Below are 57,671 nucleotides of genomic sequence, written 5' to 3'. Positions count from 1 at the left end.
CGTTACTATAGGCTGTTCGTCTGGCACGTTGCTTACCATTACCGTTAGCATTGCAGGTGCAGACACAGCACCATTGGCATCAATTGCCGCAACTTCAAACGTTACTTCCATCATTCCTGCTTCATAGTCAAGCGCTGCAGCATTTGCTACGGTAATAGCACCGCTACTGCTAATGCTAAACGCATTTGAGCTGCTAGCCAAAGTAACAATTTCAGTAATCACGGTTCTAAAGTCACTCGTTGCGGTAACTTGCCCAATCACTGTTCCGTTAGCAGTATTCTCTGCAACCATAACCACCTGATCGGCCACAATAACTGGTTCGGCTACCGGGGCATTAAAGTTAGCAATGGCAACCGCTTCAGCCTGGGCTGACAACATTACAAAGCTGCGGCTGTCATTTGCATCACGCTTAACATACGCTTTTTCACCTGGTGCTAAAATTTCAACCGTAGTATCAACAGGTGTTTCACCCTCTTCAACTGCTTGTGGCATAGCAACAGACGACAAGCTTATTGCCGGGGTTAAATCAACCCTAACCAAGCTAACTAATTCGTCTGCTGTATTGGCTGAATTAAGTGCAAAGCCATTCGCATTAGTTCTGAAACGAGCAACAATGTCGCTGCCTATATCATCAGCTGTCATGCCAATATCTTCAAAACAAGACTCCAGTGTAACCTGCTTGCCACCAGCATAATGATAGACATCACCCAGTTCACCCGATAACACTCCAAAACGGGTATTAAACGATATCATGACACCTGGATAAGCCGCATAGGTAGCGCCAAGACGGGTAATCAATAAGGTATTCATGGTGTAATCTAGTGTACCATCACCATTAATATCTAAATCAACTGCATAGTTACCTTGCAGTAAATGGTTAATGCCGCCCGCCAGATGAAAGGTTGGGTAAAGTGCATAACCACTGCTACAGAACGGTGCTGGTTCAACATTTAAAGTAACAGCCAGCATGTCGTGCTGTGGCATTAACGCAGCATTAACGGGTGAGGTTGCAACTAATGCTGAAGCTACTGGTTCAACGGGTATTACGCCGGTATTGGTTAAGGTATTAACCAGCTCATCTTCGACCATTTCGCTAGCCAGCGTTAGTTGGGCAGCAGGTTTTGGAATAATATGATAAACCATATGCAAGTCATGCTGACTACTGGTACTGGTGTCATTAAAGACCAAGGCACCATCAAACTCTGCCTGGCTTAATGCGTCGGCGGCACCAACATTAGTCCAGGTTAATCCGTTAACTAAACCAAATTCCGGTAATTTCGACGGATCAACGGTTAAGGTCACATCAAAGTGCACCGTTTGGCCAGCAGGGACGGTAACTGTTGCAGGATGTTGCCAACTAGTCGCGCCAGTTGCCGTTTTATCGGCAAAACGATCTTTAATAGTCAGCTGATAAATACGCTCTTGCATGCTGAAATTTTTCAGAGTAACCGTTTTGGTCATGCTACTTACTGCAGTTAACGTTTGTAACCCAAACGACAATGCCGCCTGACGGGTAGCAAAAGCAGCGTCATGCACCCAAGCTGCTACCGGTAAATTCACTGCTTTTTCAACATCCACTAAACCAGCGCCAATCAAACTAATTGGAGCTGCTGCCGCTGTTGGATTAATGGCTCGTGGTTCCATAAATACATCTAGGTTGGCAGAGTTCATTAATGTTGCTTTAATTTCAGCAGCATTACGATCAGGCAAGGCTTCACGCAACAACGCAGCTGCACCTGCGGTAATAGGACCTGAGAAAGAAGTGCCGTTTACTGGCGCCGTACCGGTACCGGTTCCAACTCGGGCTACGTCAATTGATACGCCCGGAGCAGTAATTTCTGGCTTTAACAAACCATCCATTGACGGACCACGCGACGTAAAGCCAGCTATAGCACCCGCACCTGATTTGCCCTCAGAGGTAATATCGTAACTAACTTCTGAACCCGCCAACAACATCGCATTGATGGCATCACCTACTTCTTTGGTAATCATTACCGCCGGAATAGTCACGCCAGTACCATCGCCACCTGCGGAGATAGGCGCTTCGCCCGGGTTACTGTTGGCGATAATAACAAAAGCCGCACCACGGGCCTGAGCATTAAGTACTTTTAGTGAGAATGCACAAGTACCACGTGAAAGGAGAACGGCTTTACCCGTTAGGTCAGCATCTGCGGCCAGCGTATTACAAGCCGTATAATCGCCAGGCACCCGGACTAAAGGGGTACTGGTAGAGTTAAAAGAAAAGTTGAAAGTAGGGTTAAAACCTGCAGCAACCATCGCTACCGTGTCGCCTTCTATCTCTGCACTGTCAAAAACACCGACCAAGGTTGTCGGATGAGTCATGGCACCAACAGATAACGCATTAGGTGTGGTACTTGGACCGCCCACCCTAAATGGCACATTACCGTCATTACCGGCAGAGATAACCATATTGACGCCTAGCTGTGCCGCGCGCTGGATCAGAAACTGGGTACCTGAAACCGTTGATGAAGAACCAAACTGACCACCCAGTGACATATTAATAATATCAACCCGATCTGCCAGATTGCCATCGCCATTGGGATCCATTGCCGCTTCAAGTGCCGAGATCTGGTTGGCTGCAGAACAGGTACCGGTACAAACCGTGTAAGCATATAAATCTACGTCAGGAGCAATACCCGTTACCGAGTGAGCTACTGAAGTACCGTGACCACCCGTTGGTGGGTCAATCGGGTTAGGATCTTTGTTAACAAAATCGTAACCGCCTTTAACCTGTCCTTGTGGCCACACCGGTGTGGTTTGGTCAGCAAACGCTGCAGCATAGGCTTCCGGAGTACCTAACCCACCAAAAATAGCATGGGTAAAGTCAACTCCACTGTCTAAAATTGCAACTTTGATACCAGCACCCGTTGCTTTACCTGACTGCACGGTTTGAACCGCTTTTATATATTCAGCACTGTCCGCAACATGTAATTCACTGTCATACAGCGGCATAATGTCGGCCACCAGAGCGTTTTGTTTTAACGCCTGAAGTGTTGCAGCGTCGGCAATAATAACCATGCCGGCAGCGAGTTTGGTAGTTTTAGTTAATATTTGAGCATCGGGGTTCAGGCTGAATAATACCTGACTAACGCTTTGCTGGGCATTTGCTGCATCCAGCGAGTATTGCTGAGCCATTGCTTTATCGAACTGATCGCCTTGCAATGCATCACTGGCAGCTGGGGCTTTTAATAATACATACCAGGCCGCGGGGGCTTGCTCGTCTAAACTCACAGTAACGTCGCCGAATATCTCATGGACACTCTGCTGACTGACGGGCTTTATTTTTGTAATACCGGCATGGGCATAACCAGCAATTGCTAAGCTGACAGCCGTTGCCAATAAGGCTTTATTCATAGTTCCCAAGGTAATCTCCTTTTGTACTGCTTTTGTACTTTAATATTATTTTTATTATTGTCTTGCAGCTAAAGAGGGTTCAGCTAAAAGCACAGACAACATTGTTTTTTCTTCTGACAGTTCAGATCACGCATCAGCGTAAGCAGCCAAAAAGTTAGTTTGCCTTATTTGAACTGCAATTCGTTTTATCACAGATGTTACCCGATGTAATTAGTAATTTGTAAGTGAGTGCGACAAACTGCCGTTAAAAGCATCATTTTCGTTATCGAAAGTTGACAGTGCCTTGCAAACAAGCATCTTTTATAAAAATTTCACTTAGCTACTCGCTGGCGACACATGCAACTTTTTGGCTTTCTTTAATTACATATTGTTTTAATTAGCAGCTTTAACCGAAAAATATACCCTTACCACCAACCCCCCATGAGCATGATTAAATAATCTGATACTGCCCTGATGCATATCGACGATTTTTTTAATAATGGCCAAGCCTAAACCAGAGCCACCACTGCCACGCGCTTCATCACCTTGGGTAAAAGGCGCAAACATAGCCTCCATTTTATGTTCTGGTATACCCGGGCCATGATCGCGCACTTCCAGGAAAAGTTGTTTGCGGCTTTTTTCATAGCCTGTGGTTATTGCAATATCACCATCACTGTAGCGCAGAGCATTTTCTAACAGATTGTTCAGCATCCGTTTTATAGCTATTTTACGTAGCATAATTGTCGGTAATTTCGGATCAAGTTCGGTAATAAAATGCCGTTGTTGCACGTGCTCAGCCTGCACTAATTCGTATATTAGTTCGTTCAAATTAACGCTTTGTAAGGCCTCTTGTTTATGGTGGCGTAAAAAATCAATAAACTGGTCAATAATGGCATTCATATCTTCGATATCATTAATAATGCCATCACGGATCCAGCTATCCGGCTCACTCATCATTTCCGATGCCAAACGAATTCGGGTTAATGGTGTGCGTAAGTCATGTGACACGCCGGCCATTAACAAGGCCCGGTCTTGCTCTAACCGCTTAATGCCCTCTGCCATGTAGTTAAACGCCCGGATCACCGCAATAATTTCAGTAGAACCTTTGTCGGCACTTAGTGGCGGCGGAATATCCCCTCGTCCAACTTGAAGAGCAGCTTGCTGTAATAACTTTAAGGGACGGTTTAAATGACGGGCAAATACCCAGGCGCCGCCCACACTTAACACGCCTATCAGTAATAAATAAAATGTTAAAGGCGAGAAGTCTGTTTCATCCAGGCCTGATAACGGTACTTTTACCCAGTATTGTGGCGCCTGTGGCGGCTGCACCCAAAAAGCAAAGGTATCGCCTTGCTCAATATGCACCAGTGCTTCGCCGCCTAATTCAGCTGACATTTGCTCTGAAAAATAGCCATAGTAGCGAGTATTAGCCAAACCGTTTTTCATTGCCTCAGCTTGGTTGTAAACCGCAATACCAGTCGCCTCACTGAAGCGCTGGGTTAGTTCGGCTGATAACAGTGGTGTATGCTGATTAGTATCAAGAAAAACTACTTTTATTTGCTTGGCAATAAGGTGATTAATTTGCTGAGTAGTAGGTTTAATAAAGTATAGCGCCACTGACACATACGACACCAGCTGGTTAATCAGTAATAAAAAACCAATTAAAAATACCGTTTGGCCAAAGGCACTGCGTGGCAGTAACCGCATCAGACAATACTGCCGTCGGGCACAAAAACATACCCCAATCCCCAAACGGTTTGAATGTAACGCGGATTCGATGCATCGTCCTCCAGCATGCGACGTAAACGCGATACCTGCACGTCAATGCTGCGCTCCATCGCAGAATAATCACGCCCACGAGCCTGGTTCATCAGCTTATCGCGTGACAAGGGCTCACGCGGGTGACTGACAAGTACTTTTAACACGGCGTATTCTCCACTGGTCAGTGGCAGCGGCTGGTCACCCTTGCGCATTTCGCGGGTGGCCAAATTAAAGGTAAAAGGCCCAAAGCTAATTATGGTTTCTTCCTGCGATGGCGCGCCGGGTAAATCTTTACTCTTACGCCGTAACACCGCGCGAATTCTTGCCAATAGCTCACGGGGGTTAAAAGGTTTAGGTAAATAATCGTCGGCACCCATTTCTAGGCCAATTATCCTGTCAACTTCATCACCTTTAGCGGTTAACATAATAATAGGTACATCGTTATTTTGTTGGCGTAACTTGCGGCATATCGACAAGCCATCTTCGCCTGGCAACATTAAATCAAGTACCACCAGATGAAAGTGCTCGCGCTCCATCAGCCGCTGCATTTGCTCGAAATTGCCAACACCCCGAACCTGATAACCCTGCTCCGCCAGATAGCGCTCCAGTAAAGCCCGCAAACGTAAATCATCATCTACTACAATAATTTTCAAAGTTTCCTGGCTGGCCATAACCCACTATCCTGTTATTTTTTCTCACTATAAACTAAAAAACCGCCACTGTTACTGCTATGGCGGTTAAACTATGTTACAAAATTTTTCAGTCTTATTTATTTTCCTGCTGTTGTTGCCGTTTTATTGGTGGGTTAACCCAATATACCGTAGCAGTATGCGAGCTGACTTTTGAAGAGTTTTCGACTTGTTGGATATAATCGTAATCTGGTTGAATTTGGTATTGAGGTACAGTACTGCAGGCAGCAAGCAAGACAATAGTTGGTAGCAACACGTATAGCTGAGGACGAGATTTCATTTTAAAACCCTCCGGTAATGCTAAAATCCACATTCAGTATAGCGTATTTTTTAACCAAGCGACCACGCTATTACCGCAGAATGTTGTGACTTTGGCGTATAATCTGATTGGATTTTTTGGTGCCGAAAGGTGACAATCCAACCTGTTTTTATACTACGTAGCGTACTTTGCCTGCCACTAGGGCCGCAAAGCCGAAGGATCCCATAGTTATGTCAATGATAGTTAAACAAATAGCCAGCGAAATTGCCGCACGTCCTGAACAGGTAGCAGCCGCCATTGCTTTGTTAGATGAAGGCGCTACGGTGCCATTTATAGCCCGCTATCGCAAAGAGGTTACCGGCGCACTGGACGACACCCAATTACGCTTACTTGATCAACGACTAAATTATTTGCGCGAGTTGGAAGAGCGGCGTCAGGTTATTTTAAAAACCATCGACGAGCAAGGCAAGCTAACCCCCGAGCTGCAACGCGACATTCTGGCTGCCGATAACAAAACCCGATTAGAAGATTTATACCTGCCATACAAGGCAAAGCGTCGCACTAAAGGCCAGATGGCCATTGAAGCTGGCTTGGCGCCGCTGGCCGAGACTATTGTTGGTAACCCGGAGTGCGATCCAGAACAACAGGCTGCAGCCTATTTAAATAGCGATGCTGGCTATACCGATACCAAAGCAGTACTGGATGGAGTTAAGTTTATTCTGATGGAACGTTTTGCCGAAGACGCCGCTCTGCTGGCCCGGTTACGCACTAAACTCAGTCGCGATGCCATATTAAAAAGTACGGTTGTTACGGGTAAAGAGCAGGCAGGCGCCAAGTTCCGCGATTATTTCAGCCACACCGAACAATGGAAAAACATTCCGTCACACCGGGCGCTGGCAATGTTTCGTGGCCGCAATGAAGGCGTGCTGCAATTACAGTTAGTGCCTGACAGTGATGAAACTTCGGCACATGCGTTGTGTGAACAAATGGTCGCCGATCACTTTGCCATTAAGATGCAACAACGGCCAGCCGATGCGTTTTTACGCACCGTAGTGCAATGGACCTGGAAAGTAAAACTGCATTTGCATCTGGAAAATGACTTGCTCAGTGAGCTGCGCGAGCGTGCTGAAGTGGAAGCCATTAAAGTATTTGCCCGCAATATGGCCGATTTATTAATGGCCGCACCGGCAGGCATGCGCCGCACACTTGCATTAGATCCTGGCTTACGCACCGGAGTTAAATGTACCCTTATTGACGAAACCGGTAAGTTGTTAACCCATACCACCATTTTTCCACATGCGCCGCAAAACTTATGGGATAAATCAGTGCGCACGCTCAGTCAGTTGTGCCAGCAACATAAGATTGAACTGATTGCTATTGGTAATGGCACCGCCTCACGGGAAACCGACAAGCTTGCGGGCGAGGTGATTAAAGTGGTCAATAATGAGCAGCTTAGTAAAGTGATGGTGTCTGAAGCCGGTGCCTCAATTTATTCGGCCTCGGAGCTAGCGGCTTTAGAGTTTCCTAATCTCGACGTTTCGCTGCGCGGTGCCGTGTCTATTGGCCGTCGCTTGCAGGATCCGTTGGCTGAACTGGTTAAAATTGAACCTAAGGCCATTGGTGTTGGCCAATATCAGCATGACGTTAATCAAAGCTTATTAACCCGCTCATTAGATGCGGTGGTAGAAGACTGCGTTACCGCAGTAGGAGTTGATTTAAATACCGCGTCTGCCGCGTTATTAGCGCGGGTAGCCGGTTTAAACAAAACCCTGGCCCAAAACATTGTGCAATACCGGGACGAACATGGCCGCTTTAACGAGCGTAAAGAGCTGTTAAAAGTGCCGCGCCTGGGACCAAAAGCCTATGAGCAGGCCGCAGGGTTTTTACGCATTAACAACGGTAAAAACCCGTTGGACGCTTCAGCAGTTCATCCGGAAGCCTATCCATTGGTTGAAAAAATTCTCAGCACCCAGCAACAGTCGGTACTGAATATTATTGGCAATAGCAGTTTTTTAAATAGCATAGATGCGACAGCCTTTGTTGATGAACATTTTGGTTTACCCACCATCAACGATATTTTAAAAGAGCTGGATAAACCGGGTCGCGACCCAAGGCCAGAATTTAAAACGGCCAGTTTTAAAGACGGCGTGGAAACCCTACAGGATCTTAAAGTTGGCATGTTACTGGAAGGCGTTATTACCAACGTTACCAACTTTGGCGCTTTTGTGGATATTGGTGTGCATCAGGACGGTCTAGTGCATATCTCATCGTTGACAGATAAGTTTGTCAGCGACCCACACCAAATAGTTAAAGCTGGCGATATTGTCAAAGTGAAGGTGTTAGATATCGACCTTAGCAGAAAACGCATAGCGCTAACTATGCGACTAGATGAACAACCTCAAGCAGCTGCTCAAGATAAACCAGTAACAAAAGGGGCAGGCATTAACAAGCCTAACCGGCAGCCGGGCAAAACAGCCAAAGCTGAACCGGGCAATGCGGCAATGGGCAATGCCTTTGCTGATGCATTAGCTAAATTTAAAAAGTAACAGCTTTCAGGCTTGCTGGCGCAGTGGCCGCTGCGCTGGCTCGGTTGCCAATTGATAAAACTGGCTAATCACCATACTGCGACGTTGCATTTGCGCTAGAGTATCAAACTCTGGAAAAACCAAACCCCCGGCAAGAGCTACATCAGCTAACGCGTTGTTATCATAACGAATTTGTGAGTTAACGATGGCAGCACCTGGCGGTGCAGAGTTAGCTTCATCACTACTGCTAAGCGTATCACTGGTGGCGCTGATAGCCGCAGCTAATGCCGGAGCTGTTTTTGCTGCTACCAGTTCAGCTTGAGCTTGCATTAACCGCTGACTAGCTTCAGCTGCAATTCGCCGATCTGCAGAAGATGGCTCTGCCGGCGCCAGAGCGGCTGCCGTTACCTGCTGCATCTTTTGAATGGTGGCCTGCGGATCGCCAGCCACTATAGCAATATCAATTTGTACTTCACCGCCTACGGCATACTGACGGCCGTCCGGCCCCAGCTGCATACTGTAACTCGGCGCGCCGGCATAGCGGCCACCGATACTGGCGTGGGCTTGCTCATGGTTTCGCACTTCCTGATCACGGGTTTTTAATTCTGTTATTTCCTGCTGTTCAGCTTGCTGTTGCTGCTGTTGCTCTGCCTCTTTTTGCTGTTGTTCAGGGTTATTTTCATCAGATTGATCAGGCCGGCCTTCGATAGCCTGCTGTGTTTCAGTATTTTTACCACTAGCGTCGTAATTGTTACCATTAGCAGCTGAATTGCTGTTACGGCCTTTATCTTCAGTAACGACTGCTCGTTCTGCTTTACCTTTATCCAGATCGCGTACGGGCTCAACCAGTTCACGTCGTTGCATATCACGCCGGGCTAATTCGGTAACCGGATTTGCCGTGTTTATGCTAACGTTAGGATAGTAAGAGGTAATTTGCATGACACTTACACTCTTACGTCGATAATAGTGCCCAGCGCTTCATCGGCGGCTTGTATTGAACGCACATTGGCTTGGGCATTACGCGATTCCGTATTTAATTGTGTCAAACTTTCCGCTAATGACGGAACTTGTGATTGACTTGAACGTGTTTGCTCCGGGGCTTCGTTCTGTCGTACTTCATTTTCTGCTGCCGCAACCTGCTCACGATTAGCGCTGGTTTGTCGGTTAATATTTACGGTGGCTTCGGTTACTCCACTTGAAGCACGTTGAAACCCTTGTAGACCAGCATTAAATGCTGATTGAATTTCCATAATTGCCTCTACTCGCTAAAACCAAAAATACTGTCTAATTATTGACCAAAAAAAGCGAAAAAGAAAGCACATTAGTCACAAGACAACTCAGTTGATGTTAACCAGCTAACTAGCCAACTCAGAAACTCCAGGCGATGTGAAATAAAGGGCGCGTGTGATGCTTTAGCCAGCACGCTAAAACGGGCTTTAGGCTGTAACTGCTGTAACTGTTGCACCACCGCTACCGGCACTAATGAGTCAAGCGCGCCGAAACAGCCTACTATCGGCTGGGTTAACGTAGTAAAAGTGCAGCGTAAATCTTGTTCTGTCAGAAAAGAGAGGCCCGCCCTCAATGCTTCAGCACTGGCCTGTGGCAATACGGTTATTGCCTGTTTAAGCATGGCGGCGTCATGTTTTGCAGTAACTGATCCCATAGCTTGAATAGCCAGGAAACGATTAATAGTTTGTGGTAAATCACGTTGCAACGACTGAGCAAACTGCTGCATAACTGATGCTTGCATGCCCGGCCAGTCTGCATGCTGCAAAAAAAAGGGTGTTGCAGCAACCAAAGCTAGCTGGCGTACTTTAGCCGGGTAACGTGCGGCCAGCGCAATAGCGAACAAGCCACCAAGCGACCAGCCACAGAGCAAGCTGTTATCCGGAATTTCTCGCGCCAGCCCAGCTAAAACAGCGTCAAAATTATACGGTTGAGGTAGCGACTGCGCCAAGCCAAAACCCGGAATATCTGGGGTAAGCACGTGAAAACCGGTCGGAATATCTGCCAGCAGAGTTTGCCAAACTCCCTGATTAACCCCCCAGCCATGCAGTAATACCAGAACAGGTTTGCCAGTGTGCGGGATCTCTGCCATGCTGCTACTATGTATCCTTAGTGTTAATTTTATGATTCACACGGTTTCTGCGCTGCTGCGGCAATGTTGGCACTACCTGCTGCCAGGCAGTTGTATGTGGTGCAGTTTACCGTTATCACAGCCTGGCCGGCAACTTTGTCTTTATTGTCAGCAGGCATTACCGGTTCTGCCTTACGCATTGTGTCATTTCAATCTACTATGGCTACCGGCGGTTGCGCGTGGTCTGGCTGACGCCAAGTTTGATCAGTTGCTCTGTTTGGCACATTACCAGCAGCCCTATCAGCACTGGATACCATTGTGGAAATACCACACTGATCTGGCTGCCGGCCAGCTGCTGCAACAACAACTCTGTTTGTTACTAGCAGCATATAAGGATGGCGGGCATCCAATGCCTGGGGCACTTACCTTTGTACCACTGCATTGGCGTAAACAAAGGCAACGCGGTTTTAATCAGTCTCAGCTGTTGGCTGAAGCACTTGGTAAGCAGTTACAGCTGCCGGTGTTAGCATTATTCGGTAAAACGGCCAGCCACAGTCAGCGCGGCCTGAACCGACAGCAACGACGGAAAAACCTGCGCCAATCATTTAGCTTAACCACACTTGCTCAGCCATTACCTGCACATATTGCGTTGGTAGACGATGTTATTACTACTGGCGCCACCGCAAACGCCCTAGCCCGACTGTTACGCCGGGCTGGGGTTAAAACCATTTCTGTCTGGACCCTTACTGTTACCGCCGCACCAGGTTATTCGCTTTGAATGGGTGCATTAAAGCTGTTCCCCAAAAACATCGCATTAACCAACAAGCGGCTGGAGCCGTAAAAATAACCTCGAAAAACCGGATTATCAGTCATACCAATTACCCGGCCACGACCAAGATTATGGGCTATTAATGCGGCACCCAGAGCAATTCTGGGCACATATTCACTAGCTGCATAGCCTGCCAAATGTGGATTTTCGCTGTACAATCCAACATTGACGAAAGGTAAGCTGCTAGGTTGCAACAACATGGTGCTGTTTTTAAATAATGGTAAGCGGGCACGGGGTACACCAAAGGTTAACGGATGAGTTAAATCAAGTTCAGCACTAAAAATAGCACCGGCAATCCGTTGCTTAGCCGCCAAAGCTTCCCGATCGCCATAAGCTACATCTTGGCTTGGGATTAACTGCTGCATCTCAGAACTTTGCCAAACCTCAGCGCGTAATAACCCCGCTTTGGCTAACCAGGCAGCACCACCTTTATGGCCCCACAGCACGCCACCCTGTTCGGTCCATTGCTTCAGTTTTTTTATCTGGCTGTCCTGCCATTGTCCATAATTACCATCGGGCAAAATGATATGGGTGTAGCGGTTTACGTTTATTCTTGCTAACCGGTCAGGCTCTACCATGCTGGGTGAAATACCGGCTAATCTCTCCAGGTTGTACCACACTTCGCCTGCCTCAGTTGAGTTAATACCAGGCCCGGCGATCAGCAATACCTCTGGTTTATTAACCACGGCAAAATTATGACTGCCCAAGTCGCTACCCTCAGGGGTGAGGCCTGTACGAATAGCATGCACTTTAACGCCATGTTGCTGCTGCAGCTGCTGCAACCGGGTAAACCAATCGGCTTTCTGCTGTAAACCTGCCGCTACCATCATGCTTCCTGGCTGGAATGTTACGGTGGTGTCGCTGGTTTGCGCGCTAAAGCGTTGTAAGGCAGTCCTGACTACCATGCCATCTTCCAGCAATGCTTGTAATAGTAACGGCGCTTGTTGATCCTGCCAGCTAAATATATAAGCATAAGCATCTGCCGGTAAAGGCTGCCTGAAACCGGGTACTGCTTGCCACTGCTGACTGGCCAATGCCCGGCCTGGCTCACGACTTACCGCTTTAAATTCAATATTAAAAGCATACGGCAAGGTCCAGCTTGATACGTCATAAAAAGTATTGTCTTTAAACTCTTTTTCGGTAGAAAAGGCGGCTTTAATCAATCGATACTGCACTTGTTGTAACGGGATAAAATAACTTTGGCCAGCCAAATATTTATAATCACCATCTTGCCAATCCCGACTTAACGGATACACTGCAATATGGTGTCGCTGTAAAATATCTAATAACGTATGCAACCGGCTCGAGTCACCATCATCAGTTAACATATAACCTTTGTATTTATAAACCTTAGCCTGCTGCAGGGCGCTTTGGTAAAACTCTTGTTGGTATTGCAGTAAATCCATTCGCTTTGCAATAGCACCGCGAATAGTTGACAACGATGCGGTAAATTGGTTTTTGATGGTATCGCTAAAACGCAGCAACCCATTTATTGACTCCTGTACATGACCGCGACTACTGGCTTGCTCAAACAAAATACCTACGCTGCCGTTTACATCTGGATAAGTCGAGCCTTTCCCTACATAAAAGTCATCAAAACTTTCTTCGCTGTAATATAACTGCCCTTGTGCATCAAATGCGGCAGCATGAAATTGGGCTATTGCCGCAGTAAGCTCAAAGTTACGCTTCGGTGTTAAAGGATAGTTGCGGCTGGGAATACCCGGTTGGAAAAAAAAGCTGCTGTTAGTACCCATCTCGTGAAAATCACCAACAACATTGGGAAGCCATTGTTGAAACTGGGCAATTCTAGCTTGGCTTTCCGGATGCTGTAACAATAACCAGTCACGGTTTAAATCGAACCAGTAATGGTTTGGCCGGCCGTTTGGCCAGGGCTCGATATGCTCTCGATGCTGCGGATCGGCAACCGGTTTACTGCCTTTATGCATGTTGGCCCAGTGGGCAAACCGATCATGGCCATCGGGGTTTAAGCTGGGTTGGATCAGAATAACCGCCTGACTTAGCCAGGCAGCAACTTCTTCGGTTTTAACCGCAGTTAAATAATGTGCCAGTACCAGAGCAGCGTTGGCAGCACTAGGCTCATTACCATGCACACCATAACCTAACCAAATAACCACTGGCGCATCGCTAGCAATAGTTTGTTGTTGTTTCGCTTGCGCCTGATGTTGCTGGCGAATTTCATCAAGTTTTGCTAAGTTTTCAGGTGATGAAATCACCAGTTGTAACAAAGGTCGCTGTTCATGACTATAACCAATAACTTCTAACATGGCGTTATCAGAACTCTCTGCCAAGGTTTCAAAGTAGCGTTGAATTTGGTCATGCCGGGCATGCCATTCTCCAACTGCATGCCCCAATGTTTGCTGTGGTGAAGGTAGCTTTGTGTCTACTGGCTCGTTAAAATACTGTGCCTGCACCATTGCAGCCCAGAGTGTAAAAAAAATTGCTACACTGAGTTTCATGCCTGTTTCCTTTAAGTTTTTACGCGCCCAGTTAGCCAGAAAGCGTGGCAAAACTCAAGCAGGGCTGGCAACAGCGCCTGACTCAGAGTATGATGAACATTAACCTAGTAATTTAGTCGGGTATTAAGATGATTTCTATTTCAGAACAGGCGCAAGCCCATTTTGTAAAGCTGCTGGAAAAACAAGCTGCCGGTACCAGCATTCGGGTATTCGTTGTCAACCCTGGTACGGCTCAGGCTGAATGTGGCGTATCTTATTGCCCGGCAGATGCCGTGGAAGACACTGACATTCAAATTAACTTTAATGGTTTAAATGCCATTGTTGATGCTGAAAGCAAACCCTTTCTGGTTGATGCCGAAATTGATTTTGTTACCGATCAAATGGGTTCGCAGCTTACGTTAAAAGCGCCGAACGCCAAAGTGCGTAAGGTGAATGACAATGCGCCGTTGATGGAACGTGTGCAGTACGTTATTGATGCCGAAATTAACCCGCAGCTGGCAAATCATGGCGGCAGGGTATCGGTAATGGAGCTTACCGACGATGGCGTGGCAGTACTGCAATTCGGTGGCGGATGTAACGGCTGTTCTCAAGTCGATTTAACCTTGAAAGAAGGTATAGAAAAAGAATTACTGGCCCGCTTTATCGGTGAATTAAACGGTGTGCGCGATATTACTGAGCACCAGCGTGGCGAGCACTCTTACTATTAACGCATCACCAAGCTGTGGTATAACACCCTTAGTTTAACGACATTACCGGGGTTTTCATGCGCTTATTTGTTGTGTTAATTTTATTTTTTAGCGTAATAGCGCCGGTTAAGGCTGCGGTAATGCTGATCTACCATCACGTGGCCGACAATACCCCACGCGTAACCAGTGTTACTGCCAATGAATTACGCCAGCACCTGCAATATTTTAAAGACAATAACTTTAAGGTAATTGGCCTGGATGTTTTAATTAACCACTTGAAACACGCTACGCCAATTGCAGACAACGCCGTAGTACTAACCTTCGATGACAGTTTTGAGAATAACTACACTACAGCCCATCCTATCCTGATGGAATTTGGCTACCCTTATACCATTTTTATCAGCCCCGGTAGCATTGACAACCGGGTGGGTCCGGTATTGAGCTGGCAACAAATTAAAAAAATGTCGGCAGACGGCGTATTAGTTGCCAATCACGCCATGAACCACGAGTATATGACACAGCTTGAACCAGGTGAAAACCAGGCAGATTGGCTGGCGCGCATGAAACAAAGCATTTTGCAGGCCGAACAGCGAATTAAAGAAGAAACAGGACAAAATCACCAGTGGCTGGCATATCCGTATGGTGAATTTAATAATGCATTGGAAGCGCTGGTTAAAGACCTCGGTTTTATTGGTATAGGTCAGCAATCTGGTGCTATCGGATCTGCCACTCTGTTAACCCGGATACCCCGCTATCCTGCAGCAGGCCAATATGCGAATTTAGCTAGCTTGTCACAAAAACTGCACACGCTGGCGTTTAATATCACTGACTATTTGCTGGCTGATCAACAAATAAAAGATAACCCACCAACGCTTCGCTTACAGCTAAAAATTGACGATTTCTTACCACAACAACTTACCTGCTATGCCGGCACTGAGACACTTAAACCTCACTGGCTTGACGATAATACCTTCGAAGTTACTGCCAGCAAAACGCTTAATCGTGGCCGCAGTCGTTATAATTGCACAGCGCCCTCGCTTAGTAAAAAAGGTTATTTCTACTGGTACTCTCAGCCATGGTTACATTAACGCCGCTGCAGCTGATTAATCACCAGTGGAAAGTCAGCCAATAATTGTTCACGATTAATCAGCGGTACCTCACCTGCCGCCATAACCGGTTTAAATATGGCAGCAACCTGACCCAATGGGTTAATCAGTACTACAGATGCACTATGGTCAACCAAATAATCCTGCTCGGTAGTGCTGCTCATCGCATACATCAAGCCAAGCTGGCGGACGAATGGAAATAACCGATCGTGACCCGCGGTTAAACCGGTTAGCGCCGGTTGCTTAAAATAATCGACATATTGTTTAAGTTGTTGCGGAGTATCACGCTGTGGATCAACCGAGATAAACCAAATTTGCAGCGGTTGCTGCAGTGTCGCAGCTAATTCAGCCTGCACCCCAGCCAATTTAGCCAGGGTTAGCGGGCATATATCCGGACAATAAGTATAACCAACAAAAGCCAGGGTCCATTTGTCTAATAAGTCGACCCGGCCACGTGGCTGATTATCCTGATCTGTTAGCTTAAACTCTGCCAGATTACGAGGCTGCGGGTAAACTAGCGCCTGCTCTGGTAGCGGTTGATGTTGATGTTGCCATAGTAAATACAACATTACCCCGGCAACCACAGCACCAGTGGATAGCAATAACACAATTACATTACGAAACATAAAATGCGGTTACCTTAAAATAATGATCAACTAACAATACTAAAAATAATAGCATTAGGTGCAGAATAGAAAATTTAAAAGTAGCCATTGCTGTTTTGCTGTCAGCCGAAAACTTTAGTTTCCAGGCATACTGTAAAAAACGTAAATTCAGTAACGTACTGCCTATCAGGTAAACCGCCCCCGTCATACCGACAATATAAGGCAACAAACAGACCAGACATAACAATACGGTGTAGAGCAGAATGGCGCTTTTGGTGTAGTCAATGCCATGAGTAACCGGCAGCATCGGCATGTTAACCTTGGCATAATCGTCGCGACGGTGGATAGCCAGCGCCCAAAAATGCGGTGGAGTCCACGTAAAAACAATCATTACCAACAATAGGGCATAACCATGAATATCGCCCGTCACTGCTGTCCAGCCCAACAATGGTGGCATAGCACCCGCTAAGCCCCCTATTACAATGTTTTGTGGTGTGGCTCGTTTTAAAAACATGGTATAAACCACCGCATAACCAAACAAACTCAGTAGCGTAAGCCAGGCAGTAAGTGGGTTTACACCAAAATACAGTAACACAAAACCAGTTGCTGCCAGCGCACAGGCAAAGGTTATCCCTTGCTGCGAGCTTACTCTGCCCTTCGCTATCGGCCGGCTGTGCGTGCGGGCCATCTGCGCATCAATACGCTGATCAACCACATGATTCAGCGCCGCTGCAGCGCCAGATAACAAACCAATACCGACGGTGGCTATGGCTACCACCGCCAAGTCAGGCAAGCCCGGCGCGGCCAACATCATGCCAACCCAGGCTGTTAACACCAACAGCGCCACCACTTTCGGTTTAGTCAGTTCCAGATAATCGCGCCAACGTGATACACCCTGCCGTGTTGCTGTTATAGTTGCCATCTATATCTCCTTGCTGTCTGGGCGGTAAAGCTGATACAGCACTACAACCAAAATCATCAGTAAATTCGCCCCTACAAAGTTATGCGCCACGGCATTAGCCAGCGGTAAATGCAGTATTACATTTAACAGCCCGAGCACAAACTGTATTAACAACACCACACCGACAGCGATGGCAAACCGTTGCATTATGGTTGTCTGCGCATGTTGATACAATTTAAACGCAAACAGGCTTACCACAGCCAGTGTGATAAACGCGCCAAAACGGTGAAATACATGCACCGTTTGCCGCGCCTCGGCTGACATAACACCGTATTCGTAATTACTATAGCCCAGGTGCAAATCAAATGCTTCGTCCAATGCCAGCCGGCTTACCCAACCTGCTTCACATATTGGCAGGTCAATGCAGGCGAGCGCAGCATAGTTGGCAGCGGTCCAGCCGCCCAGACCAACCTGCAGTAACACTATCACTGTCGCAACAATTGCCAGTGGTTTTAATGGGATTAATTTTGGTTCAACTACTCTTAGCTCCGGGGATAACTGCATCCAGTAAAGCGCTAATAAGCAAAACAGACTAAAACCGCCAATTAAATGTGCCAGCACTACTATCGGCAACAAACCCAGAGTAACCGTCCACGCTCCCAAGGCCGCCTGAAAAATAACCAGTAATAACAACGCCATCGGTAACCCGCGAGGTTGCCTTACTTTGCTGACCAGGCTGGATATAAATATTGCCGCTATTAACAGGCCAAGTGTGCCAGCCAAATATCGGTGGATCATTTCATTCCACGCTTTATGGGGTTCCAAAGGCCTTTCTGGAAACGCCTGAGCGGCAATTTCAATACTGGCGGGGTTCACCGGCACTTTCAAAAAGCCATAACAACCGGGCCAATCGGGGCAGCCCAAACCTGCATCCGTTAAGCGGGTATAAGCACCATAAATAATCACTACCATGGTAAGCAATAGGGTAATTGACACCAACCATTTATGTTTGGTCATACACTGGTCCTGTCATAATTTAATAGTTTTAATAGGTCGTAACGGATATTCCGGGCAATATCAGCCATTTCAGAATCTTGAAGTGGCATCGGGTAACTGAGTAACACTAAGCCTTTTTGATCCACCAGTAAAATTTGCTGCCGTAACGATGTAACATCAACCTTTTCTGCTTGCTGTTGAATAAACATCGGATACGCCGTCGGCTCACTCAATAGCCCCACCACTATTGGCTGTACTTGTTCTTGTTTTCGACCCAAGCCAATATATAACTGCTTTACGGTATGCAAGGCGTTATTACAACGCTCTTGGCACGGCGTATCCGTTAGCAAAACAATCCGCCAATGTTTTTTCTGGCCGCTTATATCGTCCAGCAGAAAAATTTCTTGTTGTAACCAGTGGCCTTTACTGGAGGTACCGGGGTTAAACCAACCCATTTCTAATACCAACTTGGCGCCAACTAATGGCAACACACAACACAGCACAAACAACAGCATAAATTTATTTTTGTTCATTTTCTCTCCCGCTGCGCCTGGCCGCAGCCAGTGCTACTGCTAAAACGGCGATTGCCAGCATAAACCATTGAAAGGCATAACCATGATGTTTTTCAGGTGGCATTACCACTGCTTGGTAATGCGGTAAAAAAGGGCTGTTATCCTGTTGGTACAACAACAGTAGAAATGACTTAAGCGGCAGCTGTGCTGCCATTTCTGTTAGTTCAGGTTGCTGAATGCGCTGCGGCCAGCCTTCGCTTTCAGTATTGGCCCCAAGCCGAAAACTACCCACCTTGCTGCGGATCAGCCCCTGCAGCTGAAATTCAGCAGGAATCGCAAGTTCTGGCAGTAGTGCTCTGTTGTCGCCAGCGGCAACCCACCCCAAGTTCACCAGCAAAACCCAATTTGTCTCGCTGTTTTGTACTGGAATAATCACATCGTATCCTACTTTCCCAGCCACAATCCGGTTATCCAGCAACCAGATGTAAGGCGCTAACCAGTGACCAGACCCGGCAAATAAAACACCATCAGCAGCAGCTGGCGTTAGTAAAGCTAACTGTTGCCAGTTAATAGCACCTTGTTGTTGCAGCTGCTCAAGCTGGCTGATTTGCATGGTTTTTTCAGTGGCACGTTGCAGTTGCCAATAGCCTAACTTGCTTAAAATAATAAAAACCGTCAGAGTAATCAGCAGCCACACTTTGTGAATACCGAAGTGCTGACCAAACACCTTAATCTGCATAATGAGCGAACCGGAGATTTAAACGTATGTTGCTTAAGCTTTTCATCATTGCACTACTACTATTTATTGTATTTAACCTGTTTCGGGCCGGCATTGTTATGGTGCGCAACGATCCTGAACAAAAACAGATGTCACGCTTGCTTGGGCGCCGGGTACTGTACTCTGTGGTAGTACTATTAATTATTATGCTGGCGATGGCACTAGGTTGGATAACACCCAACCCTCGGCCTTATTAAAAGTTAACGTTACAACATGTAAACGATAACAAATAAGCAGATCCAAACCACATCAACAAAATGCCAATACCAGGCAGCTGCCTGAAATGCAAAGTGTTTTTCCGGGGTAAAATGCCCCTTTAGCACCCGGAAAAATACAAATAACAAAATAATGGCGCCCAAAGTCACATGCAAACCGTGAAAGCCCGTTAGTAAGAAAAAGGTATTACCGTAAAAGCCGGAATCAAGCCGCAGGCCCAAATCACGATATGCATGAATATACTCATATACCTGCAGGCTTATAAAAGTCGCACCAAGCAGCAGTGTCAGTAATAACATTAACTTTAACTGCCCCCGCTTCTGCTGCTCTAATCCGGTATGGGCAAAATGTAACGTGACCGAAGAAATAACCAAAATAATCGTGTTTATTAACGGTAATCCGGTCCACGGCATTGCTTGAGTTTCTATACCACCCGGCGTTTTTATCAAGGGCCAGACGGGTTCAAAGTTAGGCCACAGTAATTCAAATGTCATGGCATTATTACTAGAGCCCCCCAACCACTGCATGGCAATTATCCGGCCATAAAATAATGCACCAAAAAATGCCATAAAAAACATAACTTCCGATACGATAAACCAACTCATACCCTGGCGAAACGATCGGTCCATCTGCGCACTGTATAAGCCACTCATTGATTCATCAATAACGTTTCTAAACCAGCCAACCAGCATAAATACCAGAATAGCGAATCCTAGTAATAGTAAATAACCGCCAAAGCCACTTTGCTGCTTTGAAATATCTATAACGTAATGCGCTGCACCAAAAGCAATAAAAAACAGTGCCACGGCACCAACAATTGGCCACGGACTTTGCGCGGGAACATAATATTTTTCATAGGTTTTTGTTGTCATTTTATTCCCCAATATTATCTTGTGTTGGTTGCTGCGCTGCCCACGCCTGAGTAACGTCATATAAAGTGTAATTCAGCGTTATAGTATGAAACTGTGCCGGCAAAGCCGGATCGACATAAAACTGTAACGGCATCAGCATATTTTTGCCTGCCGCAAGCTGCTGCTGGCTAAAGCAAAAACACTCAATTTTATTAAAATACAAGGCAGCCTGGCCAGGAGAAACTGACGGAACAGCTTGGCCCACTATCATCTGGCCAGTCGGATTCTCTGCCCAGTAATTCATAATGTGGATCTCACCAGGATGCACCGTCATACGATGTACTTCTGGTTTAAATATCCACGGCATGTCTTTATTTGGCCGAGCCAAAAACTCAATGGTTATTGCGCGGCTGGTATCAATAACCGCGTTTTCGCTGGTTGCTGCTACCTCCGACGTTTTGCCATTAAGTCCGGTTACCTCACAAAATATATCGTAAAGCGGCACCAAGGCGAAACCAAACCCAAACATCGCCAGCGTTACCAGCCACAGCTTACCAATTAGAAACTGATGTTGCGCCATGGTGTACTCCCTATTTGATTACCGGTGGAGTATCAAAGGTATGGTATGGTGCCGGCGATGGCACTTCCCACTCCAAGCCTTCTGCACCTTCCCACACCTGTGCAGTTGCCTTAACCCCGCCGCGGGCACATTTAATCAGTCCCCAGACAAAGATCAATTGCGACAAGCCAAACAACAAGCCACCAATACTAATAAAAGCATTAAAGTCGGCAAATTGCAGCGCATAATCCGGGATCCGCCGCGGCATGCCGGCTAATCCGACAAAGTGCATAGGGAAAAATAACAAATTAACCGAAATTAACGAGCACCAGAAATGCCACTGGCCAAGCGCTTCGTCATACATATTGCCGGTCCACTTTGGTAACCAATAGTACACCGCGGCAATAATCGAAAAGACCGAACCGGTTACCAATACGTAATGAAAATGGGCCACTACAAAATAGGTATCGTGATACTGAAAATCGGCCGGGGTTATCGCCAACATCAGGCCAGAAAACCCGCCAATGGTAAACAGTACAATAAAAGCCAGAGCAAACATCATTGGCACTTCAAAAGTCATGGCACCTCGCCACATGGTCGCCACCCAGTTAAACACCTTAACCCCGGTAGGTACCGCAATTAACATCGTCGCGTACATAAAAAACAAGGTGGCAAATACCGGCATCCCGGTGGTAAACATATGGTGCGCCCAGACCAGAAACGACAATATGGCAATACTGGCGGTGGCATAGACCATCGAAGCATATCCAAACAGCCGTTTACGGGCAAAGGTTGGAATAATGGCGGAGACAATACCAAAGGCGGGCAGAATCATAATGTAAACTTCCGGGTGACCAAAGAACCAGAAAATATGCTGAAACAGCACCGGGTCACCGCCACCGGCAGCATCAAAAAAACTGGTTCCAAAATACTTATCGGTTAATACCATCGTCACTAAACCGGCTAACACTGGCATAACCATAATCAGCAGAAAAGCGGTAATAAACCAGGTCCACACAAATAATGGCATTTTCATCCAGTTCATGCCGGGTGCTCGCATATTCCAGATAGTAACAATAACGTTTATCGCTCCCATAATGGACGATATACCCATAATATGTACTGAAAACACGAATAAGGCGGTACTGTCGTTACTATAAGTAGTCGATAATGGCGCGTAGAACGTCCAGCCAAAACTTGGCCCACCACCTGGCATAAACAATGATAAAAGCAAAATAAGAAAAGCAAACGGCAGGATCCAGAAACTCCAGTTATTCATTCGAGGCAGTGCCATATCTGGCGCGCCAATCATCATTGGGATCATCCAGTTTGCTAAACCAGTAAAGGCCGGCATTACCGCGCCAAATACCATAATCAAACCATGTACCGTGGTCATCTGGTTAAAAAAGTGTGGCTCGACAAACTGCATACCGGGCTGAAATAACTCCAGGCGAATCACCATTGCCATGGAGCCGCCGATGAAAAACATAATTAAGGCGAATACCAGGTACAAGGTGCCGATGTCTTTGTGGTTGGTGGTGTACAGCCAGCGTTTTATCCCGCTGGGCTTGTGATCATGATGCTCTTGCTCGTGGTCATGCTGTTTGTCATGATCATGTGGTTCAGTAGTTGTTACAGACATTATTATTCTCCCTTACCCTGCTGCACTTTATATACTTCGGCAGCCTGCACGGCATCACCAGTATCGTTACCCCAGGCGTTGCGGGTATAAGTCAGGACAGATGCTAATTCTTTTAAACTTAACTGTCGGCCAAAAGCCTGCATGGCAGTGCCACTTTTACCATTTAAGACGATATCGATATGGGCAGATTTGTCATTAAGGATCAAGGCACTTCCAGCTAACGCTGCGAATATACCTGGCAGGCCGGCACCATTCGGCTGATGGCATGCCGCGCAATAAGCAATATAAGTGCGCTCGCCGTTAGCCATTAACTCGCCCATGTCCATATTCATTGCCAGCAGCTCCTGCTCAGCCGCTTTAGCATTTGCTATGCGGGTTTCTTCCGCCACTTTCCAAAGTGCATAATCGTCAGGACTTTTTGCTATTACCACAATCGGCATAAAGCCATGATCTTTGCCGCAAAGTTCAGCGCATTGCCCCCGATAAATGCCGGGTTCATCGACCCGGGTCCAGGCTTCATTAATAAAGCCAGGGTTAGCATCTTTTTTTATGGCAAACGCCGGAACCCACCAAGAATGAATAACATCATCAGAAGTCATTAAAAAACGTATTTTCTGGCCAGTAGGAATAACAAGAGGACGATCAACTTCCAACAGGTAATTTTCACCTTTAGCAAAACGGTTATTAATTTGCTCACGGGGTGTGGCCAACACAGAAAAGTATTCCAAGTCACTACCAAGGTATTTGTAATGCCATTTCCACTGTGACCCGGTAACGAGCACCGTCACATCGGCAGCAGAGGTATCATCCATTGCTATCAGGGTCTTGGTTGCGGGTATTGCCATAGCAATCAGAATAACCACCGGAATGGCAGTCCACAGAATTTCTACTTTGGTGCTTTCATGGAATTGAGCTGGTTGCACGCCACGCGATTTACGGTGTAGCAGGATAGAGACAAACATTATCCCAAACACCACTGCCCCGATAACACAGCAAATCCAGAAAATCGTCATGTGCAGGCTATAAACCTCCTGACTGATCTCCGTAACACCTTTAGTCATATTTAAAGGCATGGCTGCTGCATTAGCCGATAAGGCTAAAAGCAAGGTCGGCAGCGACCAACGTATACTACGCGTCTTCGCCACTGTACTTCTCCTCTGTCATTTGCAAAGCAAACTGCAGAAACTGTACACAGTAATACACGGCGAATACCGATTTACAGACGGTGAATACCGCTAGCCCCCGAACCTATGTATGACGTTTCTTTAGTTTATTATTGTTATAATTATTTTTAGTTTTTACTGCCCGCGCAGTGATCCAAAAAGCAACTGATATTTTTTTCAGCAACCTCCGCCTAAGAATCATCCAAATCTGTGTCAGTGTAAACCCCTAAATAACAAAAGCGCCGGTAAAACCATGTGGTCATACCAGCGCTTGAATAAATAATTAACTTATTGAGCTAACGATTCTTTATAACCAGCTGCCGTTACGTATCACGCCAACCGCTAAACCTTCAATAGCAAATTGTTGTTGTCGAAGATCTACTTTAATTACCGAAAAATCTTTATTTTCCGGCAACAACAACACCTGATGCCCATCGCGCTGAAAACGCTTTACTGTCACGTTGTCGTCAACCCTGGCAACAATAACCTGGCCTGGTTGAGCTTCAGTAGTTTTATGTACCGCCAATAAATCACCATCAAGTATCCCAATATCTTGCATACTCATGCCTTGTACCTTTAACAAAAAGTCGGCATGGGGTTTAAATAAATGGGCATCAATTTTGTAATGGTTTTGCACATGCTCGGCGGCCAAAATGGGTTGGCCCGCCGCCACCTTACCAATTAAGGGTAAACCAAGTTGCTGTGGGTCATTGCCATCGTCTACTAATCGAATGCCACGAGAGGTTCCGGGCATCATCTCTAACACACCTTTTTTTGCCAGAGCTTTCAAATGCTCTTCTGCAGCATTAGCCGATTTAAAACCGAGTTGATTAGCTATTTCAGCCCGGGTAGGTGGCATGCCGGTCGCAGCCTGATAATCTTTAATAAGTTGCAGAATTTCTGCCTGACGCGGCGTTAATGGTCTCATAATGCTGGCTACCTATACAGTTAGTACTGTGAGTATATACAGGCTTTTTGTAAATGCCAAGTTTTGTTGCCGCGACAAATTTGCCGGATAATGCTTCCATGATATTCTGCTGGTAATATGTTTACTGCCGGTATGATTATGTTTTCTTTACTATCGTCGTTTACCGCACTGTTAAAGTGGCCTTTGCGTTTATTCGTTAATTTTAAAATAGTCCCTGACCATGCGGTTAGTGAGTTAGCACTGGATGTTAACCGCCCCATCTTTTATGTCTGCCATACCGAGTCTGCCAGTGATGTCGCGACTTTACGCCGAGTGTGCCACAAACTGGCTTTACCTGATCCGTTGCAACCCCTGACATTAGCCGGGCAGCAGCTGCCACGCACCTTGTTTTTGGAAAAGCCGCATAGCGTTATCGGTGGCAGAACTAAAACCCGGGCGCTACAACAAGGGCAAGCGTTACTTAAAGTGCATCTAGAGCACCCTGAACTGAACGCACAACTCGTGCCGGTAGCTATATTGTGGGGTAGAGCACCTGGTAAAGAAAACAGCATTAAATGGTTGCTAGGTGAAGCCAATGCGCCTCACTGGTTAGCTAAGCTATTAATAGTGCTTATTTCAGGCCGGCATACCTTAGTGCGGCTAAGCAAGGCGGTATCGCTGGCACAAATGGCCACGCAGTTTGGCGCCGAAACCGAGACTGCTCATAAGCTGCTGCGAATGTCGCGTTTTCATTTTTACCGGCAACGGCTGGCTGCGACCGGGCCAAAACTGGTTAATCGCAGCCAGTTATTTAATGCGTTGTTAGCGGCACCTGCCTTAAAACGTGCCATTGAAGATGAAGCCAAAACGAAGAAGATATCCGTTACGGCAGCGCGGCAAGAAGCACGAAAATTACTGCAGGAAATTGCGGCTGATTATCGTGAATCAACTTTACGGGTTGGCGATCGGGTGCTTAGCTGGTTATGGAAAAAATTGTACAGCGGTATCAAAGTTAATAATGCAGATTTGCTGCGCGACCTGGCGCAAAAAGGTCATGAAATTGTCTATGTTCCTTGTCATCGCAGCCATATGGATTATTTACTGCTCAGTTATGTTATTTATCAGCAAGGTTTGGTACCGCCACATATTGCCGCTGGTATCAATTTAAATTTCTGGCCAGCAGGTACTATTTTTCGTCGCGGCGGCGCCTTTTTTATTCGACGCAGCTTTACCGGCAATAAGCTGTATGCGGCGGTGTTTCGGGAGTACCTGAGCCAGCTTTTTAGCAAGGGGTACTCCGTTAAATATTACTCAGAGGGCGGCCGCAGTCGCACAGGTCGTTTACTTCAGCCTAAAACCGGTATGTTAGCAATGACGGTGCAGTCGATGCTTAGAGGAATTGACCGTCCCGTTACGCTGGTTCCGGTTTATCTTGGCTACGAGCACGTTATGGAGGTGAATACTTACGTAAATGAACTGCAGGGCTCAGGCAAAAAGAAAGAATCTATTTCGGGTGTGTTTAAAGCCATTCGTAACTTACGTGATTACGGCTATGGTTATGTCAATTTTGGCCAACCCATCTATCTTAACCAGTATCTCACTCAGCAGGTCAGCGATTGGAAAACGGGTATTAACCCACTGGAAGTACAAAAACCAAACTGGTTAAATCCGGTGGTTGCGAAACTCGCCAACCAGGTAATGCAGCATATTAATCAAGCGGCAGCACTTAACGCGACCAATCTTATTGCACTCAGTTTACTGGCCACCGACAAGCACATTTTGACCCGCGAAGAGCTGGTACAGCAGCTTGATTTTTACTTAAGCCTACAACGGAAAGTACCTTACCATCAGCACGTTAGCCTGCCTGAAGGCGATGCCAACAGCTTGATTAACCATGCGGTACAGTTGCAAAAAATTCAAAGTAGCACAGATGGTTTTGGAGAGCTCATTAGCATGAGCGCTGAACATGCGGTGTTATCAAGCTATTATCGCAATAACATCTTACATTTATTTATGCTGCCCTCGCTGCTGGCTGGTGCCATAATGCACCATCGCAGTATCAGCTTTACGCAACTGCTTGTTTATATTGAACAGCTATACCCACTGCTGCGCGCCGAACTTTTTTTATACGTGAGTTCATTACACACTTACTGCCAAGAGTTGCTACAACATCTTACCGCACAAGGCTTAATTGAACTAAAAGACGAACTCTACCGCGCTGCGCCACAACAAAGTCGGCAGTACTTTATGCTTAGTCTGCTGGCTCACAACGCCGAAGACACACTGCAACGCTATGCTATTGTCCTGAATTTAATTTTGCGGCCCGGGCCTATTAGCCGGGTAGATCTGGAAAAAGATGCCCAGCAGTTAGCACAACGTTTGCTAAATTTACACGGCATTATAGCACCGGAGTATTACGACAAAGGGTTGTTCATCACCTTAGTAAATGCATTAAAAGAAGCGGGAATTAGCCAGACTGATAGTAACAATATGGTGTGTAGTACTGCCAAGCTGGAGCAATTAGCCCAAACAGTTAATACTCTATTACGCAACGATATATTGCAAAGCCTGCACAGTATTATGCCACAACATAACGCGCCTTAACGGGCGCTGGCATATTGACGAATAACACCTTCCTGCATGGTTGATGCCACCAATTCACCGTTGCGATTGAAAAACTGGCCTCGCACTAAACCACGACCGCCACCGGCTCTTGGACTATCAACAGCATAAAGTAACCAATCGTCAAAACGAAAATCCTGGTGAAACCACATGGCGTGATCAATGGTAGCGACTTGCATATTAGCGGCCATAAACGACGCGCCATGTGGCTGTAATGCTGTAGGCAAAAAGTTAAAATCAGACGCATAAGCTAACAAATACTTATGCACCCGAATATCATCGGGCATATTGCCGTTCGCTTTAAACCAAACATATCGTTTTGGCGCACTAACTTGTGGCTGAAATGGGTTTTGAAAATCGACAGGCCGCATTTCTATTGGCTTTTCGCAAATAAATTTGCTGCGTAAACTGTCGGGGATAAGTGCGGCATGCTGCTGGTAAAATGCCAGATCAGATACCAACTGATCGGGTCCTGGTACATCTGGCATCGGGTCATAATGGCTAAAACCCTGCTCTTCCGTCTGAAATGATGCGGTCATATAAAAAATAGCTTTACCATGTTGAATTGCACTCACCCGGCGAGTACTAAAACTTTTGCCATCTCGGATAGTTTCAACTTCATACACTATAGGCTTGCTGGCATCGCCTGGCCGCAAAAAATAAGAATGGAATGAATGCACTTTTCGCTCTTCGGTTAAGGTTTCTTTTGCAGCTGACAAAGCCTGACCCATTACCTGACCACCAAATACTGCTTTAAAGCCTAAATCTTGGCTTTGCCCCCGGTAAAGCCCCATCTCAATGGTTTCCAGTTTTAGCAATGACAACAAATTATCTAATACCTGACTCATTTACCGGTCCTTTAGCTACACTTAATAGTCACTATTCTGCCGTAAACTATGCTATCAGGCAAAGCGGAACTGCAGCTTATTTTAAATAATACCGGCCCAAAACCGCAGCAATTTAATGACTGGCAAAGTGTTACAAGACGCTGATGGCTGCCATGACGTTATACATTGCTGCTGAGCAGCCTCAACTGATCCGACTGGACAAATTAATAACTTTAGCTATGCTGGTAAAGTTGCCATTGGTATATGGAGGCAACTAACTATCTGTTATGCCAGTTACTACCGCCCGGTGGCTCACCATTTCGGCGTTAATTTAGCCGGCCTGACCGAGCCCCAAAACGCGAGATCCCTGCAGTTGGAGCCAAGTATGATTCAAGAGCGGCGCCAGACGGATAAGGACATACATCATTTCTGGGAAGAGCTGAATTTAGCGCAGAAATTTTCTGTTGCAGAGTTACAGCGATACGGTTATGAGCTAAAGTTTGTTCGGCAAGAAAATAATAGAAAAACGGCAGTGTTATTTGCCGGTAGAAGAATGGCAGCCATAGACGACGATGGACAAATTGATACTGAACCTAGCGTTGTAATGCGGCATTGATACTTTAGTTTACTTTTTAGAACCACTTTAGTACTCATATTCAGTATCTGCAGATAAAAACAGCCGGTTTAAGCCGGCTATTTTTTTATCTTTTATTATTTTTTTCTGTTTTATTGTTGTGCAGCTATATAAGCGGCTACCTGTTGTTCCAACACAGCCAGTGGCACGCTGCCATTGCTCAGCACAACATCATGGAAGATGCGAATATCAAACTTATCCCCCAGCTTTTGTTCAGCATCCAAGCGCAACCGCCTAATGGTAAGCTCACCTAATTTGTAAGATAACGCTTGCGCTGGCCAGCTGATATAACGGTCGATTTCAGTGGTAACATTGTGCATTGACAATGCCGTATTCTGCGCCAAAAAATCTATTGCTTGCTGCCGACTCCATCCCATACTGTGCATACCCGTATCTACCACCAAACGCGCTGCCCGCCACATTTCGTAGGTTAACCGACCAAAGTTTGCATAGGGGTCATCATAAAATCCCATCTCCAAACCAAGATATTCAGCATACAGTCCCCAGCCCTCACCAAAAGCGGAGGTGTAAAAACTGCGGCGATAATCGGGTAAGCTGGCTTGCTCACGTGCTAAGGATATTTGCAAATGATGGCCAGGGACCGCTTCGTGCAGCGTTAAAGCGGGCATTTCGTATAATGGCCGGCGATTCAAAGCATAAGTGTTCACCCAGTAAAAACCAGCTTGATCATCCCGCGAGGCCCCTGAATAACGGCCTGTGGTGTACTTTGGTGCAATTTCTGCAGGCACCGGCACCACACCATAAGGCGTGCGCGGTAACGTTTTAAATAAGCGTGGCAATTGAGCGTCAGCTTGTTTCGATAACCAGGCAGCGTAGCGCATTAACTCCTGCTCAGTTTGCGGGTAAAACTGCGGATCAGTACGTAAAAACTGAATAAAATCAGCAAAACTGCCGGTGAATTCCAAACCATCAATAATGGTTTGCATCTCGGCTCTAATGCGTTTTACCTCGGTAAGCCCCATGTTATGTACCTGTAATGGCGTTAAATCAAGGGTAGTGTAATGAGCCAGCCTATTTTGATAAAACGCAGCACCGTCTGGTAAATCACTGGCCGCAATAGTCGTTCGGGCCGCCGGGATATAGTCTTGCAACATAAAATTGTAATAGGCCTGATAAGCCGGGTTAACCTCAGTCAGGATCACGTGCTGTGCCCGTTGTTGTAGCTGTTGCCAGTCAGCATCGTTGATGCTTTCTGGCTTGGTAATAAATGGCTTATAAAACACGCTGGCCGGCGCATCAATAGTAATATAAGAGCTAATGCTTTGCTCAAAACCCGCCAACACCGCTTTAGGTTGCGTAATGCCGGTAAGCAGGCCCTGCCGCATCCAATCAGTCTGTTGTTGCATATAATCAGGCACTGTCGCCAATTTTTTCAGATAGTTTTCATAATCTCCAGCTTGTCGTAAAACACTTCCTTGCAGTAACATCGCCACCGACGTATGAAAACCGGATTCTGAAGTAAGCGGCGTTAAATGCGCATTAAACTGATACTCATCAATCTGGTTAGCTAACCGGTACAACAAAATCGCATGGTTTATTTGGTTCTGTGCAGACAGTTCTGCCACGTTAACTTGCTGCAGCTGCTGTTGCCAGTTTAGTCTTTGCTGCTGCCTGGCAGCCAAGGCCGCTGGCGACATATCTGGCAAACGGTCAGGCTGGGCCACCGTTAACTTCGACTCGCCTTGCCACACATTACTGGCAAGCAGGCTAAACTGTTTATCCACTCCCGCCTGCCGAGGTGTCGAAACACAGCCCGTTAAGCCAACCATAAAGCTGACGATAATAATTACTCTTCGCATTTTTTACTCCTTTTGCATCCTATACCGTAGAGTGTAACCTTATTTAGCGTTCAAAAAAGCCGCTTAGACTGACAAAACAAGCATTTTGACCGACAATAACGTATCTATTTGCCGCTAATTCCAGCGACTGAACGCTTTTGTTTATACTGCCGGTTGCAGGCGAGCCGGATTCGGTTACTATGGTTCTTCAAATAATAATAAAGTGATTGGCTCCGGAGCTAAACATCGTCTTATGAAGTATCAGGATTCGCTGCAACAAGCGCTGGAAAAAGCGGGCTTAGTAAAAGCTTTCTTGCAGCATAACCAACTTGCCATTCATCCTATCAATTACGCGGTAGCCTACGATTATATCAGCGGTAGTAATGCTGGCTTATGTCAGGATATTGAACAAAAACTGGCCAGCAAAGCATGTTTCGACAATTTTATCATGGCTGAGTTGTATCAGCGCTGGTTAGCGGATGAAAATGCCCAACAAGAGCAATTATTGCAAGATGTTACCGGCATTGTTGGCAGGTTATCGGGTTACACTGATTTAGCAGCCGAAACAACAGGGCAGTTTATTCAGCAACTTGAACAACAACTTCATCATCTTGCCAGTGCTCCGGCACAACTGGCTGATATCGCCGGCATTATCAAAAGTCAGGCACTGAGTTACCAGCAAAATCAACAGCAGCTGCACCATCAGTTAGTCATGGCCAACAAACAAAGTCATCAACTGCGTCATGAACTAGAACAATTAAAATTGCAGCGTCTGCAGGATCCCTTAACCGGTTTGTATAATAGAACCGCTATGCAAAATCAAGTTGATATCTGGCTGAATGAAAAGCCGCAGCGCCGCATTGCGGCAATTGTAGTAGATATTGATCATTTCAGCCGGTTTAATCAGGATTATGGCCATACCATAGGCGACGTTATTCTCAGCAAAGTTGCACGAAAAGTCGGTAGTTATGTCCAAGCCAGCGGTATACCGGTGCGCTCTGGGGGTGAAGAGTTTTTATTGTTATTGCCCGATATCGACTTACGCACTGCCAATGAAATTGCAGAACAGGTGCGTAAAGGTGTTGAAAAGCTACGTTTTGTTTCATCACGCGATAAAAAAAGCCTGCCCAAAATCACTATTTCACTGGGTGTCTCGTTGCTTCAGACGAAAGAAAACTGGTTTCATTTTTTAGCCCGCAGTTCGCAGGTGCTAAAATTAGCCAAAGAACGCGGCCGCAATCAGGTTGCTGATGAATTGATGTTACTGCCCAACTGAACCTGTTGCTACTACAGCCGTATAACACAGCAGTTGGCTAGACAGCACAATTCTTTTACACTAGCCCTTCTTTAGATTGGTGAAAACAGGCAGCGCAATGACCGACTCCAAACACAACACTACCCATTTTGGTTATAAAACCGTTCCGGCAACAGAAAAAGTCTCGCTGGTCGCTAATGTGTTTCATTCAGTCGCAGCAAAATATGACATTATGAATGACATCATGTCACTTGGAATTCACCGACTATGGAAACGATTTACCCTTGACTGCAGTGGTGTAAGGCCCGGCCAGCATGTACTGGATCTTGCCGGCGGTACCGGCGATATTGCTGCGCTTTTTTCTCGCCGCGTTGGCCCGACAGGCAAAGTGGTGTTAGCCGATATTAATGAGTCAATGCTTAGCGTAGGCCGCGATAAACTGCGCGATCAGGGCTTAATTCATAACATTGAGTTTGTTCAGGCAAATGCCGAAGCGCTACCCTTTGCTGATAATAGCTTTGATATTATTACTATTGGTTTTGGTTTAAGAAATGTTACCGATAAAGCTGCAGCGCTTAAATCAATGTTTCGGGTACTAAAGCCTGGTGGCCGCTTGTTAGTGTTAGAGTTCTCCAAACCAGAACAACAATGGCTAAGCAAAGTATATGACATGTACTCGTTTAAACTGTTACCAATAATGGGGCAGCTTATCGCTAATGATAAAGAAAGTTATCAGTACCTGGCAGAATCTATCCGCATGCACCCTGATCAGGAAACATTAAAAATGATGCTGGAAGAAGCCGGTTTTGCAGAAGTCACTTACCATAACCTGACAGGCGGTATTGTTGCCCTGCACCGGGGTTTTAAATTTTGATGCTGCCACCGCTGTTGCCACAACTGCTTTGCGCCAGTGCTGAGCGGCTTTGCCAGCGGCTGATCAGTATGGACAGTGGCGCTGCAGCGAGGCTAAGTAAATTACAGGGCAAACAGTTAGCTTTTACCCTGCGTGAGTTTAAATTGCGCCTAGTGCTTACCGCCGGTGCTGACCGCCTGCTGTTTAATCAGCATAACGAAGCAGTAGATTGTGCCATAAGCACCGATTTAGCCAGCCTGCGTCAATTGCGTGATGCCAGTCAGCTTACCCGGCTTATTAAGGCCGATGCACTGCAGATTGATGGTGATATTCAGGTAGCTCAACAATATAGTTATTTTTTACAAAGCCTGAACCCTGACTGGCAGGAAGCCTTGTCCGGCTATGTTGGCGATGCACTGGCACATAAAATCAGCCTTAGTATTCAGCAGTTGCAACATTACTTAACTAATAAAGTCGCGCTGCTTAATAAAACGACCACCATGCTGGCCCAGGACGAACTGTTACTCACGCCTACTGCCCTTGAATTACAACAGTTTAGTCAGGACGTCAGTGAGCTTAGTGCCCGGGTTGCCCGGCTTACAGCAGCACTGCCCCGCCCCAAGGAGTAACAGGTGCGATTCAGCCGTTTTTATCACATTCAAAAAACCTTGCTGCAATATGGCCTGGACGAATTAATTCCGCCGGCCTGGCAACCATGGTATGCCCGGGGTATCCGCAAAAGTGCTTTTTGGTTAAAAAATCGCTATCCCGACTACTCTATCGGCAAAAGATTGCGTTTAGCGTTACAGAGCCTCGGACCGGTGTGGATAAAGTTTGGCCAGATGCTGTCTACCCGCCGCGATTTGCTACCTGCCGACATCGCTGATGAACTGGCTCGACTGCAAGACAAAGTCGACCCCTTTCCGGGAGAACATGCCCAGAAACTGATCGAGCAGGCGCTGGAACTAACCGATATTCATCAGCTATTTAGTAGCTTTAGCGTTACCCCTCTTGCTTCAGCGTCAATTGCTCAGGTGCATGCCGCAGTTTTGCGGCTGGCGGATGGCGGTGAAGCCGATGTGGTGATTAAAGTTATTCGACCGAATATTCGCAAACAAATTGTTGCCGACTTAGACTTAATGGATGGGTTAGCCGCTATTGCAGCGCGTTACTTACCCGATGGCAAGCGGCTACGACCGCGCGAAGTGGTGTCAGAGTACCGAAAAACCATTCTGGATGAGCTCGATTTACAACGGGAAGCCGCTAACGCTATGCAGTTACGGCGCAACTTTGAAGGGTCAGACTCGTTATATATTCCTTATGTTCACAGTGACTTCAGTCGCCCAAATGTGATGGTAATGGAACGGATATACGGTATTCCGGTATCAGACATTACTGCACTTAATGCCCAGCATACCGATATGGAATTACTGGCCAAACGCGGCGTAGAAGTGTTTTTCACACAGGTATTTCGCGATAGTTTTTTTCATGCCGACATGCACCCTGGCAATATTTTTGTGTCACGCGAACACCCACATAACCCTAAATACATCGGTATAGACTGCGGTATTGTCGGCACATTAAATAGTGAAGATAAACGCTATCTGGCAGAAAATTTCGTGGCGTTTTTTAACCGTGATTACCGAAAAGTTGCTCAATTACACCTGGACTCTGGTTGGGTACCAATAGACACCAATGTTGAAGAGTTTGAGAGTGCCATTCGTACCGTATGCGAACCGATATTCCAAAAGCCATTGGCAGATATTTCTTTTGGCCATATTTTGCTAAACCTGTTTAGTACAGCACGGCGTTTTAATATGCAGGTTCAGCCGCAATTAGTACTGCTACAAAAAACCCTGTTGTATGTTGAAGGTCTTGGCCGGCAACTTTATCCACAGCTTGATTTGTGGAAAACCGCTAAGCCTTTCTTAGAAAACTGGGTAAAACAACAAGTTGGTTTGCCTGCCGTATGGCGTCAGGTAAAAGAAAACCTGCCGTTCTGGGCTGAAAAATTACCACAAATGCCAACTTTGCTACATCGCTACCTGGAGCAAGGCCCGAAACAACAGGCGTTATTATTACAACAACTGCAGCTGTTGCAATTACAGCAACAGAAAGCCAATGGACAAATTATTGCTGCAGCGCTAGCAGCAGGCAGTCTGATAAGTGGTACCATAGCGCTAAGTTTTAGCGCGTTTTGGTTGGCTGGTGCCTTGTTGGCCGGGGCTATCTTTTTCGGTGCAAAAGCACTATTGTCATAATCTTGTTGCAAACTAAAGCAGTAATTTTAGCATAGCGTACAGAGGAGTTATTATGGGTTTTGGCGGCATTAGTATTTGGCAGTTGCTGATTGTTTTGGCAATTATAGTATTGTTATTTGGTACTAAGAAACTGCGTGGTATTGGCACTGATCTTGGTTCAGCCATCAAGGGCTTTCGCAGCTCTATAAAAGATGAAGAACAGCAAAACGACGATAAACCAGAACAACTGGCCGAGCAAAAACCGGCGCAAAGCGAGAATAAAAGCGAACAAACCAAACACACTGATAAAGAAAAACACTAAATGGGCTTCTGGGAACTACTGCTTATTGCGGTTATTGCCTTACTGGTGTTAGGGCCCGAGCGGCTGCCTGGTGCCATTCGAAGTGCGGTAAAAACCGTGCGAAGCGTTAAGCAGTTTGGCGCTCAAATGCAGGCTGAGCTTAGCGAAAACTTACGGGTACACGAGTTACACCAAAAATTAAAAGATGCTGAAAGCAAAAACCTACTTAACCTAACTGCTGACGAGCAAGCCGCTTTAGATGAGCTGCGTGAGGCCGCTAAATCGGTTAACCCACCAGTGGCAAGCCCGGCAAAGCCTGAACTGAAAACGACTCAGCTTACCCAAGCTGATAACCAGGTTAAACCAACTGAACCCAAAGATGAAAATTAAACCAGAAGCTGATAGCCTGCTAGGCCATTTATTAGAGCTTCGCAACCGTTTATTACGCTGCGTTATCGCGGTATTACTGGTATTTGCCAGTCTGGCCTATTTTGCCGCCGATATTTATCATTTGCTGGCGGCGCCATTAATTGCCGTGCTGCCCGAGGGCAGTAGCATGATAGCGACTGACGTGGCTGCGCCTTTTTTTGCCCCCTTTAAATTGACTTTTATTGTCGCCATTTGTCTGGCTATTCCTTATATTTTAATGCAAGTATGGCAGTTTATTGCCCCAGCTTTGTATGGCAAAGAAAAACGACTGGTTGCGCCACTGGTAATAAGCAGCACCCTGCTATTTTACAGTGGTATCGCCTTCGCCTATTTTGTCGTTTTCCCACTGGTTTTTGCTTTTTTTACCAGTGTTGCACCAGAGGGCGTTACTGTTGCCACTGATATCAGCAGCTATCTTGATTTTGTATTAAAATTGTTTTTTGCCTTTGGCCTATCTTTTGAAATACCCGTGGCTATATTATTGCTGGTCTGGTCTGGTACGGTAACTCCGGCTACCCTCGCTAGTAAACGGCCGTATATTATCGTTGGTGCTTTTGTGTTGGGCATGATGCTAACGCCACCCGATGTGTTATCGCAAACGCTATTAGCCGTGCCAATGTGGTTGTTATTTGAAGCTGGCCTTTGGCTAAGCCGGTTTTATCAGCCAAAACCAGATCCTGACGACCCCGCAGAGGAAAAACAAGAATGAAAAAATCAGTTTATCTGACCGCTAGCGTTATATTTTTTGCCAGCAGTATATTAAGCCCTTTGGCCAGTGCCCAGTCACTCTCTACTGCCCTTGAAGCATGCCGCCAACAACAAAATGCCTTACAGCGCCTGGTTTGCTACGATGACATCACGCTTGCTACAACCGCTACTCAAACAAGCGCAGCCAATTCAGCCCCACCACCTGCACAGCAGCTAACGGCTAAACGTCAAACATCGCTGGCGTCTGCTGCAGTAGCTGCGCCAGCCCAAGCAACTCCGGCTGCACCAGAAGTGGTAACCGCAGACGACTTTGGCCAGGAGCATAAAAAGTCAACGCCTGAAGATCAGGCAAAATTACGTTATATGACAGTAACAGAGGTGAGTTTAAGCCCGCGTAATGAACTGATTGTAACCTTTGATAATGGCCAAATCTGGCGCCAGAATGGCAGCGGCTATTATAAAATTGAAAGTGGTGAGCAGCACTATATTAAACGCGGCCTGTTCAACTCATTTTCATTGGGCAATGATAATAACAATCGCAGCGTTAAGGTGAACCGGGTTCAGTAAAATGACCGATGCAAAACTGAAGTCAGGCTGGTTTGACTGTGGGGTTAACCTTTTTAGCCCGCAATTTCGCGGACAACAGCAACACCTTATTGCCCGGGCACAGCAGGCTGGCGTTAGCGGTATGCTGCTAATTGGTTCGGACATTAATGAAAGCCTGCGTAATCAGCAGTTTTGTAGTAGCCACCCCTATTGCTACACTACTGCCGGCGTGCACCCTCATCAGGCGGCGCAAGTAGAAAACGACTGGCTTACTAAGCTAAGCCAACTGTTGCAATTAGACAACGTCGTGGCCATAGGCGAATGCGGTCTTGATTTTAACCGTGATTTTTCACCGCGCCCGATCCAGCAACAAGTATTTGCCAGTCAACTGCAGCTTTCAAAACAGCAGCAAAAACCGGTTTATTTACATCAGCGTGACGCTTTTTCTACTCAATTTGCCATGTTGCAGGAACAGCAAATTAGCCATGGTGTTGCACATTGTTTTACCGGCGACATCGCTGAGCTAACAGCCTATCTCGATTTAGGCTTATATATTGGCATTACCGGCTGGGTTTGTGACGAGCGACGTGGCCAGAGTCTGCAGCAGGCTTTAGCTCATCTGCCGTTAGACCGTTTGCTGCTGGAAACCGATGCCCCCTATTTACTACCCCGCACCCTAAAACCCCGGCCAAAATTTAATGAGCCCGCGTATTTACCTGCCATAGCAGAGCAAATTTGCCGGATAAAAAACATCTCCAGCCAGCAGCTGGCAAGCAATAATTACCATAATGCGCAACAGCTGTTTAATCTGGCTGAGCACCGTAATGATTAACGTTGCCTGGCTATTAATTGGCATAATGTCAGGTAGCGTTGTTACCGCCGCACTGTTAGGCTGGCATTGGCGCCGTTGGCGGCGCCAGCATATTGAACAGCAGGAAGCGAAACTACTTAGTCACAATTTAGAGCTGCAAATTGCGCTGGATGAACTGGCAGAGAAAAACCGTTTATTAGAACAGCAAAATATGTTGGATACCTTAAGCGGTATTTATAACCGGGCTTGTTTTGATAAACGACTATGTAATGAATTAAAACGCAGCCGGCGCGAACAAACCCCATTGGGATTAGTGCTGATTGATATCGACCACTTTAAAAAAATTAATGATAAATACGGCCATTTAGCCGGTGACTCGGCAATTCAACAAATAGCCAGTATCTTAGCCAAGAGTTTAAAGCGTAGCAGTGATGCAGCTTTTCGCTATGGCGGCGAAGAATTTGCTTTACTTTTGCCTGGCACCAATATAACAGGCTGCCTTGAACTGGCTGAGCACGTCCGACTACAACTTAATGACACGCCGCTGCACATCGGCCAGCTCAAGTTAGCCGTTACCCTCAGTGCTGGCTGTTATGCCGCTATCGCACATAGCCAAAGTGACAGTAATAATTATATTGCTGCTGCTGACTGCGCCTTGTATCAGGCAAAATCTCAAGGCCGCAACCAGAGCGTTAGCGCAACGCCCGCCATTTTTACTCAGGAAATTTCAAATGAAAGCTAACCGTTTTTTTCCAGCCAGCCGGCCACGTCGCCTGCGAGAGCATGATTTTAGTCGTCGGCTAATGGCGGAGCATCAACTTACCGTCAACGATTTGATTTATCCCATGTTTATCATTGAAGGCACCAACAAACGTGAAAGCATCAGCGCTATGCCGGGTATTGAAAGGCTTAGTCTCGACTTACTGCTCAGCGAAGCCAAAGAATTAGTGGCACTGGGCATTCCGGCTATTGCCTTATTCCCCGTAACGCCTGCTGCCTGTAAATCACTGGAGGCTACAGAAGCCTGGAACCCAGATGGCTTGGCACAGCGCGCGGTACGGCTGCTTAAACAGCATGTGCCAGAGCTTGGTATTATTACTGATGTGGCGCTGGACCCGTTTACTACTCATGGGCAAGACGGCATTATCGATGCGCAAGGCTATGTCCAAAATGACATTACCACTGCCGCCCTGATTAAGCAGGCCTTGTCGCATGCTGAGGCGGGTGCCGACATTGTGGCACCGTCTGATATGATGGACGGACGTATTGGTGCTATTCGCGAAGCGCTGGAAGAGGCGGGTTTTGTTAATACCCGAATTCTGGCATATTCTGCAAAATATGCCTCTAACTACTATGGACCCTTTCGCGATGCCGTGGGCTCAGCAGGCAATTTAAAAGGTGGCAACAAGAAAAATTATCAGATGGACCCCGCCAACAGCAATGAAGCGCTGCATGAAGTTGCCATGGACTTAGAAGAAGGCGCTGATATCATTATGATAAAACCTGGCATGCCTTATCTGGATATTGTGCGGCGAGTGAAAGACCAGTTTGGTGTACCTACTTTTGCCTATCAGGTTAGTGGTGAATATGCCATGCACATGGCAGCCATTCAAAATGGCTGGCTGGCCGAGCAACCGGTAGTTATGGAGTCCTTACTGGCGTTTAAACGAGCAGGTGCCGATGGTATCCTGACCTACTTCGCTAAAAAGGTGGCGATATGGTTAAAACAAACTTAATCATTGTTGCTTAATGCCTATGGCCGCGGTATGACAAGCTCAATCAATAATGGCAGGTGATCCGATGCCAATTTTGCCTGCAGCGAACCGGGTACTTCCACCGCCGTGACCTTCACAGCCTCACTGACATATATATGGTCAATGCGGATGGCGGCAAAGCGACTGGGGAAAGTTCCTCTGGGTCGGTGCCCTTCCAGTAAGGTCTGTGCATCAGTTAGCTTTTGGCCAATACGCCGGCATACTTCAGAGGCCGGCTGGGCATTGAGGTCACCGCAAAATACTACCGGCCCGCTGCATTGCGGATGGCCCAGCCACTCCTCCCCCAGCAAGGCATCAATTTGTGCCAGTCGTTCCCGCGGCTGTAAACCCAAATGGGTGTTAACAATGTTTATCTGCTGGCCACTCAGCTCTAACGCGGCCCAGATTGCCCCGCGTGGTTCCAGTTTTGGTTTGTCTATCAAACCGGGTAGCGGCCCGGCTTTAATAAGCTTGAACGGTAAATGAGATAAAATGGCATCGCCATACTTTTCTTCTACCATATGCAAGGCCGGATAAAAATGGTACTCCATCTGCAGATAACGGGCGATTAATTCCGCCTGATCCAGACCTAAAGTACGAGCCCGGCCAACATCAAGTTCTTGTAACATCACCACATCGGGGTTAGCCTGAGCAATCACTCTGGCAATTCGCTCTACATCTACCTTTCCGTCCAAGCCGATACAGCTGTGCACATTATAGGTCATTACCCGCAATCTATCGATGCTAACTGCGCGGTCAGGCGCTTGGCGCGGTGCCCGTCCCAGATATTGTAGTGCAGCGTTATAAAGATCAGTTGGCCGTATATAACCATGCTCGGTAGTGGGTAAAACCACATCTTCAGGCAACAGGGCAAAGGCATGGGTTTCGGCCGGCGTGGCGCCAGCATGGGCGCCATTTTCATCAGCGAACGACTGTGCATTTGCCCCTTTTCGCCAGCCCATAATTACATAATCGCCAGCATCGGTATGCTGACATAGTCGCATTAAATCTTCGCATACACTGTCCAGGAAAGGGTGATCGGCACCGAAAATTTCTGCTTTATTTTCCGGCAGGTAAAAATCGCCGTCGGCGGTGGTTGCCCGCACCTTACCAGGGCCTGCTACCACCAGCACCAGTGGTACTTGATGTTTGCTCGCCAATTCAGTGGCAATAAAGCGGCTGTCAGCCTCGGTTAACGGTACGGGGGTATAAATGTGGCCTACTGGCCCTTGGGCAGCCACTTTAATCTCGTTGTCACCAGCACTACTGTCTTCACCGTTACTGACGGCAAACAGCCGTTGCACGTTATTACCACCGAGTAATCTGGCCCGCTGTGTCTGCACGCTACCGGTTACCTTGGACCGTAAACTGGCCGGCTGCGATTTGAGCGTTGCAAAGCTCAGATCAACTGCCTGTTGCAACGGATAGCCCTGCAGCTGGTGATAAGGCGTTACTTTAGCTTGGCCGTGGTCAGAATAAAGCCAAACCTGATAACTGCGCCACTGTGACCGGTGCGCCGCACGCCATAGCCGGGCTATGCTGTCATCAATACCCTTTAAGGTCCAGTGTGCAAACAATGATGATGGCCCGCGGCGATGTGATTGCTCGTCGTATCCCAGTAAATTAATATGCACGACTGGCATCCCCCGGCTGACATCAATTTTGCCGCCGATAACGCACAGCTCACGCAATACAATAGACACGGCCACGCGGGCCGGCACAAATTTTAATTCGTTGAGAATATCCTGCCCTTTAATAACGCCGCGGCAAAGATCCACTATTGCCAGGCCTAACTCCAGAAAAAATAAGCCGATAACCCTCAACACGCTATATAGATTACTGATAATAAGTACGATTAAAGCTAATGGGTTAGCAGCACTTAGTGCGGCGCCCCAGCCCATCGACGCTGCACAAAAATGTGACTCAGCTGCGCCACCGGTGTAGATATTAGAATAGGCGCTGCCATCTTTAAGCAATGGCTCTGCGCTAAGCTCGTTTAGCCCTTTTTCTACCTTAGCTGCAGTATCAGGTTGCAGCATCCTGACAATTTCACCGGTTTGCTTATCGCGAAACGAAAATGCCGGCACCGCAGTTTTAACCCCGTAAAAAAGCTCAGCCTGCACAGCAGGGGTGGTAGCGGGCAAACCGCTGTAATGCGCTTGTAGTTTGTAGTGCTCGTGCTGGAGCAGGCGTTGCAAGAACGGCATTCTGCCACGCTTCAGCGCCTGCTCCAGCTGTGGTTGCGACAAGCCGTCTATCTGGATCATTATAAGACCAGGCCTTACCCCCGAACCCGAAGATACCGGTAGCTGCAATAAATTGGTTAACCAATGGCTGCGGCTGAAGCCGCGCCTGACCCAGCGAAGCCACACCTCAACTTTACTAATCATAAGCCTCCAAGGGACGCTGCAATACACGCGCCGCGGCAATACGCCATAACTTACCCATACTACTTACCATTGTCGGCAAACAAACTACTACCCACGGCAGTACTTCCTGCCATCGCGACACTGCACAAAACATCCCACTCCGCTTTCATCCAAGCCAACGTATCTTCCCAGTCTCTTTCTGATGACACAGCCTTGGGCATGGTATCCAATATTGCCCGATAGCATAATAAAGCTTTGGCAACAGAGCATGACATGGCAAACATCTCAGCTGTGCGACGTGCACCTTCCCGCAGCGATGCCAGCTCGCCCGGCCCATAATCAAGCAGCTGACCCAAGGCGGCAGTCATCGCCTCCGATGTTTCTTGCTGCAGTAACAGGCCATTTATGCCATCGTCGACCACCTCCCTCACTCCCGGCGCATTGAACGCGACCACAGGTAAACCAGCAGCCATCGCTTCGGTTAACACCATACCTTGTGTTTCACTGGTCGAGGCAAACGCGAAAATATCCATGGCGTGCAGGGCATCGGTCAAATGCTGTTGCTGCAATATGCCGGCCATGTGCAAACGGTCGGCCATACCCGCGTTAGCGAAAATAGTACGAATGGCCTGCTCTGACGGCCCGGTGCCTACCACCAGAAAATGAGCCGCTGCGCGGGTGCAAACGGCACTAGCCACTGCCTGCGCTAATACCTCAAGGTTTTTTTCAGGCGCCAACCGGCCAAGATGGCCGATAACCTGCGCATCCGCTGGAATACCATACTGTTGGCGTACACTAAGGCCGTCACCGTCAGCAAACTTTTCCAGATACACTCCGGTTGGTATCACGGCAATGGGGCTTTCTACCCCCCGCTGCTGCAGCAGCTGGGCAATACTTTGGCTTGGTGCAATAACTTGATCGCATAAATTGGCATAACGGGTCGCCAGTTCAATGGCAAAATGCTGCATCATCACCGAGTCACCCGGCACATAATGGGTATATTGCTCATATAGCGTATGATGGGTAAATACCAGCGGCAGTTTGCGATATCGCGCGGTACGCAGCGCGCTCATGCCCAGCAGAAACGGATGCTGCGAATGGATAATGTCTGGGGCAAACTCATCGAGAATGTCACTTAATCGGTCATGAAACGGCAGCGCGACTGAAAAATCAGTGGCATTAAAATTCTGAATAGCGCCAATCCGTACCACATCGGTTTCATCACTGGGCATAGCAGAAAATTCCGGTGCCACCACCAACACCCGATGGCCCAATTTCCGATATTCAGTAATAAAAGCCTCGACCGAACGCGCCACGCCACCAACATGCGGGGTATAGGTGTTGGTAAAAATGACAATATTCATCGGTTAAATCTCCGTTTCTGTTAAAATGGCGCTTCCGGTCGCCTCCGCTGCGGCTATGGTTATGGCCGCATGGCCAGCTAATTTTATTTCCATTTTTGGTCCCGACGCTTTATGCCAGTCGGCCCGCCACTCAAGCAACACGCCCTGGCCCTGACGGGGCCTAATAACCAGGCTAATGGCGCCAAAGCTGGTGGGTGCCGCACCAAAGCGAATCACCTCGCTGGCGTCAAGCCAGCGTGCTGGCACACCTGCTGCCAGCACTAGGTGGTCATTTTCTTCGCGCACAAAACAGTTTCGGATCATCAGTAGCCATTCGGCAGCCGCCCAGACATGGTGGCCATCGCCCATACAACCGCCGCCGGTAGCAGGATGAATTGCCTCTGGCCATTGGCCGGTCGGCGATGCCAGCGCGGCCACAGCGTCCATCAGTGTCAGATAGCGCGGGTCATTGGCCCGCAACAAAATTTGCGCAACATGCAACGTTAAATAAGCATTTAAGCCCGAGTGAATCATATCCTGATAAAACGCCTCTTTAACAAAGCAGCGCTTAAGTAGAAACGCTACCGTATCTAATAAGCGCGGGTCGTCTGCCGCGCATAACTGCACAGGATAACCCACTGCCAGCGAGCCAATGGCGCCTGCATCGAGCCGTCGGTAGGGCGAAGCAGGCATCCCCGGTCGTTTTAAGCGGGTAGCACACTGCGCCAGGCTGGTATCTATTGCCGCAGAAAAGTCAGCGGCGGCGGCGCTAAACTCATGCTGCAACTTAGCGTCGACATTTTTAAATAACTCGGCCGCAGCCTGTAAGCCGGCAACGCCCCAGAAATCATCCCAATAATAAAAATCGTTCGGTCCCAGGTGCTCAGCACTGAATCCGGCAGGCAATAAACCCGCGTGCGGCGCATCCAGCTTGTTGGATAAGCGCTTGTTGATGATCCAGCGTGCGCCTTTTTTCAGCGAGCTATGCCAGTCAGCCGACAGTTCCCGGCCGGTAATATCAGCATAACGTTTCAGGATCCACAACACCTCGCCATTGGCGTCCCACTCGCCTTCCTGCGAGCGGAAATAACCAAGTAAGGTTTGCCTGGCCGGAAACTGTTGCAAAGCTCGCCCGGCACGTCCCGTTAGGCCGGCACACAGCAACGCGTGAATAATGAACGCAGCATCCCTAAACCAGAAACGTTTGTAGGTGTAAGGGCCGGGATATACATCTTTAGGTGAATGTAAAATCAGGGAAGTCACTGCGGCATCATATAAAAACTGATATTGCGGGTCCGGACACTCCAGCTGACAACATTTTTGCTGCTCTGCCGGCCAGGCGTCAGCTTGCAGTTGCGGCTGGCTTTTCGCCGTTAACGGAATGGATACCTCCACTTCCTGCCAATCATTCAATGGCAGCTTGAAAAGCGCCGCAGCCGTTACCATACCCACATTACATACACCTTCTGCCTGCTGCTCAGCATCTGCCAGGTGAATATACACATCACCTTGTTTATAGGCAGATACATGATAACGGTCAGCAGAGCGACTGAAATTGATCCGCTTGTCATCATCTACCTGCCACTGGTTTCGTTGCTCATTCAGTTTCACGCAATGAATAAAACTAACACCTTCCGGATTTTGCGGCCGCAATGCCAGTACCAGATAACCGGGCTTATCTGCTTTGGCGCGCAGCCGCATTTTTAACACCGGCACGCCGTTCTCAAGTGCAACCCAGGCTTCATTGTGTAAGGTCATGCCTTGCTGGTGGCAAGCAGTAGTGATACTGACATCGCCGGCCACCTTAAGTTGTTGCTGACATTCAGCCACTCTTGACGGCAACAGGCAGTCTCCCTGATCAGGCATTATCCAACCATCCAGCGACCAGCTATCCAAAAACGGCGTTAGTAAACCTCGAGGGTCCACTATGGGTAACTCTGGACAATCCGGGTAACCGATGGCGGTCCAATTACGGTGAGTCAGGTTAATATGCGTAATGGAAAACGCTCGCGGAATAAATGATTTATCACATGGGTCAAACTGGCGCTCAATCCAATAAGGCCATACCCAGTCCAGGTTATGCTGGATAACTCTGCTGTTTATCAGGCCCCTGGCATGAAACACCACTCCGGCGCGCAGTAGTTCTATTGGTTCGCCTACTTCAGAAGGCTGGGCAAAGTTATGTAATTTCGCCAGCAACGCAACAGGGTCGATAAAACCATTTTTGTGGGCTACATAGCGCACCACGTACCGCCAGGGCAGCCACTTTAACCAAGTCATCACAAAGCTTCCTTATCAGTATCTTGCTCGGTATATTTTGCCAAAGCACGGCTGGCCAGCCTGTTCAAATAAATAATAATGGCCACGGCAGCCACTAAGCCGCCAGCATACAAAGCCCACTCCCAGCCAGACCGTTGCTGTTGGCCAAACTCAAAAGTAGTAATATCAGCGATTAACGAACCTAGATAAACGTTATGAACAGTAAAAGGAATAAAACCCAGCAGTGAACCGATAATATAACCGTGCAAGGAGAATTGAGTTAAACCAAAGAAATAGTTAGCAATTTTGCTGGGGAAAAATGGAATTAACCGGGTTAACAACACAATTTTCCAATCGTTTTTGCTAAACTCGTCGTTGACCAGTCGCAGTTTCGCTCTGGCCATAACAAAGTGCCGGGCCCGCTTGCCAAAAGTGTAGCGGGCCAGTAAAAACGCAATAACGGCGCCTAAAGTAGTACCCAGCACCACGTACAGCGAGCCTTGCAGTATACCAAACACAAAACCCGCACCAATGGTGAGGAGCGCGCCAGGCAATAAAAACACCACCACGGCCGCCATAATCAGCATAAATAGCAGCGGCGCCCAGGCTCCCTGCTGCTTAAACCACTGTAATAAGTGCATCACTTCGGTATGCACCCCAAAATATACCAGCAGCGCCAGAATCACAGCAACAAACAGTATGCTGCCAGCCATCCCCAGCAGGGCCGATTTACGGCCACTGCCTGACATTAACAGCCAACCCAGTTGCCAACATCGTTTTTATAGAAGCCTTGCTTTACCGCAGCCCAGGCCGCTTCAGGCGCAACGCCTTCGCGACTATCCTCTCTGGCTCGTTTCGCTGGATCTTGGTACTTGTCCCAGGCGTTATTAAACGCAGCCGGATGAATTTCCTGAGCATGTTTTGGCAAGATGTTCTTAACTGGATCCGGAAGTTCGCTGCGTTTGTCATAAGGCATCGTGTCGCTCCTGGTTGCTAATAAGCATAGGTGCAAAATACTCAAAATACTATGCAATCCACGCGCCAGCTCGGCAATCCACGTGCTAGCTTGCCGATGCTTACCCTGGCACTAATATTGCAAACTAATATTGAAATCTCATATTGCAAAACGTACTGTTAATCGTGTTAGTGATATCGTTCTTGACAATACATAAAGGGAGTAAATGATGAAAATACGGACACTATCTTTACCAATATTCGCTGCGGGCATGCTGCTAGGCTGTAACCCAACGCCGGCACCGCCAGTTTCGCCAAACAATAACGTGACAACGTTACCTGAGACAACGGCCAACCTCGGTTCAATGTCTAACAGCACCACGGTGGCCATGGATAAGGTCTCGGCTGACGGTGTAGGTGAAAACATTGGTGTTATTACCGTTTATGAAGACACTGATGGTGTAACGTTTAGATTCGCCTTAACCGGTTTTTCTGAAGGTGAATATGGTTTTCATGTACATCAGAACCCTAGCTGTGAGCCTGCTATGAATGGCGACGCCATGCAAGCTGCTGGCGCAGCCGGTGGCCATTATGATCCAGAAAACATCCAATTGCATATGGGGCCAACCGGACAAGGTCATCATGGCGACTTGGCAATGCTGCGGGTAGACAACAATGGCGTTCAACATGAAGTAACCAGTACGCGGCTAAAACTTAGTCAGTTACAAAACCGCTCTTTAGTTGTGCACCAGCAAGTCGATGATTATAAAACAGACCCTGCCGGCAACAGTGGCCCGCGTATCGCGTGCGGTGTAATAAAATATAGTGAATAGCAGATAAAGCTGATAGCGCACTGCTTAACAATATTGCAAGTGCGCTACCAGCAAATATTACATGCCGCACCGGTAATACTTGCTTTAACCAGTCACAATGCTGCCTAATTTAATACCAACTGCCAACCTGCCTGAAACTGATATTGTACTTCCAGCTCCAGTTCGGCGCGCATTAAAGGATGCTGTTCCAGCCAATTAGCCGGCATATGCAAACTAAGCGTTTCGGCTTTGGTGGTTATTTTTACTTCTGGCAGTACTTCATGCCGGCGGCGCATCGACAAAATGACTGCCAGTCGTAATATCCGGGTTAACCTTACGGTTAACAATACAGAAGTCATCGTTTGGCGGGCTATCACCTCGCGGCTAATATCAGCCCGATGGTTGTAAACCAGAGCCATCACCAATTGTTGCTGAGCGCGGGTAAAACCGGGTAAGTCTGAGTGGTTAATAATATAAGCGCCATGATGATGATGATTTTTATATTCAATTAACAAGCCAAGCTCATGTAACAACGCGCCAGCCTGTAACATGCTCTGGCCTTCAAATTTATGCAAATCCCAGCGGCTTTGCAGCTGAGTAGCTAGCTCAACAGCCATATCCGCTACCCGCTCAGCATGTTGCTGGTCAATAAAGTAGCGCACCATCAAGCTGGAAACCGTACGATTACGAACATTACTATGTTGCAATTGCGGCAACATGCTATATAACACACCTTCGCGTAACGCGCCGCCAGACAGGGTCATACCATTGATGGCTAGCACTCTAAATAGCGCAATCAGAATAGCCAGCCCAGACGCAAAAACCTGTTTACGCTCTTGTGCCAAACCAACAATATTAAGTTGCGTAACCGGGCCACAGGCCATTGCTTGCTGCATAATATCTTCAAGTTTACCCAAGGTAATCACTTCATCTTTACCCTGAGCGACCAAAATTTCCTGCATCGCCTGCACCGTACCTGATGCACCCACTGCTATTTGCCAACCCTTAGCTAAAAAACTACTGTTTATAGTTTTCACTTGTTGCTCGGCAGCAAAAATAGCTTGTGCAAAATTATCTTCACTTAACTCGCCGTCACTAAAATAGCGTTCTAAATAAGTCACACACCCCATATTTAAACTGGCTAACAGCTCAGGCGTAAAACCACAGCCAATAACCACTTCTGTGCTGGCGCCGCCAACATCAATGACTAACCGGTTGGTATCGCTATTTGAGGTATGAGCCACGCCCAGATAAATGATCCGCGCCTCATCTTCACCGCTAATTACCTGCACTTGCTGGCCCAGGATAACTTCGGCTTCTTTTAGAAAGGTTTTAACGTTTTGGGCTAGCCGCAGCGTGGCGGTGCCAACAATCCGGATATTTGAAGAAGGGATATCCTGCAGTCGCTCGGCAAACAATGCTAAGCATTCCCAGCCTCGTTTCATCGCTTTGCGACTCAGTACTAAATTATCATTTAAACCGGCAGCTAAACGGACTTTACGTTTAACCCGACCAATAACCTGCACCGAGCCCCCCACCACTTTAACCATCAGCATGTGAAAACTGTTGGAACCGAGATCGATCACCGCATAAATATCACTATGCGGTGATGTTTCAGTCACAGGCTTGACTGGTGCAACGACCTGAAAATTAGCGGGGTCGGCTGCGAGGGTTTCTTGGGCCATTACTGCTGCGTCCGGTGTTGCCACGACCAGGGCCAGTTCGCGCCTGGCCTGGACGGCGACGCACTCGTGGCTTTGGTATCGTTAAATCGTCAAGCAAAGCATTAGCATCGTACTGTGTTAATGTTATTGGATGCCGAATATAATCTTCAATAGCCGTTAAGTTGAGCGCATAGCGTTCGCAGGCAAAACTAATGGCTTTGCCGCTTTCGCCGGCGCGGCCCGTTCGGCCAATTCGATGCACATAATCTTCACAATCATCAGGTAAATCGAAATTAAACACATGACTCACTTTCGGTATATGTAAGCCACGGGCTGCTACATCAGTTGCCACCAAAATATCCAGTTTACCGGTAGTAAAGTCATCAAGGATCTTTAGCCGCTTCTTCTGAATAACATCGCCCGTTAACATGCCAACCCGGTGTCCGTCTGCTTCCAGCCAGGCGTATACATCTTCACAAACATGTTTAGTATTCGCAAACACAATGGCTTTATCTGGCCAATCTTCTTCCATCAGCGATAGCAGCAACTTCATTTTGTGTTCATGCGCCGGGTAAAACAATTCTTCACTAATTTGGCTGCCGGTCATTTCGTCTGGCGCCACATGAATATGTTCTGGCTGGTTCATTTTTTCAAATGCTAGTTCCTGTACCTTATAAGACAAGGTAGCAGAGAATAATAAACTTAAGCGCTCGGTTGCGGGTGGCATCCGGTTAAACATAAAACGGATATCTTTAATGAAGCCTAAATCAAACATCCTATCTGCTTCATCCAGCACCACAACTTGTATTTGACTTAAGTCATACAAGCCTTGCTTTAAATAGTCGATTAAACGGCCGGTAGTTCCAATTAAAATATCTACGCCTTGCTCTAATAATTGGCGTTGAGAATCGTAGCCCTCGCCTCCATATATTAGGCCAAGGCGCAAATTGGTTTTTTGAGCCAACATTATTGCATCATTGTGGATTTGGACAGCCAACTCCCGCGTAGGAGCCATAATAATGGCGCGTGGCTGACCTGAACCCTTCGGTTCATGATTAAGCAGATAATGAAAAGTTGCTGTTAGAAACGCCAGGGTTTTACCGGTACCGGTTTGGGCCTGACCCGCTATGTCTTTGCCAGCCAGTGCCAGGGGTAAACACTGGGCCTGAATTGGCGTACAATAGCTGTAACCTTGCGCAGCAAGTGCGTCAAGGATCTGTGGTGCCAATGCGAAATCGGCGAATTTATGTGATGTTAAGTGAGTTTTATTCATACCTGCCTAGCATAACTGTTACGCTTGCAATAAGAAACAGCCGCGTTTAAATTGAGAATACATTTTTGCAGTGTAACTGCACAGCCTAATCGGAGAAATAGATGAGTGAACATATTTTACAGGTTTCGGACGACAGTTTTGAAGCTGATGTTTTAAAAGCCGAAGTGCCAGTGTTGGTCGACTTCTGGGCAGAGTGGTGTGGCCCTTGTAAAATGATCGCACCTATTCTGGAAGATGTTGCGGTTGAATACAGCGGTAAGGTTAGTATTGCCAAAGTAAACATCGACCAAAACCCGAATACGCCACCTAAGTTTGGTATTCGTGGTATTCCAACCTTACTGCTGTTTAAAAATGGCCAAGTTGCTGCAACGAAAGTCGGCGCTTTATCAAAAACGCAATTAAAAGAGTTTTTAGACAGCAATATCTAAGTAACAAGATAAAAGGCGTATTTTTGTACGCCTTTTTGCTTTTAGCTGCTGGACGTACTAAACATCTACTGCTATTGTGTGGCTAAGCAAATATCTTAAACCACGCTTGTCTGTCGAATAAACCAACTTCCAAACTTTTATTGCCGAGCCGATAAGCATTTTCTGTTTTTACCAACAAGAACCCATCAACTATGCATTTAACAGAACTAAAACTGAAACCAATTAGCGAACTGGTTGATTTGGCCGAATCTATGGGCCAAGAAAACATGGCTCGCCTGCGCAAACAAGACATTATTTTCGCAATTTTAAAAGCCCATGCCAAAAATGGCGAAGAAATATTCGGCGCTGGCGTGCTGGAAATTTTGCAAGATGGTTTCGGTTTTCTTCGTTCATCAGACAGCTCTTACTTAGCCGGCCCGGATGACATTTACGTTTCACCAAGCCAAATTCGCCGCTTTAACTTGCGCACGGGTGACAGCATCTCTGGTTTAATTCGCCCGCCAAAAGAGGGCGAGCGCTACTTTGCTCTGCTAAAAGTTAACGAAGTCAACTTTGGCCGGCCAGAGCAAGCCCGCAACAAAATTTTATTTGAAAACCTAACCGCTCTGCATGCTAATTCGCGCTTAAGAATGGAACGCGGTAACGGCAGCCGGGAAGACATTACAGCCCGGATCCTTGATTTAGCCTCGCCAATAGGTCGTGGTCAGCGTGGTTTAATCGTGGCACCGCCTAAAGCGGGTAAAACCATTTTGCTACAAAACATTGCACAGTCTATTGCCGCCAACCATCCGGAATGTGTGTTAATGGTGTTGCTGATTGACGAGCGGCCAGAAGAAGTAACTGAAATGCAGCGCCTGGTAAAAGGCGAAGTTATTGCATCTACCTTTGATGAGCCGGCCAGCCGCCATGTTCAGGTTGCTGAAATGGTTATTGAAAAAGCCAAGCGACTGGTTGAGCATAAAAAAGACGTTATTATTCTGCTGGACTCTATCACCCGGCTGGCCCGCGCGTACAACACCGTTATTCCAAGCTCTGGCAAGGTATTAACCGGTGGTGTTGACGCTAACGCCCTGCATAAGCCAAAACGTTTTTTTGGTGCAGCACGGAATGTTGAAGAAGGCGGCAGCTTAACGATTATTGCCACCGCTTTAGTCGACACGGGTTCGAAAATGGATGAAGTCATTTACGAAGAGTTTAAAGGTACCGGCAATATGGAACTGCACTTATCGCGGAAAATTGCTGAACGCCGGATCTTCCCAGCTATCGAATTTAACCGTTCGGGTACCCGTCGGGAAGAGCTGCTGGCCTCACCGGAAGAACTACAAAAAATGTGGATTTTGCGTAAAATTCTGCATCCGATGGACGAAAGTGATTGCATGGAATTTTTAATCGATAAATTATTGATGACCAAAACCAACGATGAATTTTTCGACTCGATGAAGCGGCAAAAATCATAACCTACTAAACCGGCCTTCGTGCCGGTTTTTTTATAGTCGTTTTTTACGTTAGTACCGTGCAATCCGGTTTAAAAATAACAACAAGGAAAACGCAACATGACTCCCCCTCGCATCGTTATTATCGGCGGTGGTGCCGGCGGTCTCGAATTGGCTACCCGGCTTGGCAATAAACTTGGCCAAAAACAACGCGCTCAAGTCACCTTGGTAGACCAAAATCATACCCATATCTGGAAACCGTTGCTGCACGAAGTGGCTACCGGCACCTTAGATTATGAAATTGCTCAGTTAAGCTATCGGGCACATGCCAGAGCGCATCACTTTGAGTTTCAACTTGGCCGTTTTCTCAGTCTGAACCGGCAGCAGCAACAAATCATGCTGGCGCCGGTGTATGCCGATGATGGCGAACAAGTGTTAGCCAGCCGCGAACTCAGCTACGATTATCTGGTACTAGCTATCGGCAGTGTTTCTAATGATTTTAATACACCGGGTATTGCCAGTAACTGTATCTTTTTGGACAGCCCGGCTCAGGCTAAACGCTTTCATCGGCATTTGCTTGACGCCTATTTAAAATTAAACTCACCTGGCCATCCAAAAGATAAACTTAATATTGCCATTGTGGGTGGCGGTGCTACCGGCATTGAATTGGCGGCAGAGCTATATCATGCTGCGGCTGAATTAAATTTGTATGGCTTTGCTGACTTACGCAAAGACCGCTTAAATATCAATGTTATTGAAGCCGGCCCGCGTATTTTGCCAGCGTTGCCAGAACGCATTGCTGGGGCGGCACTAAAAGAGTTAAAAAAACTGGGGGTAACGGTTCGAACCGATACTAAGGTAACCTCAGCCGATAATCGTGGTTTGCATTTGGGCGAAGAATACCTGGAAGCTGAACTGAAAGTATGGGCAGCGGGTATTAAAGCACCCGATTTTTTAACCACCCTTGATGGTCTGGAAAATAATCGTATTAACCAGCTGCTGGTTAATACCCAGCTGCAAACTCAGCTTGACCCACGCATTTACGCTATTGGTGACTGTGCAGGCAGTAAAATGGCCAATGGCAACTGGGTGCCGCCCAGAGCACAATCGGCCCACCAAATGGCCAGCGTAGTAGCTTATAATATTATCGCCACCCTTAACCATAAACCGCTACGCGATTTTCAGTATAAAGATCATGGTTCACTAATCTCGTTAAGTCGCTTTGGCACGGTGGGCAATTTAATGGGTAATCTGGTTGGTGGCGCAATGATGATTGAAGGCCGGATTGCCCGGCTGGCCTATGTGTCATTGTACCGTATGCATCAAGTAGCGCTGCATGGCTGGCTAAAAATGCTGTTTATCTCAATGGTTGCCCGCATTAACCGCATTGTTAGGCCGCGGCTTAAGTTGCATTAAGCTACGCCCTTTATACGCTGCAGCCCTTGCCTGAGCTAGTCAGGCCAACTGCAGCGTTCACTAAAGCCAGCTAGCCAATAGTGGTATGTACCAGCGGTAAGTCTGTTACTGCATCTGGGTATACGGTTAAGCTGGCAAGGTACTCCTGAGCTGCAAAGGCGGCGGCGACAGTGCTGGCAGCATGCACTTTCGCCACCACATCACCTTGCTGTATTTTGGCACCGGCCGGCATAATATGGCTAAAGCCGACGGCCGGATCGATCTGCTGGCTGGGATGCGAGCGGCCCCCCCCCAAACGCACTACCGCCATGCCTAAGCCAACCGTATTATGATAGTGAAGATAACCGCTTTGCGTTGCCACGATATCCTGTACCACCGGTGCGCTGGCTAAATATTGCGCTGACTTTTCCAGTAAATTGGCCGGGCCACCTAACTCTGCCACCATTTTACTAAAAATCTCTGCCGCTTTACCTGAACTTAAACTGTATTCCAGCGCCGCTATAGCCTTGGCTTTATCATTATGCAACCCCCCCAGCATCAGCATATTGGCACCCAATTCCAGCGTTAACTGATGCAGCCGCGGCTCACGGTATTTACCGGTTAAATAATCCAGGGTTTCCATTACTTCCAGGGCATTACCCGCAGTACTGCCTAAAATCTGGTTCATATCGGTGATCAGCGCTCGGGTCGCTACTCCAGCCCCGGTAGCCGTATTAACAATACTGCTGGCTAATGCGCTGGCATCATTGGCGGTAGCCATAATGGCACCATTACCCACTTTTACGTCCATCACCAGTGCATCGAGGCCCTCAGACAGCTTTTTCGATAAAATTGAAGCAGTAATAAGCGGAATCGACTCTACCGTCGCGGTGACATCGCGAATACCATACAACCGGCGATCAGCCGGGGCTAGCTCATTGCTCTGGCCAACAATCACACAACCCAGTTGCGGCAGCAGCTGTTCAATCCGGCTTAAGCTTTGGGTGCAGCTATAACCCGGAATGCTTTCTAATTTATCTACCGTGCCACCGGTGTGGCCCAGGCCACGCCCGGCAATGCTTGGCATAAACGCGCCACAAGCAGCAACCATTGGCGCTAACATCAGGGTGACTTTGTCACCGACACCACCGGTGCTGTGTTTATCAACTACCGGCCCGTTCAGCCGGCCTTGCCAGTGTAAAACTTTACCAGAATCGCGCATCGCCAACGTTAACTGCACAATTTCGTCTACCGCCATGCCATTTAAATAAATGGCCATTGCTAAGGCGGCGGCCTGGCTATCGCTAAAGCTGTCATCGGTTAAACCCTGCACAAACTGATAAATGTCGGCCTGGCTTAATGGCTTGCCGTTACGTTTAGTTTTAATAATTTCCTGTGGAATGGCCATGGTTAGCTGTCCTTATTAATTTTTGCACTGGCGGCCAGATACATTGGCGTAAAGGCATCGGGTATCAGCAGTTGTACGTTCCAGCTTTGTTGCTCACCTAAATGGTTACTGCTGGTAATAGGGGCGTCTGGCTGAAAAAATTCAGCAATAACCTGGCGACACATACCACAGGGCGGGGTAAGATTACGCTGCGGGGTATACACCAATAAGGCGCTTAGCTTGCGCTCGCCAGCGACTACCGCAGCCGCAATGGCATTGCGCTCGGCACAAACGGTTGCGCCATACGAAGCGTTTTCGACATTACAGCCATAATAAATATTGCCACTTTCGGCTTGGACGGCCACACCAACCGGGAATTGACTATAAGGTGCATAGGCCTGCTCTGAGGCGGCTTTGGCGGCAGCATTAAGTGCTGCCCAATTAATTGCTGTCACGCGGGTTAACCTGCTAAATTACGGCTGTACAGTGTTGCCGCGAAACCGTTGCAGGTCAAGCCCGTTAGTTAAGCATACGTTTAGCAGGCGTAACGCACTGTAAATGTAACACTCTGTACGCTAAAGTAGTGTACTGCCAGCTCATCAACCCAACATCGGGTATATAAACCATGACTATCCATACGCCACTGCGTGGCTTGCGCTGTTTTTGCGTAGCTGCCGACTGTTTAAGTTTTAAAGAAACCGCCAAGCAGCTGTACTTAACGCCATCAGCGGTTAGTCATCAGATTAAGCAGCTAGAAGATAACTTAAACCTCAGTTTATTCGAGCGCAAAACCCGCGCCATTGTGCTTACCGAGACCGGCAAACGCTTTTATCAGCAAGTGCAGCCGTTATTGGCGCAGTTAGCTGATACCATTGCCGAGTTTAGCCAGGTAGAGCGGGTGCAGGAAGTGAGTATTTCGATGCCGGAATTTTTTGCCAGTGAGTTGTTTGTACACAAATTAATTGGCTGGTCCGCACAATATCCCACTATAAATTTAAAGCTGGAAACGGTTAAATCGCGCCGCGATAGCCCGAAATATACTGACTTATCCATTGAGTTATCCGGCAAACAGCCAGATGAAACACAGGCCTACGATTTATTCCCCATTAGCTATGTGCCGGCTTGCAACCCGAAGCTTTACGAGCAAATTCACGGCAAAAGTTATCGTGCACTGGAAAAAACCCCGCTTATTTTGCATCAGGCACGGCCACATGCCTGGCATCAATGGGCTGAGCATGTCGGTTACCATAACTTTAAACCGAAACAAATTATTCAGCTCGACAGCATGTTTAGCGTGGCCCGTGCGGCACAGCAGGGCTTAGGGGTGGCGCTTATTCCGCTGCCCATCAGCCAAAGCTGGTTTAGTAGCGGCAGCCTGGTAAGGCTGTTTGAACAAGAGCTGTTAAGCCGTGACCGTTACTATTTGGTGCGGCACGATGCCGATGCTAATCGGCCCGAAGTGCAGCTGTTAATTGACTGGGTATTAAACAGTTTTAAGCCAGCCCATCGCTAATGATCTGGCTCTATAACATATATATATGACAGCCACAGTGCGATTACAGGTTAATTTTTTTAACCTGTCAGTGTGATTTATCTCGTTTGTCAGGCCCGTTACCCTTGGCTAAAGTATGTCTGTCGCCGCAACACTTATTACCAGCAAACGTTTTACCAAAAAAGCCGGCGACCACATTAATCCAAGGGAGAATACGACATGACCTTCACAGCCAAAAAATTTGCTACCGTAGTGGCATTAAGCGTGCTGACTTCAAGTCCATTTCTCGCTTTCGCTGCGAGCAATGGTTACAAAATGGCGTTAATTGAAGATACCCCAGGCGTAACTACTATTCAGGCAGGCCAGTTAGTGCAAGGTATTAGCGAAGTGACCAACTATCGTGGGACAACAGCTGACAGCTTTTCATTGCAGATGAGCCTGTGTGTTGCCTACAGCCGCTTAAACCAAATTGACCAAGCGCAAAGTGCCTGCAGCAAGGCCGTGACGCTGGCACAAAGCACATCAGCCATGCCAGCCGACGCCAAGCGCGAAATGCGTGCACTGGCTTATAGTAACCGTGGCGTAATGCATGTGCTGGCCAGCGACAAAGTGGCCGCCTTAGACGACTTTAAACGCGCAGTATCGTTAAACGCTAACGCGATTAACCAGCACAACCTGGCGCGCTTAACGGCCGACATTAACGGCACAGAAACCCAGCAATTCGCTTATAACGCCGCAGAATAACCTGTTTTAATTGTAAACCGCTTTAACTGTTAAAAGTTTTACCCCGTTTTACCCTCGTCCTTTGCCCGGTTATGTTAGCCGGGCTTTTTTATACACGTAATTACTCAATAACTTGATGGATAATTTTGCTTTTTTAACGCTAAAACCTGTTCAGTAATGATTAAGCCAATGGCAATAAATAATGCTAAAAATATTTTTTCTAAGAACGCTTTTTCGCTTACCATCGACAAGTCTTGAAGAAAACTAGTTGCCCCATACGCGGCCAGATACCGGCAACCGATTGGTACAAACTCATCTCAAATCCAACGGTTGCTGATGCACTACTTGATAGACTATTACACAACAGCCACCGCGTAGAATTAGCAGGAGAATCGATGAGAAAACTAGACCAATCCGATCACTTAGCGTAAAAAGAGACTTGGCGAAAAAGAAGGTTATGAAGCGAT

General features: G+C 47.3%; 54 protein-coding genes (1 of these 54 running past the window's edge). 25 read left to right on the top strand and 29 right to left on the bottom strand.

Annotated features, from left to right (window positions below; all coding sequences use genetic code 11):
- From VT06_RS11445 to VT06_RS11430, 4 genes are all read right to left on the bottom strand, one after another.
- Positions 1 to 3,375, bottom strand: the 5' portion of a protein-coding gene (locus VT06_RS11445; protein ID WP_046554442.1) for a S8 family serine peptidase. The gene continues 342 nt to the left of window position 1, outside the view; the window shows 3,375 of its 3,717 coding nt (coding positions 1–3,375); its start codon is at positions 3,373 to 3,375; its stop codon lies off the left edge, out of view.
- Positions 3,376 to 3,747: 372 nt separating this feature from the next.
- Complete coding sequence (gene envZ, locus VT06_RS11440) at positions 3,748 to 5,061, bottom strand: two-component system sensor histidine kinase EnvZ (RefSeq protein ID WP_046554441.1); 1,314 nt, start codon at positions 5,059 to 5,061, stop codon at positions 3,748 to 3,750.
- Positions 5,061 to 5,786 (bottom strand): two-component system response regulator OmpR, encoded by a 726-nt coding sequence (ompR, locus tag VT06_RS11435; protein WP_046554440.1) that lies wholly within the window; start codon positions 5,784 to 5,786, stop codon positions 5,061 to 5,063. Before ompR ends, envZ begins: the two co-directional genes overlap by 1 nt.
- A 94-nt stretch (positions 5,787 to 5,880) precedes the next feature.
- The gene (locus VT06_RS11430; RefSeq protein WP_046554486.1) at positions 5,881 to 6,084 is read right to left on the bottom strand and encodes a hypothetical protein; all 204 of its coding nucleotides are present in this window, start codon (positions 6,082 to 6,084) and stop codon (positions 5,881 to 5,883) included.
- Between the two features lie 209 nt (positions 6,085 to 6,293).
- On the opposite strand from VT06_RS11430, the gene VT06_RS11425 reads away from it, so the two are divergent.
- On the top strand, positions 6,294 to 8,609 hold the full coding sequence (locus VT06_RS11425) for a Tex family protein (protein ID WP_046554439.1): 2,316 nt from the start codon (positions 6,294 to 6,296) through the stop codon (positions 8,607 to 8,609).
- Positions 8,610 to 8,615: 6 nt separating this feature from the next.
- Here VT06_RS11425 and VT06_RS11420 read toward each other — a convergent pair whose 3' ends face one another.
- The 3 genes from VT06_RS11420 to bioH form a co-directional block, all read right to left on the bottom strand.
- Positions 8,616 to 9,527 carry a putative metalloprotease CJM1_0395 family protein gene (locus tag VT06_RS11420; RefSeq protein WP_046554438.1) on the bottom strand — a complete coding sequence of 304 codons (912 nt, stop codon included), beginning with the start codon at positions 9,525 to 9,527 and terminating at the stop codon, positions 8,616 to 8,618.
- 5 nt (positions 9,528 to 9,532) lie between these two features.
- A complete protein-coding gene (locus VT06_RS11415; RefSeq protein WP_046554437.1) occupies positions 9,533 to 9,838 on the bottom strand; it encodes a hypothetical protein in 306 nt (101 codons plus the stop codon).
- 71 nt (positions 9,839 to 9,909) lie between these two features.
- Entirely contained in the window at positions 9,910 to 10,686 is a 777-nt protein-coding gene (gene bioH, locus VT06_RS11410; protein WP_046554436.1) for a pimeloyl-ACP methyl ester esterase BioH, read from the bottom strand.
- Between the two features lie 31 nt (positions 10,687 to 10,717).
- Here bioH and VT06_RS11405 point away from each other — a divergent pair, with 31 nt between their 5' ends.
- A complete protein-coding gene (locus tag VT06_RS11405) occupies positions 10,718 to 11,443 on the top strand; it encodes a ComF family protein (protein ID WP_046554485.1) in 726 nt (241 codons plus the stop codon).
- Here the strand turns inward: VT06_RS11405 and VT06_RS11400 are convergent.
- The gene (locus VT06_RS11400; protein ID WP_046554435.1) at positions 11,431 to 13,971 is read right to left on the bottom strand and encodes a M14 family zinc carboxypeptidase; all 2,541 of its coding nucleotides are present in this window, start codon (positions 13,969 to 13,971) and stop codon (positions 11,431 to 11,433) included. The genes VT06_RS11405 and VT06_RS11400 overlap by 13 nt on opposite strands.
- 128 nt (positions 13,972 to 14,099) lie before the next feature.
- Here VT06_RS11400 and nfuA point away from each other — a divergent pair, with 128 nt between their 5' ends.
- Together nfuA and VT06_RS11390 are read left to right on the top strand one after the other, a co-directional pair.
- Positions 14,100 to 14,678 carry a Fe-S biogenesis protein NfuA gene (gene nfuA, locus VT06_RS11395; RefSeq protein ID WP_046554434.1) on the top strand — a complete coding sequence of 193 codons (579 nt, stop codon included), beginning with the start codon at positions 14,100 to 14,102 and terminating at the stop codon, positions 14,676 to 14,678.
- Between the two features lie 56 nt (positions 14,679 to 14,734).
- On the top strand, positions 14,735 to 15,745 hold the full coding sequence (locus VT06_RS11390) for a polysaccharide deacetylase family protein (protein ID WP_046554433.1): 1,011 nt from the start codon (positions 14,735 to 14,737) through the stop codon (positions 15,743 to 15,745).
- On the opposite strand, the gene VT06_RS11385 is transcribed toward VT06_RS11390, so the two are convergent.
- Genes VT06_RS11385 through VT06_RS11365 form a run of 5 tightly spaced genes read right to left on the bottom strand, consistent with a single transcriptional unit; the run spans position 15,742 to position 19,516 of the window.
- Positions 15,742 to 16,389 (bottom strand): SCO family protein, encoded by a 648-nt coding sequence (locus VT06_RS11385; protein ID WP_046554432.1) that lies wholly within the window; start codon positions 16,387 to 16,389, stop codon positions 15,742 to 15,744. The genes VT06_RS11390 and VT06_RS11385 overlap by 4 nt on opposite strands.
- Complete coding sequence (cyoE, locus tag VT06_RS11380) at positions 16,379 to 17,290, bottom strand: heme o synthase (protein ID WP_046554431.1); 912 nt, start codon at positions 17,288 to 17,290, stop codon at positions 16,379 to 16,381. The genes VT06_RS11385 and cyoE overlap by 11 nt, the downstream gene beginning before the upstream one ends.
- Positions 17,291 to 18,286, bottom strand: a complete 996-nt coding sequence (locus tag VT06_RS11375; protein ID WP_046554430.1) for a heme A synthase — start codon at positions 18,284 to 18,286, stop codon at positions 17,291 to 17,293.
- On the bottom strand, positions 18,283 to 18,798 hold the full coding sequence (locus VT06_RS11370) for a hypothetical protein (RefSeq protein ID WP_046554429.1): 516 nt from the start codon (positions 18,796 to 18,798) through the stop codon (positions 18,283 to 18,285). Before VT06_RS11370 ends, VT06_RS11375 begins: the two co-directional genes overlap by 4 nt.
- On the bottom strand, positions 18,785 to 19,516 hold the full coding sequence (locus tag VT06_RS11365; RefSeq protein WP_046554428.1) for an SURF1 family protein: 732 nt from the start codon (positions 19,514 to 19,516) through the stop codon (positions 18,785 to 18,787). The genes VT06_RS11370 and VT06_RS11365 overlap by 14 nt, the downstream gene beginning before the upstream one ends.
- 26 nt (positions 19,517 to 19,542) lie before the next feature.
- Between VT06_RS11365 and VT06_RS11360 the strand changes: the two genes are divergently transcribed.
- Complete coding sequence (locus VT06_RS11360; RefSeq protein ID WP_046554427.1) at positions 19,543 to 19,752, top strand: DUF2909 domain-containing protein; 210 nt, start codon at positions 19,543 to 19,545, stop codon at positions 19,750 to 19,752.
- A gap of 9 nt (positions 19,753 to 19,761) precedes the next feature.
- Here VT06_RS11360 and VT06_RS11355 read toward each other — a convergent pair whose 3' ends face one another.
- The 5 genes from VT06_RS11355 to lexA form a co-directional block, all read right to left on the bottom strand.
- Positions 19,762 to 20,643 (bottom strand): cytochrome c oxidase subunit 3, encoded by an 882-nt coding sequence (locus VT06_RS11355; protein ID WP_046554426.1) that lies wholly within the window; start codon positions 20,641 to 20,643, stop codon positions 19,762 to 19,764.
- A gap of 1 nt (position 20,644) precedes the next feature.
- A complete protein-coding gene (locus VT06_RS11350) occupies positions 20,645 to 21,202 on the bottom strand; it encodes a cytochrome c oxidase assembly protein (RefSeq protein ID WP_046554425.1) in 558 nt (185 codons plus the stop codon).
- Between the two features lie 10 nt (positions 21,203 to 21,212).
- On the bottom strand, positions 21,213 to 22,823 hold the full coding sequence (ctaD, locus tag VT06_RS11345; RefSeq protein WP_046554424.1) for a cytochrome c oxidase subunit I: 1,611 nt from the start codon (positions 22,821 to 22,823) through the stop codon (positions 21,213 to 21,215).
- 2 nt (positions 22,824 to 22,825) lie between these two features.
- The gene (coxB, locus tag VT06_RS11340; RefSeq protein ID WP_235357417.1) at positions 22,826 to 23,968 is read right to left on the bottom strand and encodes a cytochrome c oxidase subunit II; all 1,143 of its coding nucleotides are present in this window, start codon (positions 23,966 to 23,968) and stop codon (positions 22,826 to 22,828) included.
- A 325-nt stretch (positions 23,969 to 24,293) separates the two neighbouring features.
- Complete coding sequence (lexA, locus tag VT06_RS11335) at positions 24,294 to 24,914, bottom strand: transcriptional repressor LexA (protein ID WP_046554423.1); 621 nt, start codon at positions 24,912 to 24,914, stop codon at positions 24,294 to 24,296.
- Between the two features lie 138 nt (positions 24,915 to 25,052).
- Between lexA and plsB the strand changes: the two genes are divergently transcribed.
- Positions 25,053 to 27,497 carry a glycerol-3-phosphate 1-O-acyltransferase PlsB gene (gene plsB, locus VT06_RS11330; protein ID WP_082122509.1) on the top strand — a complete coding sequence of 815 codons (2,445 nt, stop codon included), beginning with the start codon at positions 25,053 to 25,055 and terminating at the stop codon, positions 27,495 to 27,497.
- Here plsB and tesB read toward each other — a convergent pair.
- Positions 27,494 to 28,363 (bottom strand): acyl-CoA thioesterase II, encoded by an 870-nt coding sequence (gene tesB, locus VT06_RS11325; protein ID WP_046554422.1) that lies wholly within the window; start codon positions 28,361 to 28,363, stop codon positions 27,494 to 27,496. The two genes, plsB and tesB, sit on opposite strands and share 4 nt — an antisense overlap.
- A 364-nt stretch (positions 28,364 to 28,727) precedes the next feature.
- Between tesB and VT06_RS11320 the strand changes: the two genes are divergently transcribed.
- On the top strand, positions 28,728 to 28,958 hold the full coding sequence (locus VT06_RS11320) for a hypothetical protein (protein WP_046554421.1): 231 nt from the start codon (positions 28,728 to 28,730) through the stop codon (positions 28,956 to 28,958).
- Positions 28,959 to 29,068: 110 nt separating this feature from the next.
- Here the strand turns inward: VT06_RS11320 and VT06_RS11315 are convergent, their stop codons facing one another.
- Positions 29,069 to 30,796 (bottom strand): DUF885 family protein, encoded by a 1,728-nt coding sequence (locus tag VT06_RS11315; RefSeq protein WP_046554420.1) that lies wholly within the window; start codon positions 30,794 to 30,796, stop codon positions 29,069 to 29,071.
- Between the two features lie 232 nt (positions 30,797 to 31,028).
- Here VT06_RS11315 and VT06_RS11310 point away from each other — a divergent pair, with 232 nt between their 5' ends.
- The 11 genes from VT06_RS11310 (at position 31,029) to hemB (ending at position 39,654) form a co-directional block, all read left to right on the top strand.
- Positions 31,029 to 32,051, top strand: a complete 1,023-nt coding sequence (locus tag VT06_RS11310) for a GGDEF domain-containing protein (protein ID WP_046554419.1) — start codon at positions 31,029 to 31,031, stop codon at positions 32,049 to 32,051.
- Between the two features lie 97 nt (positions 32,052 to 32,148).
- A complete protein-coding gene (ubiE, locus tag VT06_RS11305) occupies positions 32,149 to 32,904 on the top strand; it encodes a bifunctional demethylmenaquinone methyltransferase/2-methoxy-6-polyprenyl-1,4-benzoquinol methylase UbiE (RefSeq protein WP_046554418.1) in 756 nt (251 codons plus the stop codon).
- Entirely contained in the window at positions 32,904 to 33,512 is a 609-nt protein-coding gene (locus VT06_RS11300; protein ID WP_200897969.1) for an SCP2 domain-containing protein, read from the top strand. Before ubiE ends, VT06_RS11300 begins: the two co-directional genes overlap by 1 nt.
- A 3-nt stretch (positions 33,513 to 33,515) precedes the next feature.
- A complete protein-coding gene (gene ubiB, locus VT06_RS11295; protein ID WP_046554417.1) occupies positions 33,516 to 35,144 on the top strand; it encodes a ubiquinone biosynthesis regulatory protein kinase UbiB in 1,629 nt (542 codons plus the stop codon).
- 52 nt (positions 35,145 to 35,196) lie between these two features.
- Positions 35,197 to 35,445 carry a Sec-independent protein translocase subunit TatA gene (tatA, locus tag VT06_RS11290; protein WP_046554416.1) on the top strand — a complete coding sequence of 83 codons (249 nt, stop codon included), beginning with the start codon at positions 35,197 to 35,199 and terminating at the stop codon, positions 35,443 to 35,445.
- Positions 35,446 to 35,814: a Sec-independent protein translocase protein TatB gene (gene tatB, locus VT06_RS11285; RefSeq protein WP_046554415.1), complete on the top strand. Its 369-nt coding sequence runs from the start codon at positions 35,446 to 35,448 to the stop codon at positions 35,812 to 35,814.
- Complete coding sequence (gene tatC, locus VT06_RS11280; protein WP_046554414.1) at positions 35,804 to 36,562, top strand: twin-arginine translocase subunit TatC; 759 nt, start codon at positions 35,804 to 35,806, stop codon at positions 36,560 to 36,562. Before tatB ends, tatC begins: the two co-directional genes overlap by 11 nt.
- Positions 36,559 to 37,128, top strand: coding sequence for a hypothetical protein (locus VT06_RS11275; RefSeq protein ID WP_046554413.1), 570 nt, complete (start codon positions 36,559 to 36,561; stop codon positions 37,126 to 37,128). The genes tatC and VT06_RS11275 overlap by 4 nt, the downstream gene beginning before the upstream one ends.
- A 1-nt stretch (position 37,129) precedes the next feature.
- Complete coding sequence (locus VT06_RS11270; protein WP_046554412.1) at positions 37,130 to 37,939, top strand: TatD family hydrolase; 810 nt, start codon at positions 37,130 to 37,132, stop codon at positions 37,937 to 37,939.
- The gene (locus VT06_RS11265) at positions 37,932 to 38,660 is read left to right on the top strand and encodes a GGDEF domain-containing protein (RefSeq protein ID WP_046554411.1); all 729 of its coding nucleotides are present in this window, start codon (positions 37,932 to 37,934) and stop codon (positions 38,658 to 38,660) included. Before VT06_RS11270 ends, VT06_RS11265 begins: the two co-directional genes overlap by 8 nt.
- A complete protein-coding gene (gene hemB / locus VT06_RS11260; protein ID WP_046554410.1) occupies positions 38,650 to 39,654 on the top strand; it encodes a porphobilinogen synthase in 1,005 nt (334 codons plus the stop codon). The genes VT06_RS11265 and hemB overlap by 11 nt, the downstream gene beginning before the upstream one ends.
- Before the next feature lie 17 nt (positions 39,655 to 39,671).
- On the opposite strand, the gene VT06_RS11255 is transcribed toward hemB, so the two are convergent.
- Genes VT06_RS11255 through VT06_RS11235 form a run of 5 tightly spaced genes read right to left on the bottom strand, consistent with a single transcriptional unit; the run spans position 39,672 to position 46,619 of the window.
- Positions 39,672 to 42,062 carry an endonuclease/exonuclease/phosphatase family protein gene (locus VT06_RS11255; RefSeq protein WP_046554409.1) on the bottom strand — a complete coding sequence of 797 codons (2,391 nt, stop codon included), beginning with the start codon at positions 42,060 to 42,062 and terminating at the stop codon, positions 39,672 to 39,674.
- Positions 42,063 to 42,121: 59 nt separating this feature from the next.
- A complete protein-coding gene (locus tag VT06_RS11250; RefSeq protein WP_046554408.1) occupies positions 42,122 to 43,405 on the bottom strand; it encodes a glycosyltransferase in 1,284 nt (427 codons plus the stop codon).
- A 3-nt stretch (positions 43,406 to 43,408) separates the two neighbouring features.
- A complete protein-coding gene (locus tag VT06_RS11245; protein WP_046554407.1) occupies positions 43,409 to 45,664 on the bottom strand; it encodes a hypothetical protein in 2,256 nt (751 codons plus the stop codon).
- A complete protein-coding gene (locus VT06_RS11240) occupies positions 45,664 to 46,392 on the bottom strand; it encodes a TVP38/TMEM64 family protein (RefSeq protein WP_046554406.1) in 729 nt (242 codons plus the stop codon). The genes VT06_RS11245 and VT06_RS11240 overlap by 1 nt, the downstream gene beginning before the upstream one ends.
- The gene (locus VT06_RS11235) at positions 46,392 to 46,619 is read right to left on the bottom strand and encodes a ChaB family protein (protein WP_046554405.1); all 228 of its coding nucleotides are present in this window, start codon (positions 46,617 to 46,619) and stop codon (positions 46,392 to 46,394) included. Before VT06_RS11235 ends, VT06_RS11240 begins: the two co-directional genes overlap by 1 nt.
- Positions 46,620 to 46,827: 208 nt before the next feature.
- Here VT06_RS11235 and VT06_RS11230 point away from each other — a divergent pair, with 208 nt between their 5' ends.
- Positions 46,828 to 47,430 (top strand): superoxide dismutase family protein, encoded by a 603-nt coding sequence (locus VT06_RS11230; protein WP_052750233.1) that lies wholly within the window; start codon positions 46,828 to 46,830, stop codon positions 47,428 to 47,430.
- A gap of 104 nt (positions 47,431 to 47,534) precedes the next feature.
- Here the strand turns inward: VT06_RS11230 and gppA are convergent, their stop codons facing one another.
- A complete protein-coding gene (gppA, locus tag VT06_RS11225) occupies positions 47,535 to 49,094 on the bottom strand; it encodes a guanosine-5'-triphosphate,3'-diphosphate diphosphatase (protein WP_082122505.1) in 1,560 nt (519 codons plus the stop codon).
- Complete coding sequence (rhlB, locus tag VT06_RS11220) at positions 49,060 to 50,346, bottom strand: ATP-dependent RNA helicase RhlB (protein ID WP_046554404.1); 1,287 nt, start codon at positions 50,344 to 50,346, stop codon at positions 49,060 to 49,062. Before rhlB ends, gppA begins: the two co-directional genes overlap by 35 nt.
- A 101-nt stretch (positions 50,347 to 50,447) precedes the next feature.
- On the opposite strand from rhlB, the gene trxA reads away from it, so the two are divergent.
- The 3 genes from trxA (at position 50,448) to VT06_RS11205 (ending at position 53,623) form a co-directional block, all read left to right on the top strand.
- Complete coding sequence (gene trxA / locus VT06_RS11215; protein ID WP_046554403.1) at positions 50,448 to 50,774, top strand: thioredoxin TrxA; 327 nt, start codon at positions 50,448 to 50,450, stop codon at positions 50,772 to 50,774.
- Between the two features lie 191 nt (positions 50,775 to 50,965).
- Positions 50,966 to 52,231 carry a transcription termination factor Rho gene (gene rho / locus VT06_RS11210; RefSeq protein WP_046554402.1) on the top strand — a complete coding sequence of 422 codons (1,266 nt, stop codon included), beginning with the start codon at positions 50,966 to 50,968 and terminating at the stop codon, positions 52,229 to 52,231.
- 96 nt (positions 52,232 to 52,327) lie between these two features.
- Entirely contained in the window at positions 52,328 to 53,623 is a 1,296-nt protein-coding gene (locus VT06_RS11205) for an NAD(P)/FAD-dependent oxidoreductase (RefSeq protein ID WP_046554401.1), read from the top strand.
- A gap of 70 nt (positions 53,624 to 53,693) precedes the next feature.
- Here VT06_RS11205 and deoA read toward each other — a convergent pair whose 3' ends face one another.
- Positions 53,694 to 55,010 (bottom strand): thymidine phosphorylase, encoded by a 1,317-nt coding sequence (gene deoA, locus VT06_RS11200; RefSeq protein WP_046554400.1) that lies wholly within the window; start codon positions 55,008 to 55,010, stop codon positions 53,694 to 53,696.
- A gap of 2 nt (positions 55,011 to 55,012) precedes the next feature.
- Positions 55,013 to 55,444, bottom strand: a complete 432-nt coding sequence (locus tag VT06_RS11195) for a cytidine deaminase (RefSeq protein ID WP_046554399.1) — start codon at positions 55,442 to 55,444, stop codon at positions 55,013 to 55,015.
- A 170-nt stretch (positions 55,445 to 55,614) separates the two neighbouring features.
- Between VT06_RS11195 and VT06_RS11190 the strand changes: the two genes are divergently transcribed.
- The 3 genes from VT06_RS11190 (at position 55,615) to VT06_RS17820 (ending at position 57,635) form a co-directional block, all read left to right on the top strand.
- A complete protein-coding gene (locus VT06_RS11190; protein WP_046554398.1) occupies positions 55,615 to 56,502 on the top strand; it encodes a LysR substrate-binding domain-containing protein in 888 nt (295 codons plus the stop codon).
- Positions 56,503 to 56,700: 198 nt separating this feature from the next.
- On the top strand, positions 56,701 to 57,225 hold the full coding sequence (locus tag VT06_RS11185) for a hypothetical protein (RefSeq protein WP_046554397.1): 525 nt from the start codon (positions 56,701 to 56,703) through the stop codon (positions 57,223 to 57,225).
- A gap of 233 nt (positions 57,226 to 57,458) precedes the next feature.
- Positions 57,459 to 57,635 carry an ATP-binding protein gene (locus tag VT06_RS17820; RefSeq protein ID WP_255353039.1) on the top strand — a complete coding sequence of 59 codons (177 nt, stop codon included), beginning with the start codon at positions 57,459 to 57,461 and terminating at the stop codon, positions 57,633 to 57,635.
- Positions 57,636 to 57,671 lie beyond the last annotated feature (36 nt).

It is taken from the genome of Arsukibacterium sp. MJ3 (assembly GCF_000987765.1).
Lineage (GTDB): Bacteria > Pseudomonadota > Gammaproteobacteria > Enterobacterales > Alteromonadaceae > Alishewanella.
This window is presented reverse-complemented; position numbering and strand designations above follow the sequence as displayed.

Coding starts and splice junctions, on each gene's coding strand:
- envZ (WP_046554441.1), bottom strand. CDS start 5,061: ATGCGGTTACTGCCACGCAGTGCCTTTGGCCAAACGGTATTTTTAATT.
- ompR (WP_046554440.1), bottom strand. CDS start 5,786: ATGGCCAGCCAGGAAACTTTGAAAATTATTGTAGTAGATGATGATTTA.
- VT06_RS11430 (WP_046554486.1), bottom strand. CDS start 6,084: ATGAAATCTCGTCCTCAGCTATACGTGTTGCTACCAACTATTGTCTTG.
- VT06_RS11425 (WP_046554439.1), top strand. CDS start 6,294: ATGTCAATGATAGTTAAACAAATAGCCAGCGAAATTGCCGCACGTCCT.
- VT06_RS11420 (WP_046554438.1), bottom strand. CDS start 9,527: ATGCAAATTACCTCTTACTATCCTAACGTTAGCATAAACACGGCAAAT.
- VT06_RS11415 (WP_046554437.1), bottom strand. CDS start 9,838: ATGGAAATTCAATCAGCATTTAATGCTGGTCTACAAGGGTTTCAACGT.
- bioH (WP_046554436.1), bottom strand. CDS start 10,686: ATGGCAGAGATCCCGCACACTGGCAAACCTGTTCTGGTATTACTGCAT.
- VT06_RS11405 (WP_046554485.1), top strand. CDS start 10,718: ATGATTCACACGGTTTCTGCGCTGCTGCGGCAATGTTGGCACTACCTG.
- VT06_RS11400 (WP_046554435.1), bottom strand. CDS start 13,971: ATGAAACTCAGTGTAGCAATTTTTTTTACACTCTGGGCTGCAATGGTG.
- nfuA (WP_046554434.1), top strand. CDS start 14,100: ATGATTTCTATTTCAGAACAGGCGCAAGCCCATTTTGTAAAGCTGCTG.
- VT06_RS11390 (WP_046554433.1), top strand. CDS start 14,735: ATGCGCTTATTTGTTGTGTTAATTTTATTTTTTAGCGTAATAGCGCCG.
- VT06_RS11385 (WP_046554432.1), bottom strand. CDS start 16,389: ATGTTTCGTAATGTAATTGTGTTATTGCTATCCACTGGTGCTGTGGTT.
- cyoE (WP_046554431.1), bottom strand. CDS start 17,290: ATGGCAACTATAACAGCAACACGGCAGGGTGTATCACGTTGGCGCGAT.
- VT06_RS11375 (WP_046554430.1), bottom strand. CDS start 18,286: ATGACCAAACATAAATGGTTGGTGTCAATTACCCTATTGCTTACCATG.
- VT06_RS11370 (WP_046554429.1), bottom strand. CDS start 18,798: ATGAACAAAAATAAATTTATGCTGTTGTTTGTGCTGTGTTGTGTGTTG.
- VT06_RS11365 (WP_046554428.1), bottom strand. CDS start 19,516: ATGCAGATTAAGGTGTTTGGTCAGCACTTCGGTATTCACAAAGTGTGG.
- VT06_RS11360 (WP_046554427.1), top strand. CDS start 19,543: ATGTTGCTTAAGCTTTTCATCATTGCACTACTACTATTTATTGTATTT.
- VT06_RS11355 (WP_046554426.1), bottom strand. CDS start 20,643: ATGACAACAAAAACCTATGAAAAATATTATGTTCCCGCGCAAAGTCCG.
- VT06_RS11350 (WP_046554425.1), bottom strand. CDS start 21,202: ATGGCGCAACATCAGTTTCTAATTGGTAAGCTGTGGCTGGTAACGCTG.
- ctaD (WP_046554424.1), bottom strand. CDS start 22,823: ATGTCTGTAACAACTACTGAACCACATGATCATGACAAACAGCATGAC.
- lexA (WP_046554423.1), bottom strand. CDS start 24,914: ATGAGACCATTAACGCCGCGTCAGGCAGAAATTCTGCAACTTATTAAA.
- plsB (WP_082122509.1), top strand. CDS start 25,053: ATGTTTTCTTTACTATCGTCGTTTACCGCACTGTTAAAGTGGCCTTTG.
- tesB (WP_046554422.1), bottom strand. CDS start 28,363: ATGAGTCAGGTATTAGATAATTTGTTGTCATTGCTAAAACTGGAAACC.
- VT06_RS11320 (WP_046554421.1), top strand. CDS start 28,728: ATGATTCAAGAGCGGCGCCAGACGGATAAGGACATACATCATTTCTGG.
- VT06_RS11315 (WP_046554420.1), bottom strand. CDS start 30,796: ATGCGAAGAGTAATTATTATCGTCAGCTTTATGGTTGGCTTAACGGGC.
- VT06_RS11310 (WP_046554419.1), top strand. CDS start 31,029: ATGAAGTATCAGGATTCGCTGCAACAAGCGCTGGAAAAAGCGGGCTTA.
- ubiE (WP_046554418.1), top strand. CDS start 32,149: ATGACCGACTCCAAACACAACACTACCCATTTTGGTTATAAAACCGTT.
- VT06_RS11300 (WP_200897969.1), top strand. CDS start 32,904: ATGCTGCCACCGCTGTTGCCACAACTGCTTTGCGCCAGTGCTGAGCGG.
- tatA (WP_046554416.1), top strand. CDS start 35,197: ATGGGTTTTGGCGGCATTAGTATTTGGCAGTTGCTGATTGTTTTGGCA.
- tatB (WP_046554415.1), top strand. CDS start 35,446: ATGGGCTTCTGGGAACTACTGCTTATTGCGGTTATTGCCTTACTGGTG.
- tatC (WP_046554414.1), top strand. CDS start 35,804: ATGAAAATTAAACCAGAAGCTGATAGCCTGCTAGGCCATTTATTAGAG.
- VT06_RS11275 (WP_046554413.1), top strand. CDS start 36,559: ATGAAAAAATCAGTTTATCTGACCGCTAGCGTTATATTTTTTGCCAGC.
- VT06_RS11270 (WP_046554412.1), top strand. CDS start 37,130: ATGACCGATGCAAAACTGAAGTCAGGCTGGTTTGACTGTGGGGTTAAC.
- VT06_RS11265 (WP_046554411.1), top strand. CDS start 37,932: ATGATTAACGTTGCCTGGCTATTAATTGGCATAATGTCAGGTAGCGTT.
- hemB (WP_046554410.1), top strand. CDS start 38,650: ATGAAAGCTAACCGTTTTTTTCCAGCCAGCCGGCCACGTCGCCTGCGA.
- VT06_RS11255 (WP_046554409.1), bottom strand. CDS start 42,062: ATGATTAGTAAAGTTGAGGTGTGGCTTCGCTGGGTCAGGCGCGGCTTC.
- VT06_RS11250 (WP_046554408.1), bottom strand. CDS start 43,405: ATGAATATTGTCATTTTTACCAACACCTATACCCCGCATGTTGGTGGC.
- VT06_RS11245 (WP_046554407.1), bottom strand. CDS start 45,664: ATGACTTGGTTAAAGTGGCTGCCCTGGCGGTACGTGGTGCGCTATGTA.
- VT06_RS11240 (WP_046554406.1), bottom strand. CDS start 46,392: ATGTCAGGCAGTGGCCGTAAATCGGCCCTGCTGGGGATGGCTGGCAGC.
- VT06_RS11235 (WP_046554405.1), bottom strand. CDS start 46,619: ATGCCTTATGACAAACGCAGCGAACTTCCGGATCCAGTTAAGAACATC.
- VT06_RS11230 (WP_052750233.1), top strand. CDS start 46,828: ATGAAAATACGGACACTATCTTTACCAATATTCGCTGCGGGCATGCTG.
- gppA (WP_082122505.1), bottom strand. CDS start 49,094: ATGGCCCAAGAAACCCTCGCAGCCGACCCCGCTAATTTTCAGGTCGTT.
- rhlB (WP_046554404.1), bottom strand. CDS start 50,346: ATGAATAAAACTCACTTAACATCACATAAATTCGCCGATTTCGCATTG.
- trxA (WP_046554403.1), top strand. CDS start 50,448: ATGAGTGAACATATTTTACAGGTTTCGGACGACAGTTTTGAAGCTGAT.
- rho (WP_046554402.1), top strand. CDS start 50,966: ATGCATTTAACAGAACTAAAACTGAAACCAATTAGCGAACTGGTTGAT.
- VT06_RS11205 (WP_046554401.1), top strand. CDS start 52,328: ATGACTCCCCCTCGCATCGTTATTATCGGCGGTGGTGCCGGCGGTCTC.
- deoA (WP_046554400.1), bottom strand. CDS start 55,010: ATGGCCATTCCACAGGAAATTATTAAAACTAAACGTAACGGCAAGCCA.
- VT06_RS11190 (WP_046554398.1), top strand. CDS start 55,615: ATGACTATCCATACGCCACTGCGTGGCTTGCGCTGTTTTTGCGTAGCT.
- VT06_RS11185 (WP_046554397.1), top strand. CDS start 56,701: ATGACCTTCACAGCCAAAAAATTTGCTACCGTAGTGGCATTAAGCGTG.